Origin of the sequence: Paenibacillus sp. 7516 (assembly GCF_002272715.1) — a bacterium.
Lineage (GTDB): Bacteria > Bacillota > Bacilli > Paenibacillales > Paenibacillaceae > Paenibacillus > Paenibacillus illinoisensis_A.
Genome location: NZ_NPBI01000007.1, coordinates 115,344 through 173,014 on the forward strand (window position 1 = coordinate 115,344; position 57,671 = coordinate 173,014).

Annotated in this window: 42 protein-coding genes (1 of these 42 only partly in view); 6 read left to right on the plus strand and 36 right to left on the minus strand. The window is 47.5% G+C overall.

Going from position 1 to position 57,671, the window contains the following annotated elements:
• Positions 1–372, plus strand: the 3' portion of a protein-coding gene (locus tag CHI14_RS07935) for a tetratricopeptide repeat protein (RefSeq protein ID WP_170948049.1). The gene continues 306 nt to the left of window position 1, outside the view; only the last 372 of its 678 coding nucleotides appear in the window; its start codon lies beyond the left edge, outside the window; it ends in the stop codon at positions 370–372.
• A gap of 139 nt (positions 373–511) precedes the next feature.
• Here CHI14_RS07935 and CHI14_RS07940 read toward each other — a convergent pair whose 3' ends face one another.
• The 13 genes from CHI14_RS07940 to rpiA all read right to left on the minus strand — a co-directional run bounded on the left by CHI14_RS07940 (position 512) and on the right by rpiA (position 14,527).
• Positions 512–1,567 carry a phosphotransferase gene (locus CHI14_RS07940; RefSeq protein WP_095287888.1) on the minus strand — a complete coding sequence of 352 codons (1,056 nt, stop codon included), beginning with the start codon at positions 1,565–1,567 and terminating at the stop codon, positions 512–514.
• A gap of 144 nt (positions 1,568–1,711) precedes the next feature.
• A complete protein-coding gene (locus CHI14_RS07945; RefSeq protein ID WP_095287889.1) occupies positions 1,712–2,338 on the minus strand; it encodes an SGNH/GDSL hydrolase family protein in 627 nt (208 codons plus the stop codon).
• A 184-nt stretch (positions 2,339–2,522) separates the two neighbouring features.
• The gene (locus tag CHI14_RS07950; RefSeq protein WP_095287890.1) at positions 2,523–5,690 is read right to left on the minus strand and encodes an MMPL family transporter; all 3,168 of its coding nucleotides are present in this window, start codon (positions 5,688–5,690) and stop codon (positions 2,523–2,525) included.
• Positions 5,687–6,145: a MarR family winged helix-turn-helix transcriptional regulator gene (locus CHI14_RS07955; RefSeq protein WP_095287891.1), complete on the minus strand. Its 459-nt coding sequence runs from the start codon at positions 6,143–6,145 to the stop codon at positions 5,687–5,689. The genes CHI14_RS07950 and CHI14_RS07955 overlap by 4 nt, the downstream gene beginning before the upstream one ends.
• Positions 6,146–6,373: 228 nt before the next feature.
• On the minus strand, positions 6,374–6,811 hold the full coding sequence (locus CHI14_RS07960) for a GNAT family N-acetyltransferase (RefSeq protein WP_095287892.1): 438 nt from the start codon (positions 6,809–6,811) through the stop codon (positions 6,374–6,376).
• A 65-nt stretch (positions 6,812–6,876) separates the two neighbouring features.
• On the minus strand, positions 6,877–7,863 hold the full coding sequence (locus CHI14_RS07965; protein ID WP_095287893.1) for an N-acetylglucosamine kinase: 987 nt from the start codon (positions 7,861–7,863) through the stop codon (positions 6,877–6,879).
• Between the two features lie 106 nt (positions 7,864–7,969).
• A complete protein-coding gene (locus CHI14_RS07970) occupies positions 7,970–8,683 on the minus strand; it encodes a class I SAM-dependent methyltransferase (RefSeq protein WP_170948050.1) in 714 nt (237 codons plus the stop codon).
• Between the two features lie 21 nt (positions 8,684–8,704).
• Positions 8,705–9,055, minus strand: a complete 351-nt coding sequence (locus CHI14_RS07975) for a hypothetical protein (RefSeq protein WP_095287895.1) — start codon at positions 9,053–9,055, stop codon at positions 8,705–8,707.
• A gap of 56 nt (positions 9,056–9,111) precedes the next feature.
• Positions 9,112–10,065 (minus strand): alpha/beta hydrolase, encoded by a 954-nt coding sequence (locus CHI14_RS07980; RefSeq protein WP_095287896.1) that lies wholly within the window; start codon positions 10,063–10,065, stop codon positions 9,112–9,114.
• Between the two features lie 132 nt (positions 10,066–10,197).
• Positions 10,198–11,904 (minus strand): hybrid sensor histidine kinase/response regulator, encoded by a 1,707-nt coding sequence (locus CHI14_RS07985; RefSeq protein WP_095287897.1) that lies wholly within the window; start codon positions 11,902–11,904, stop codon positions 10,198–10,200.
• A 14-nt stretch (positions 11,905–11,918) separates the two neighbouring features.
• On the minus strand, positions 11,919–13,007 hold the full coding sequence (locus CHI14_RS07990) for a cobalamin B12-binding domain-containing protein (RefSeq protein ID WP_095287898.1): 1,089 nt from the start codon (positions 13,005–13,007) through the stop codon (positions 11,919–11,921).
• A 241-nt stretch (positions 13,008–13,248) separates the two neighbouring features.
• A complete protein-coding gene (locus tag CHI14_RS07995) occupies positions 13,249–13,710 on the minus strand; it encodes a MarR family winged helix-turn-helix transcriptional regulator (protein WP_095287899.1) in 462 nt (153 codons plus the stop codon).
• Positions 13,711–13,855: 145 nt separating this feature from the next.
• On the minus strand, positions 13,856–14,527 hold the full coding sequence (gene rpiA, locus CHI14_RS08000) for a ribose-5-phosphate isomerase RpiA (protein ID WP_095287900.1): 672 nt from the start codon (positions 14,525–14,527) through the stop codon (positions 13,856–13,858).
• 666 nt (positions 14,528–15,193) lie between these two features.
• Between rpiA and CHI14_RS08005 the strand changes: the two genes are divergently transcribed.
• Positions 15,194–16,936 (plus strand): methyl-accepting chemotaxis protein, encoded by a 1,743-nt coding sequence (locus CHI14_RS08005; protein WP_095287988.1) that lies wholly within the window; start codon positions 15,194–15,196, stop codon positions 16,934–16,936.
• 42 nt (positions 16,937–16,978) lie between these two features.
• Positions 16,979–20,692: a non-ribosomal peptide synthetase family protein gene (locus CHI14_RS08010; RefSeq protein WP_095287901.1), complete on the plus strand. Its 3,714-nt coding sequence runs from the start codon at positions 16,979–16,981 to the stop codon at positions 20,690–20,692.
• Positions 20,693–20,768: 76 nt separating this feature from the next.
• Here CHI14_RS08010 and CHI14_RS08015 read toward each other — a convergent pair whose 3' ends face one another.
• From CHI14_RS08015 to fucU, 3 genes are all read right to left on the minus strand, one after another.
• Complete coding sequence (locus tag CHI14_RS08015; protein WP_249281043.1) at positions 20,769–21,389, minus strand: TraX family protein; 621 nt, start codon at positions 21,387–21,389, stop codon at positions 20,769–20,771.
• A 55-nt stretch (positions 21,390–21,444) separates the two neighbouring features.
• Positions 21,445–21,912: a GNAT family N-acetyltransferase gene (locus tag CHI14_RS08020; RefSeq protein WP_212676984.1), complete on the minus strand. Its 468-nt coding sequence runs from the start codon at positions 21,910–21,912 to the stop codon at positions 21,445–21,447.
• Positions 21,913–22,150: 238 nt separating this feature from the next.
• On the minus strand, positions 22,151–22,624 hold the full coding sequence (fucU, locus tag CHI14_RS08025; protein WP_095287902.1) for an L-fucose mutarotase: 474 nt from the start codon (positions 22,622–22,624) through the stop codon (positions 22,151–22,153).
• Positions 22,625–22,872: 248 nt separating this feature from the next.
• Between fucU and CHI14_RS08030 the strand changes: the two genes are divergently transcribed.
• Complete coding sequence (locus CHI14_RS08030) at positions 22,873–23,295, plus strand: MarR family winged helix-turn-helix transcriptional regulator (RefSeq protein ID WP_095287903.1); 423 nt, start codon at positions 22,873–22,875, stop codon at positions 23,293–23,295.
• 33 nt (positions 23,296–23,328) lie between these two features.
• Entirely contained in the window at positions 23,329–24,627 is a 1,299-nt protein-coding gene (locus CHI14_RS08035) for an MFS transporter (RefSeq protein WP_095287904.1), read from the plus strand.
• 97 nt (positions 24,628–24,724) lie between these two features.
• Here CHI14_RS08035 and bcbE read toward each other — a convergent pair whose 3' ends face one another.
• The 4 genes from bcbE to yicI form a co-directional block, all read right to left on the minus strand.
• Positions 24,725–26,023 carry a bacillibactin exporter BcbE gene (gene bcbE, locus CHI14_RS08040; protein ID WP_095287905.1) on the minus strand — a complete coding sequence of 433 codons (1,299 nt, stop codon included), beginning with the start codon at positions 26,021–26,023 and terminating at the stop codon, positions 24,725–24,727.
• A gap of 190 nt (positions 26,024–26,213) precedes the next feature.
• Positions 26,214–29,141: a glycoside hydrolase family 3 C-terminal domain-containing protein gene (locus tag CHI14_RS08045; protein ID WP_095287906.1), complete on the minus strand. Its 2,928-nt coding sequence runs from the start codon at positions 29,139–29,141 to the stop codon at positions 26,214–26,216.
• Between the two features lie 15 nt (positions 29,142–29,156).
• Complete coding sequence (locus CHI14_RS08050; RefSeq protein WP_095287907.1) at positions 29,157–30,173, minus strand: phosphotransferase family protein; 1,017 nt, start codon at positions 30,171–30,173, stop codon at positions 29,157–29,159.
• A gap of 139 nt (positions 30,174–30,312) precedes the next feature.
• Positions 30,313–32,631, minus strand: coding sequence for an alpha-xylosidase (gene yicI, locus CHI14_RS08055; RefSeq protein ID WP_095287908.1), 2,319 nt, complete (start codon positions 32,629–32,631; stop codon positions 30,313–30,315).
• Between the two features lie 173 nt (positions 32,632–32,804).
• Here yicI and CHI14_RS08060 point away from each other — a divergent pair, with 173 nt between their 5' ends.
• A complete protein-coding gene (locus CHI14_RS08060; protein ID WP_095287909.1) occupies positions 32,805–33,719 on the plus strand; it encodes a helix-turn-helix domain-containing protein in 915 nt (304 codons plus the stop codon).
• A 69-nt stretch (positions 33,720–33,788) separates the two neighbouring features.
• On the opposite strand, the gene CHI14_RS08065 is transcribed toward CHI14_RS08060, so the two are convergent.
• From CHI14_RS08065 to CHI14_RS08140, 16 genes are all read right to left on the minus strand, one after another.
• A complete protein-coding gene (locus CHI14_RS08065) occupies positions 33,789–34,709 on the minus strand; it encodes a hypothetical protein (protein WP_095287910.1) in 921 nt (306 codons plus the stop codon).
• A 436-nt stretch (positions 34,710–35,145) separates the two neighbouring features.
• Positions 35,146–37,002, minus strand: a complete 1,857-nt coding sequence (locus CHI14_RS08070) for an adenine deaminase (protein WP_095287911.1) — start codon at positions 37,000–37,002, stop codon at positions 35,146–35,148.
• A gap of 280 nt (positions 37,003–37,282) precedes the next feature.
• Positions 37,283–39,658, minus strand: coding sequence for an RNA polymerase recycling motor HelD (gene helD, locus CHI14_RS08075; RefSeq protein WP_095287912.1), 2,376 nt, complete (start codon positions 39,656–39,658; stop codon positions 37,283–37,285).
• 277 nt (positions 39,659–39,935) lie between these two features.
• A complete protein-coding gene (locus CHI14_RS08080) occupies positions 39,936–40,397 on the minus strand; it encodes a pyridoxamine 5'-phosphate oxidase family protein (RefSeq protein ID WP_095287913.1) in 462 nt (153 codons plus the stop codon).
• A 133-nt stretch (positions 40,398–40,530) separates the two neighbouring features.
• Complete coding sequence (locus CHI14_RS08085; protein WP_095287914.1) at positions 40,531–41,595, minus strand: FUSC family protein; 1,065 nt, start codon at positions 41,593–41,595, stop codon at positions 40,531–40,533.
• 362 nt (positions 41,596–41,957) lie between these two features.
• Complete coding sequence (locus tag CHI14_RS08090; protein ID WP_095287991.1) at positions 41,958–42,647, minus strand: HD domain-containing protein; 690 nt, start codon at positions 42,645–42,647, stop codon at positions 41,958–41,960.
• 26 nt (positions 42,648–42,673) lie between these two features.
• Positions 42,674–44,113, minus strand: a complete 1,440-nt coding sequence (locus tag CHI14_RS08095) for an NAD-dependent malic enzyme (RefSeq protein WP_095287915.1) — start codon at positions 44,111–44,113, stop codon at positions 42,674–42,676.
• Between the two features lie 173 nt (positions 44,114–44,286).
• The gene (locus tag CHI14_RS08100) at positions 44,287–46,359 is read right to left on the minus strand and encodes a beta-galactosidase (protein WP_095287916.1); all 2,073 of its coding nucleotides are present in this window, start codon (positions 46,357–46,359) and stop codon (positions 44,287–44,289) included.
• A gap of 36 nt (positions 46,360–46,395) precedes the next feature.
• The gene (locus CHI14_RS08105) at positions 46,396–47,508 is read right to left on the minus strand and encodes a glycoside hydrolase family 53 protein (RefSeq protein WP_095287917.1); all 1,113 of its coding nucleotides are present in this window, start codon (positions 47,506–47,508) and stop codon (positions 46,396–46,398) included.
• A gap of 38 nt (positions 47,509–47,546) precedes the next feature.
• Positions 47,547–48,425 (minus strand): carbohydrate ABC transporter permease, encoded by an 879-nt coding sequence (locus CHI14_RS08110; protein WP_095287918.1) that lies wholly within the window; start codon positions 48,423–48,425, stop codon positions 47,547–47,549.
• Positions 48,426–48,455: 30 nt separating this feature from the next.
• Positions 48,456–49,346, minus strand: a complete 891-nt coding sequence (locus CHI14_RS08115) for an ABC transporter permease (protein ID WP_095287919.1) — start codon at positions 49,344–49,346, stop codon at positions 48,456–48,458.
• Between the two features lie 245 nt (positions 49,347–49,591).
• Complete coding sequence (locus CHI14_RS08120) at positions 49,592–51,274, minus strand: extracellular solute-binding protein (RefSeq protein ID WP_095287920.1); 1,683 nt, start codon at positions 51,272–51,274, stop codon at positions 49,592–49,594.
• Positions 51,275–51,403: 129 nt separating this feature from the next.
• A complete protein-coding gene (locus CHI14_RS08125) occupies positions 51,404–53,026 on the minus strand; it encodes a response regulator (RefSeq protein ID WP_095287921.1) in 1,623 nt (540 codons plus the stop codon).
• Between the two features lie 67 nt (positions 53,027–53,093).
• Positions 53,094–54,860, minus strand: coding sequence for a sensor histidine kinase (locus tag CHI14_RS08130; RefSeq protein ID WP_095287922.1), 1,767 nt, complete (start codon positions 54,858–54,860; stop codon positions 53,094–53,096).
• 307 nt (positions 54,861–55,167) lie between these two features.
• Positions 55,168–55,866, minus strand: coding sequence for a hypothetical protein (locus tag CHI14_RS08135; protein WP_095287923.1), 699 nt, complete (start codon positions 55,864–55,866; stop codon positions 55,168–55,170).
• A 130-nt stretch (positions 55,867–55,996) separates the two neighbouring features.
• Complete coding sequence (locus CHI14_RS08140; RefSeq protein ID WP_095287924.1) at positions 55,997–57,520, minus strand: ABC transporter substrate-binding protein; 1,524 nt, start codon at positions 57,518–57,520, stop codon at positions 55,997–55,999.
• Between the last annotated feature and the right edge of the window lie 151 nt (positions 57,521–57,671).

Sequence of the window (57,671 nt, forward strand, 5' to 3'; positions counted from 1 at the left end):
TACTGGGAGGCATTGGGAACGACAGAACTTCACCTTGGTCACATGGAAGCAGGTGAGCGGCATATCCTGCAGGCTCTAGGCATCAATCCAAGAGTTAAGTATGGTCAGCCTTATCTAACCTTAGCCAATGCCTTTAAGGAGTCAGATCGAGACAAGGCATTGACATATGTACAACAATTTCAGGATATCCACTCATCCTCGAGTGAAGCTTATTATTTGCTCGGTACCGTCTACCGTTCGCTGGAACGCACCGCAGATGCCAAGCATGCTTATGAGCAATCCCTAAACGTCTACCGCTCTCTGCCAAAATACAAGAAGCGTCAGGAACGCCGGTGGGCTGTCCGCAGTTGGTTCCGCAAGCGCGGATTGTAGGAACCCCGATATGTCGACAAGTTTTCCGCATACGCTCAGGTAGAGTCGGATGCCCTTAACAACAAAAGAACGCCGATTCTGTTTTTGAAACAGAATTGGCGTTCTTTTGTTTCTGATGTCAAAACTGGAAACCGCTTGTTCACGTTAATAATTTGCGTAAACGCTCTTCATTGTGATTCATCCAGAGGATCCGCTCTCGCAGCTTCATGATCTGGTGAACGGCAACTTCGGGTTCATCCGTTCCTTCGAACATTCGGCTAATAAAATGCATAACCACATCAAGACTGCGCAGCAGAATAAGCTGTGGAATAGCCAGCAGTTCATCCGGCTCCAGAATCACCTGTTTCCGAAATCCTCGGATCAGTCCTTCGAGCGCCTCCCCCATCCATTCATCACTCTTGTCCATAGTTAGCAGGTCCGACATGGGAACAGCCAGCTCCATGACCCGCAGATCCCATGTAGCAAACTCAAAATCCAGAATGGCACAGATTCGCCCATCGTCATCCGACAAGACGTTTGATGCATTTACATCTCCATGAACCAGTTGATGAGGGAGCTTTTCCATCCCGTTTAGAGCCTCGAACAGAGCTGGAAGCACAGGCAACAGATCCTGCATTTCTTCTGCACACGCCTGGAGCTCGCCCGGTGGTGACGTACAGAGCTGCATCAATTTCTCTGGCGGACAGAGTGGATACGCCTGTTGAATTTGATAATAAGGAGGGTATACAGGTTCAAGAGATATTTCCAGTCCTGCAAGAGCCACAGACAGCAAACCTGCCGCACATCCCAGTTCAACAAGCTGCTCTGGCGTATTCCACACCGGGTTTTTGCCCGTACTATACGTAAAGAGGGCTGCGATTTTGTTCTGTTCATTCCTCGGATCATAAATGGAATGGAACGTGTGCCCATCCCCCTTTATGGCTTTGACTGGAGCTGGTACCCTAAGTCCGAAGTCCGATTCTCTCAGTGCCGATAACACATGATGCTCAAAAGCAATTTTCACAAGATCCGTATGTGTTTCGTAAACCCTTAGAACATAACGCTCGCCATCCAGTTTAAGCATATACGTTGTGTTGTTCATCCCGCCGTATCCGCGTTCCGCTTCCCAGCAGGATTGAGGTAAAAATACGGATATCACTTCCTGTATCAGCTGCCGTTCCTGATCCTCATGAGGACGTAAATGAATGTTGTGCACCGATTAATACTCCTTCATCTGTAATATCTATATGGATCGACAAGATAAAATCTCTTATTCTCCCCATCTTAACGTAAGCCCAAATTCGGGTCCAGTCTGAATCAGGTATACCCACAGCCATATCGTAATCTCCTATTGAAATCTTCAGTCAAAAGGTCTATACCCCATACGATTAAGCTGGTCCGCAATAACACGATACCCTCTTGCATTGGGATGAACACGATCCCAGAATAATAATTCCCGTTCATGCCCTTCAAAACGGTCGTACACCTGAGCACAGGCGTAGTTCCCCGACCCTGCACCATTCAGAAAGGAATTATACTGACGAACCCAATACGCTGCCTCTGGGGCTTGAGGATACGGGTTGTACAATCCGATCGTTCGGACCAAATAGGCACTGTTACCTTTTAACTGACGGATATGTCTCATGATCTGTGACACGTTACTGCGGGTATCGCCCAGCACCTGTGTCATTTTACTGGCGCTTGGCATACCTCCGCTCGCCTTGAATGTGCGAATGAGATCATTCCCGCCAATGGATATTGTAATGATGTCCGCTTCGCGCAGAGACTGTCTTACCCTCGCGTTGGAGGATACCATTTGCATCAGTTCACCTGTGGTTAATCCGTTGACCCCCATATTATCCATCGAGACAAATGTGCGAACATTCATTTCTGCCATTCTGCGGTACAAAGGAACAAAGCCGGTGCCCAGCAGCGCGCCTGTGCCTACCGTTAACGAGTCTCCAATGGCCGCATATCGATATACCATCACCGTCGCCCCTCTCTGCTAACTTATGACTGACTGCTATATCTATATGAAAGAACCGAAGACAAGGCGCGGGATGGTGTCCGTAGGCGCATACCTTTATTTTTTACGACATGCACATATTCCCTCAAAATGAAAAGCCCCCACGAAAATATTCATATTTCGTAAGGGCTTTATAGGATTTCAACTACATGCTCATCGTACGGTCCGAATCCGCCGAATCCTTCTGATCCTTATTAGGGAAAGGCCACCAGTTGGCCTGGCCGAACATCTTCACCATGACAGGCACGAAGAACGGCAGGAACAGCAATGAATACAGAACCAAACCACTAAGAACAACGGTAGCAATCTGCATCATGGAGAGAACTCCGGATGGATACATGGCAGCAAAAGTTCCGCTCAGAATAACGGCTGCCGACAGAATGACCGTACCCATGTTTTTCATGGCATACAGCATTGCATCCTGAACTCTCATGCCTTTATTTTCATTGAATCGATCCATCAGGAAGATACTGTAATCCACTCCAAGCGCAATCAGCATTACGAATCCGAAGAATGGCGTAACCCAGCTGATGCCCGCAAAACCAAGGATATTCACGAATATCGCTTCGGTTAGAGCCATGGATGTGAAATAGGCCAGCAACAGGGAAACGATCAAGTACAGCGGCATGATCACCGATCTCAAAAGCAGGACAAGGACGATAAATGTGCCTGCAAGCATGAGCATAACCGTGCGTGTGTAGTCGTTGTTGGAGATCTCCTGTAAATCAGCGAACGTGCTGGTTACCCCGCCGACAGCAATGTCTGCTTTTTCCAGGGCACTACCCTGTACAGCACGGTGAACCGCAGCTTCGATATCCGGTACGCGATCAATCGCTTCAATACCATACGGATTTTCAGCAAAAATAACATCTACCGTCATCGTTTTCCGATCCTGGGACAGATACGTATCGAATACTTGTGCGAAGTCTTTGTTGCTCAATGCTTCTTCAGGTACATACCAGCCGGCCAGATCGGAATCCGGTGAATTCTGCAGCTGTGTCAAATAATCCTGCGCGGAATCAAGACCACCGGACACCTGCGCGATTCCATCCACACTCTGATTCAGGCCATCCGTTAATTGGGTCAGCTGACCACTTAGGTCCGAGAAACCTTGTTGGATCTTCTCCTGACCACCCTGAAGCTGGCCGAGCCCATCCTGGATGGAAGGAATCTCGCTGATCACTTTACCTTGACCATCCGCCGCCTGCTTCAGCCCGGCTTCAAGCTGTCCTATTCCCGTTACAATCTGACCCAGTCCACTAGCCAGAGCCTGTTGTCCGGATGCAGCGGAAGCGAAGCCTTCGTTAGCCTGGTTGATCCCTGCAGCAGCTTGACTCAGATTGCTTTGAATCTGTCCCAGTGCCTGAGCAAGCTGGGCTGTGCCTGTTCCCGTTTCACCAAGTGTACCTTTGACCCGCAGATAGTCTGCGTCCTGCAGCAGCTCAGGGTATCTTTCTTCAAGCGCTGCAAATGATTCATTCAGACTGGTCAGCGCAGTCGATATGCCTGTCAGCTGCTTCTGAATTTCGCCGGTACCCTCGCTAAGCGCAGCTACACCTGCACCAGCCTGACGGTAAGCTTCAAGCAGCTGATTACTCGCCTGAGCCAGCTGGTCAGCACTTGTTTTCGCCTGCTGCAGCCCTGCTTGCAAATCACCAGCACCGGCCGAGCCGTCACGAATTCCTTGCTCAATCTGCTGAAGGCCTTCGGACAACTGGCTAATTCCCGATTGCAGCTGGGACGTACCTTTGCTCAGTTCACCCGCACCATTTGCAGCTTCTTTGATCTGGGGTTCATTTTTACTTAATTGACTGCTTGCCTCGCTCAGACCATCACGGATTTTATCCAGACCCGTCTTCCCTTCCCCGAGTCCGTCCGACAATGTTCCCACTTGCTGGGTCACTTCGAAATCCTTGATCCCGTCACCAGTCGGCCTTGTCATGCTGCGTACACCGGAGATTCCTGGTACCTTCTCCACTTCACGACTGATTTTCTCGGCTACAGCCATATATTTGGCATTGTCCATGGCTTCGTCGTTCTGAATGGCGATCTGACCTGGCAGTGATTCCCCCGGACCGAAACTGTCGGAGATAATATTGAACGCTTTTACCGAATCATACTTTTCACCAATCTCATCCAGACTGTTAAACGACAGTTTACCATCGTAAGTAGCCAGAAGCGGCACACAGACAGCTGCAACAATAAGCAGCGCAGCCCATGGACGTTTTAGAGAGAAGCGACCCGCTGCACCATAGATCTTGCTCTCCGCATGTTCGAGTGAACCTTTGGAAGGCCAGAACAGCTTCTTGCCCAGCACCGCCATGAAGAATGGAACAATGGTAACCAGCGCGAGCATCATTACGGCAATGCCGACTGCGACTGCCACTGCAGAACGGTACAGCATAAACTGCGCAAAACCAATGGCGACAAAACCAACCAGCACGGCAAGAGCAGAGAAGAATACCGTTTTGCCTGCTGTCCGATAGGTTGCAATAATCGCTTCCCACGTCGTTTCATGATGGGCCAATTCTTCCTTGAATCGGCTGATGAGCAGGATACAGTAATCGGTACCAATCCCGAACATGACGGCAACCATGAAAATCTGCGTGAAGGTCGAGATCGGGAAATCCACCCCATCGACAAGGAATGCAACAATCTGCTGCGATACAATATAGCTGATACCCACGGTAAGAAGAGGGACAAATGGAGCTACAAACGAACGGAATACAAGGAACAATATGAGCAAAATAAATACAACCGTAATGTACTCCGATTTCTTGAGTCCCTCTTGGGAACTCTCTACCGTATCTTCATCGATTAATCCTTTACCGGTTATGTAGTGTTCCACATTGACCGAGTCCAGCGTTTCATTAAGATCCTCACGCATTTCCTTGACGGTACGATCTCCCTGATCGATAGACAGAGACGTCAGGATCGTCTTTCCATCAGCAGAGATCATTTTGTCTGACAGTTCTGGCTGGGAGAAGGGCTCCAAGATGGACAAAATGCCGAGTTCTTCTTTCTTCAACTCCAGCTGCTTTACAGCCTTTTCCGCCTCTTGTTTGCCTGTTGTACCCAAACCATCTGGGTTATAAAATACAAGTGCCAGCTGACTGCCCTGCTGTTCGCCTTTTTGTGCAGCCGCTTCATCGAGGATGGCAGCTGCCTGGGTGGATGAGTACCCTTCCGGGACCGAAAACTGTCCTTTTTCCCGAATCAGTTCACTCATGTTGGGGGCGGTGAACATCAATACGGCGGCTACAACAACCCATAACCCCATCAACCACCATCTTGCTTTCAGAATCGTTCTCATTCTCTCTCCTGTCCTCCCTCATTCGTAAGCAAGGTCGCCAACTTCTCAAAGGATTCAATAAAATTCTGTACTTCCTCCGGCTTAAAGTGAACCAGGTACGGCTCAAGAAGCTGCTGTATTTCCCGTTCTGTCTCGCGATATACCCGACGGCCGGTATCTGTCAATGTCAGGTATACCACTCTGCGATCCCGCTCATCCCCGGCCCGATGGACCAGGTCCCGATCAACCAGCTTGTTAACCAATGCCGTGATGCTGCTTTTCCCGACGCAGAGGAGCTCTGACAGATCGGATGGTGTACAGGATGGTTTCTCCTCGATCAAACGCAGAGCACAGAACTGGTCTGTTGTCATGGTCTGCCCTACCTGTTCACGGATTCGCGTATCAAACTGTTTGGTTACCAGGAACGATGCATCCAGATAACGGTTCACCAAACTTTTGGCATCCGGTGTATTCATGTTTATTCTCCTTTCTGTCCTCTTTGTCCATATAGTTCACTTATCGAACTATTCTCCAATGAAACTATTCTATATTGAAACTATAATGCAAAGCAATACTTTATTCCTGTTATTCTGTGTTTTCACGACAAAAAACAGGGCGTAAGGCTTAGCTCCCGGCCAAGTCACACGCCCTGTTTCTTGTTTTGTTACATTACGAAGGTCACCATGATTAAGGTGATCCATCATCTATTCTTCGATTGCATCCTCGTCTTTTTCCAGTACACAACGGAATCGTTCGACACCTGGATATAACTCACCCAGGCTGTATACGACAAAGCCCGTATTACGATAAAATTCCACAGCTTCCTGGTCCGTTTCCGCGATGAGCTTGTCCGGATTATACTTCTCCAGCAGCTGTGCAATCATGCCACGGCCATAGTTTTTGAAACGGTTCTCCGGCAATACCGCAATATGTTGGATGGTAATCTCGCTTTTCCCCGTTTTCTCATACCCAACCAAGCCGACTAACTGCCCCTCATCCTCATATCCATCCAGCAGTAGCTCGTCCTTATTCACATATTGCTGCAGCGCATGACCGACTTGCTCCGGGTCCGGAAAAACCGAGTAGGACAGCAATTCCTGCACTTCCGGCTCCTGTATGCGTGATTTTAGATTAATCAACACCCTTATATTCCTCCTATGACTTGCTTAATTCCGTTATCGTATTGTAGTCCTTAGCCTGTCAAAGTTCAAGTCCCATACCCTTGTAACTGACTCTGAAGCGCAGCGGGCGTACCTTCATTCACCTTAATACCCGCCAATTGAAAAGCATCCAAGATTGCGCCGCCAACGGCTGGCAATTCGCTGGATATGTAATCAAACTCCCTTCCAGTCGATGGATGGTTTTGACCTAACCCTTTCTGAACAGCAGCCTTCATATAAGATGAGGTCAGGCAGCTTCCAGTCAGTGTGTAAGAGACCTGTTTAGATTGAAAACAGCTTGCCAGCATAAGAATACCCACAACAGCTGTATCTGCTGCCGAGTCACATACCCTCTTCGCAAGTGGAATTTGCTGAGTGGCAGCTTCCGTCACCAAGGGTGCCATTTGGCTAAATTTGCGGTTCATCGCCTGTTTATCATCAGCAAACCCTGCGGCTCCAAGTGCTGCGAGCTCCGGCCCTGAACGCACATTCCAATATGCAAGAATCTGTTCGACAAAGGAATGATCCTCAGGCTCATATCGGCCTGCCAGAACAGAATGCACGGTATCGTAAGACAGAAAACGCGCTGCCGTCGGAGCATAGTGCCCCAATTGGTCGTTTCGGAGCCAGATTTCCTGCTCCGTCCTGCCAAGGATCAAAGACCCGGTGCCCCCAATTGCCACGATTCCAGGTCTACCGTTAAAGGCAGCTGTATGAGCAATATGTGTGTCGTTTACGGCACTTCTCCTCCCAAGGATGCCCGTTCTGGCAAGAACACCTTCGGCCCAGGCGAATTCTTCTTCCCGGTCCAGACCTGCCATACCGGCTTGAATGGCAGCCACCTGTTCTCCCTTAATGCCAGCCTGCTCCAGCGCTTCTGCTATGCCTCCGAGCACATGCTGTTCAGCATTGGAATCGTGATAACGATTACAACCTCCCTTTTCCACATAGGATAACAGTTGCCCATCTCCATCGGCTACGGCCACTCTTGTATGACTTCCCCCACCATCTATACCTATCACATATGTATTCATCTGTATCCTCCATACTCCGATAATAGACTGTATTAACGCCGTTTCCTTATGTCATAGAAAACAGAACAGCCGGGCTGCATAACTTCATACTTCCCGGCAGGTTCTGCTATTGCTTCTGTACGGCAAAACGTAGCAATTCGCAGCGGAACTGTGTCGGTTCATCGTACTTTTCTTCTTCAATGGTCTGAGTTACGTGTTCCTGAAGCAGGATATTCCAACCCGCATATGCCTCTTCAAGCAATTCGGTGGCCTTGGCTGTTGACAGGTTTAGTTCGATCAAAGGCTCAATTCTCCGTCCAGTGCTAATCTCCTGCTCTTCTACACTTGTACTCATCGTGATGCAATGAATCCCACCTGTGCGTGTCCCTGCCTGAAGACGACTTAGCGCTTCCAGAAAAGCATTTTCATCGGATACGTGCTCCAGGCAGGAACAAGCTGCAATAAAATCAAAAGTATTCGGCCTGATATCATAATGCTCCACGTCTGCTTTCACGGCTTTTACCATATGATCAACCTGATATTTCTTCGCATATTTCCGAAGTCCTTCAACGGCTTCGTCCAGCAGGTCCACACCAATAACCTCGCTGTTCGTTTGCTGCAGACGCTGTGCAATTGGAATGGTATGTCTCCCTACTCCGCATCCCAGATCAAGCACTCGCAGTTCCGATTTGTGTGCAAGCAAACGTTCCAGCATCTCCATCACCATTGGCATCGGTCTAGCCATCCACGTTCCGGCTTCAAATAGCTCATTATTCTGATAAAAGTTCGAATGGTAATCTGCCTCCGCTTTGCGCGCTGCTTCGAATTGTTCATTTCCCATGAATGGCACCCCCGTAATCATCTAGAATTGGATTGTCAGCGTTCCTGAGATCGAAATTAGAATGATGGCCCAAATGGTTAACACGAGCAGGGCACCTGTGACAAGCATTTTCCCGGTGTCCCTTTTGTAAGGATCGTCATTAAATAACATTACCCCGCCAATGGCAATCGCTATCGGAGGAAGAAGAATCGCAATCAGAATTAGCAGACCTATGGAGTAACGATCCAATAAATTCTCCTCGTATTCGTCCATTTGTGTTGTCTCCGCAGGAACGGTCTTCATTTCAACCATATTGCCACATGCTTTGCATTTGAACTCGTCTTCTCCCATTTCCTGTTGACAGTAAGAGCAAACTCTTCGTGATCGCGGCATGCTGCACCTCCTTGACATAAGCAACTACTAAACTAACTACCCGGCATATCTAATATCTAATTCGCGCGCTGCATCATTACCTTGTTAAGGAAGGCATCAAGGACTTCCACATAACGCACTCGATCCACCTGAAAAGCGGTACCGTGACCTGCACGGGGAATGGTCAGCAGCTCTTTTTCCGTAGGACAAGCTTCATAAAGCCGATACACCATCTCTGTCGGGACAAAGGTATCTGCCTCTCCATGAATAAATAAAACGGGAACCTGCATCTTGGCGAGCTGTTTGAGGGCCGATGCCTCCTCGAAGGAATACCCTGCTTTCCATCTGGAGATCAGACTTGTCACAGGGATAAATGGAAAGGGCGGTAATTTGTATAATTGTTTAAGCTGAAACGTAAGCTCATCCTTCACCGATGTATAGGAGCAGTCTGACACGATGGCTTTTACCTGCTCCGGCAGAGACTCCCCGCCTGTCATAAGAACCGTTGCACCGCCCATGGAGATGCCATGCAGCACAATGTCTGTCTGGTTCCCTACCTTGTTGATCACCCAATGGACCCAATCGACGTAATCCTTCCGATCCAGCCAGCCGAATCCGATGACATCTCCTTCACTGTGACCATGAGCGCGATCATCAGGCATAAGTACATTGCAGCCTCTTTTCTCTATATAGAACCTTGCAAAACCAGCCATTTCTCTGCCTCTCCCCGAATACCCGTGCGCCAGAATTACCGTCTGACTCGACTTCCCAGTTGAAGCCAACCATATTCCCTGCAGTTTCAACCCATCGTGAGACGTGATGCTTACCATTTCGCCATCCTGCATGTCCAACCACTCCAGGTCTGATGCACTGCTGATCAATTCATTATCCGGTTCAGGCATTAGATTCGGATTGTCGATTAGAAATGGTTTGGGCGCTCGACGAATAGCTGTTTTGAAAAAGTATAGTCCTCCGATCCAAGTCGAAATAAGAATGACCAGAATAAGTGCGGTAATCCCGTATATTAACATGAATGCTTCTCTCTCCCTCTCAAGATCTTCCACCCTTAATACAGTTAAGGATACATGTTCTTATGTACACTCGTTTTCAGGCGAAAAAACAGGTTTGCTGCCCTAACCTATTTCGTTAAGACAGCAAACCTTTTAAATGATTACCTTCTCCAAAGCTTCACAGGCTTCCTGGTATGCTGGTATCAATTCACCCAGCAATGGCTCAGCCTTCCTCACCTGACCTGTTTTAGCGAGCTGTTCAATCCTGGCAAAAAGCGTCGAACAATATTCTATTCCGAGACTCAAGCTGCCGGATTTCAGATCATGGGCACATTCCGCAGCTGCAATATGGTCTCCGGAAACAACGTATCTCCGAAGTACTTCAATTTTGCCAGGTGTTTCGTTACGATACATGTCCAGCAGCATTTCAAGTATCGACTGTTCACCGTCGCTGTTCAATTCGCCAATCTCTTTGACTATGCTCATATTCAGCACTTCCCGAGGTTCCGAGGGATGCTGCCATTTTTGAATTACGTTTTTTAAGGATTCCAGTGTAAACGGCTTGCCAATGAAATCATTCATTCCAGCTTCAAAACATTTTTCTTTCTCTCCATCCATGACGTTGCCTGTCATCGCAATAATCGGAATGGCATGACGCATTTCATCCTGCTCCATGGCTCTTATTTTGCGTGTTGCCTCAAGTCCATCCATAACCGGCATCATGTTATCCATCAGTATGATTCCATACCTCTTGCTAAGAAAGGCCGCAACAGCCTCTTCTCCGTTGGAAACCGAATCGACCTCGGTGATCCCAAGTTTCTTCAGTTGCATCAAAACAACCTGACGGTTAATTAGATTATCATCTGCGAGCAGGATTGGCCGAGAATAGGGTTGCTGTAGTAAGGCGCCAGAGTCATGCAATGTATCTTGTCCCGTCGGGACTGTGGCTTTTACCGGTTCTGTCTTGCGTCCCATTGGAATTTCAAACCAGAATGTCGAGCCCTGGCCCTCTTGACTAATGACTCCAATCTGACCGCCCATTAACCTCACAAGAGACTGGCATATGGATAACCCCAGGCCTGTTCCTTCATATTCCTTGGAACGGCCTTTTTCCGTTTGAACGTAGGGTTGGAACAAGGTTTTCTGATCTTCTTCGGCGATTCCAATTCCCGTATCCTTTACCTCAAACCGGATCCATTGTGAGTTCTCATCTTCCCGAACCAGGACAATTTGAATACGTATTGACCCTTCTTTTGTAAATTTGTTGGCATTTTGAATCAGGTTCATCAAAACCTGTGTAATTCGTGTGGAGTCTCCCTCAAGAACCCCGGAAATTCGGGGATCACATTCCACGGCCAGTTTGTTCCCATTTTGAATCACCTTGGGCTCCAGCAAACGAACGATGTAATTAAACGTAGGCTCCAGTTCGACATCTCCCATTTCAAGACGCATCTGACCTGCTTCCAGTTTGGAAAAGTCCAGAAGGTCCTGAATAAGCTTCAGCAGAAGTCTCGCTGCTTCTTGAATCACTTGGACCGAATGCTGCTGTTCTTCGGACAGTGAAGACTGTTGCAAAAGTTCAGCCATGCCTAATATTCCATTTAAGGGTGTACGGAAATCGTGGCTGATTACGGCTATAAATGAACTCTTGGATTCCCCTGCGGATACTGCTTCTTTTCGAGCGGCATCCAGACTTGCGTTATTTTTAGCAAGTTGACGCTGAAGGGTCACCAGTTCATTGTTCATTTCGGAGAATTCACCAAGAATTCGCTCTTCCTGTTCCTTACTGCGAATAATCTGATCAGATAAATGCTCAATCGTTTCACGCAGCTTTTCGATCTCGCCAGCTTCATTAGACATTGCGTCATTCCTCTCTATTCGCGAATCATACCAACGTTGCAGTTGGCAGATTGCTGAGCCAGCAGACTTTCTGCAACGGCAACAGCCTCATCAGCTCCAGGAGCATAACCATCTGCCCCAACGGTCCTCCATAACTCCGGATCAATGTTGAATGGATAACCTCCTACCATGATTTTCACATGCGAGGTAGCCGGGTGATTACGAATCATTTGGATAAGTTCTTTGGCAAGATGAAGATGAAATGTCATCGTTACTGAAATAGCGACCACATCTCCCTTATGGCGCTCGATCGCCTCAAGCAGGCTGCCATTCGGAACATTTGCCCCCAAATAATACGTATCCCAGCCTTCCATCTCAAACACGTCAGCAAGCATACGCAAACCGATCTCATGCTGCTCACTGCCTACACAGGCTGCAACCAGCTTTTTTTGCTGTGACTCATGGATTAACCAGCGGGGATACAGCCGCGAGATAATAGCCTGTGTGGCTGCCGTACAGAAGTGCTCCTGAGCGACACTAATCTGGCTAAGCTGCCACAAGCGGCCTATTTCATATTGAGTGGGTTGAAAAATATAACGATAAATATCACGAATGCTTGCTCCGCTTTCCAGCTCGGCTTCAATAATGCTAAAAGCTTCTTGGCGTCTGCTATCCAGAAGCGCCTGCAAATAAGATTTGGCAGCATGGCCATATGGAAAAGATTCGTTGACGAATCCTTGTGCTGCCTCGTGATGCTGGATCTGATAGATCCCCATTTCCAGATAATCTAGAACAAGTGACTTGGATGCATCATCAAACTCTTCTTCCAACGTCTCTTTAATTAGATTTAAATTAATGGCCAGATCATCCGCCGAAACATGATAACCTGCCAGCAGTGTTTTGAGCCAAGATATATAATGAGTAAACAGGTTAGGACTCTTAACCAGAACACTCTCAGCCAAATAATTCAAACTATATTGCGAATCCTGTTGAGTGCGCATTCTACCATTTTCACCAAAACGTTCAAGTAACTCAGGTTGCAGCGTATACTGCTTCTCCGTTATTTTATCAGCCAGCCCACCTGCTGCCTTCAGCAAGTGTTCCCCAGCTTCCTGATGGGTCATTATGTTATCCCTCCTCTTGCTGTGCAATCGTATCAACCATGATGGAATATCCTCGATAAGAGTCGATTCGATTTCAATCAGCTATTGATCGGGAAATGCTTATATTATTATACATGAACCCCAAGGAGAAACGTTTCATATGGAGCTGCATATTAGAACAATTTTCCTATATTATGAGCATTTCTGCAAGTCACCCAGCCAGTACATGCCCCTTTTTTTCACACAAAAAAACCGGCCTGCGTTATGGACGCAAGTCGGTTTTCCCTTCAGCAGCAAGTCCTAGTTTCTTCAGTAGGCGAATGGCATCCGCTTTTTCCGATGGCTCTAAACCTTCCATTGCATCAATGATAACCTGATGATGTCCAGGGAATATTTGGGTGAATAGATTTCTTCCCTTTTCCGTCAATTCCGCGTAAATAACACGGCGGTCTTCCTTGGATGCACGTCTAAACAGCAAATCCTTGTTTTGCAGTTTATCCACTACATAGGTTATGTTCCCGCTGGACATTAGCACTTTCTCTCCGATTTTTTGCAAGGCTTGTGGGCCCTTATGATATAACAAATCCAGTACCCCGAATTCTGTTGTATTCAGTCCATGACTCTGGATGTCACGATTGGACCTTGATGTAACGGAATTGTAAGCTCGGGCGAGAACCACAAATAATTGCAAAGATAGTTCCCGATTGTCCTCCGTATTCGGCATTTCCATAATCCTCCGTCAATTGTTTGCAAATTCAGGCTGCGCTTCGATGCCAAGCAGCGTTTACATCCCTCACACAGCACTTCTCAAAACAAGTTATTACAATCAATAAGCCAAGCACATGTATCCTTTAATCATCTGATCGATCTTAGGAACGATGGCGCTCATCAATACTACCGTCATCTTTGGCCAGAATCACCGTATCGGCCATGTCAACGAACAAACCGTTATCAACTACGCCTGGCAGCATGTTAAGTTGTACATTGAGCTCAGCCGCGTTTACGATGGATTCCATCCGGCAATCCGCAATCAGATTTCCGTTGTCCGTAAGGTAGCGCTCATCTTCATTCATACGCCATTCTGGTCGGCAGCCCAGCTTCTCCAGCGCCTGGAAGGTCCATTCCGATGCAAAAGGAACCACTTCTACCGGCAGTGGAAACTGACCCAATTGTTGAACCGCCTTGCTGCCATCAGCAACTATAATGAGTTTATCACTGTTAGCCGCCACGATTTTTTCACGTAAAAGAGCTCCGCCGCCGCCCTTGATCAGATTGAAATCAGGATCAACCTCATCTGCACCATCAATCGTAATATCCAGCCTTCCAATCTGGTCGAACGGGATGATCGGAATTCCCCACTCGCGAGCCAGCTTGTCCGAAGCTTCCGAAGTCGCCACAGCCTGGATTTGCAGCCCCTCGCGTACACGCTCTCCCAGTCTGCATATCGCAAAATATGCCGTTGAGCCTGTTCCGAGTCCAACCTTCATGCCATCCTGAATGTATTCTGCCGCCCGCTCTGCTGCAATTTTTTTCAGATTCATCTAAAATAAACCCCCGCCTGCTTATGATTTGAAAAATGCACACTGTCTTTATTATAGATAAAACCGCTTCCGATGTATATCCATGCCGAATGCCATGCAGCAGGAAATTTGATCTAACGACAAATCCCGGATTTCGCCATTTCCTGCTATGTAAGTTTATCGTTAGTTAAAATGGTATAAGAAATCTGCCATACTAGGTTCTCCTTTATAGACAAAAGGCCGTTCCTGCTGATTACACTAACTTTCAAGGAAGGAGTCATTTCCAAGGTTTAAAGTGTTTTTTTGTATCAGCCTGATATAAAATAAAGACGGGGACTAGAAAATGGAAATTTCTCCAAATAAACAGTTCTAAATACCTATGTAATAAGTGTTATGTCCGCAAATATGTAAATTATTAAAAAAGTTTTAACGAAACTATTCAATTTAACCACATTTCATACGACATATTAAGTAGAGATGTGTTTTAATAATTAGACACCTACGGATTATGAGGTACAAAAGTCTCTGCATTAAGACTGCGAACCCAAGACCATGGTCTCATACATAAGCTCTGGAGGGGGATCAACAAATGACTTGATTAGCTGCATTCATGCAAGCAAATAAAAGGTTTGTTAATTACAAGAAGATCAGGAGTGGAATTTAGTGAAATCATTTAGTTGGAAAAGCATGTCCTTTTTCTCAAAAAACTTATTACTTTCATTCACCAACATCATTATTATCGGGGTTGCACTTATTGCGAGCAGCTATTACTTCCAAAAGACGGTTCTTGTAGACCAGCTGCATGGACAAGTAGAACAAATCACTAAAAAGTGGGCAGAGGGAATCAACCCAGCCGACGTAGAGGCAGCTATTGCGGAAGGCAGTTATGATGGAAAAGTGCAAACCCAGTTGCGTGCTTATTTTGATGAAATGCAAGAATACTACCCGAATATTGCCCAAGCTTATATCTTTGGTGTAGAGCTAGGCGGAGATACGAAAAGAGAAACTTCTCTCATAGCCATGCCGACCAACCTGAGAGAAGCATTCCAGAGCGATAATGTTAATATTGGCGACATGTATGAACAACCTGTTGTTGTGGCGAATGCACTAAAAGAAATGCTTAATACGGACCGTCCAACCTTCACGACTTTCTATTCAGATGATTTTGGTACATGGACAACCATCGCTTATCCGATCAAGGACAGCAACGGCAAAATCTTCTCTTACTTTGCAGTCGACGCAGATGCAACAGCAGTTCCTGCCGGACTGAAATCACTGCTTAAAAACGGTATCATCATTCTGGTTGCTTTCCTTCTGTTGTTCCTGATTATCCAATACCTAGTAGTTAAAAATACGCTATCCCCAATTCGTCACCTGATCAAAGGTATCGATGACGTTAGCCGGGGTAATTTGAATGTCAACATTCCGACAGGAAAAGACGACCTCGGACTAGTAAACGAGAAGTTCAACACGATGGTTCGCAAAATCAATGACACTATCGTTAAAGTGCAAGTCACTTCTCAAGAGGTTAACCAATCAGCCAAAGAGCTGTATGAGGTATCTGAGAAAAACAGCGAGAACGCTGATACCATCAACAGCAATGTAACGCAAATCACCTCCAACATCCGTGGACAGGAACAGGCAAGTATTGATAGTGCCCGTGCCATGGCCGAAATGGCGACTGTCATTCAAACGATTGCCAGCAGTTCCGCTAATGTAGCTGATGAAGCTTATGAAATGGAACGCCGTTCCCAACAGGGTAACACGGTTGTACGCCAAGTGTCTCAGCAAATGACACTGATTACGGAATCCGTGAAGAATACGGCTTCAGCAATCCAGGTTCTGGAGAGCCGTTCACAGGAAATCGGAGATATCCTGAACATCATCTCCGGCATTTCCAGCCAAACCAACCTGCTAGCTTTGAACGCATCCATTGAGGCAGCTCGTGTTGGTGAAGAGGGCCGAGGATTTGCCGTTGTTGCTGGTGAAGTTCGTAAGCTCGCCGAACAATCCGAACAATCCACAAGCCAGATCGCTGTATTGATTGACGAGATTCAAACCGAGATTAAACAAGCTGTCCGTGCAATGGAAAAAGGTACGGCAGAAGTCGATACCGGACTTGACGTTGCAGATCAGACAGGAAAGTTGTTTGAAGATATTCTGGAAGCTGCGAAGAAAGTATCGAATCAGATTCAGGAAGTTTCCAGTGCTACAGAAGAAATCTCTGCAAGTACAGAGGAAATGACTGCTACCGCAGATGATTTGTCTGCCAGCGTTAGCAAAACAGCAGAAAGCAGTGAGCGTATTGCCGCTTCCGTCGATGACCAGAAGGCTTCCCTGTCTACCCTTGTTGATTCTTCCACCCGTTTGAACAGCATGTCCGAGGAATTACAGGAATTGATCTCTCACTTTAATGTAAGCAAGTCCTAAAAAACGATAAAACGAATGTTATAATTAAGGAGGAAAATAGACGTGATCGATCATCACTCTTCATCTTCCCAGACAGTGGAATCTGAGTTGCCAGTTCTCCAGATTCCACTGGATTTTGGGCGCCGTCAACAATCATTTTCGTATGAATCAGCTCATATACAGCTGCAGCCAACACAGAGCCGTGAACTCACTCAGAAGTATGGCTCAACGTCGATTTATAACGCGCTCCTGTCGGCATATGCTGCCTTGTTGTTCCGGTTATCAGGAGAACAGGAGTTAGGCATTGGCACGCTTGATCCGGATCGTTCTGCATCAGTTCTGCTGCTGCAGGTACATGGCAAGATGAGCTTCCGTGAGCTAATTCGTCAAATTACCCTTTTGCAAGAAAAAGAAGATTCGATGCAGCCGGGTGCTTACCCGGAAACCTTGTTTATGTTTAATAGTGTTCAGCTTCCTCAGGCTCCGCAGGTGCTCAATTGGAGTATCCGTGAGGAGCAGAATGTATATACGCTCGACTTGTTCTTTGATTCATCCCTTCTGAAAGAAGCAACCGTGATGAGATATGCTGAGTACTATCAAACCCTGCTTCTCTCGATGATTCGGGATGAAGACGTGACCATTGGCTCCGTGGACATTTTGTCCGCCTCTGACCGGACGCTGTATCGCGAGATGAATGATACCTGTGTGTCTGAACCTGAGCATCAGACCATCCATGGCTGGTTCGAAGCTACGGCTGCCGAGTATCCCGATTCGCCCGCGATCACGTCCCCATTCGGTCGGTATAGCTACAGAGAATTGAACGAACGTGCCAATCAAGTCGCACGTGTACTGTTATCCAACGGATTGCAAAAGGGTGAGTTCGTCAGCATCTTCATGGAACGCAGTCTGGAAACGATCATTTCCCTGCTCGGCATTCTGAAGGCAGGCGGTGTTTACGTTCCGATTGACCCTGAACATCCACAGGAACGCAATAGTTATATCGTGGAAGATACGGCTTCTTCTTTTGTTTTAACCAAAGAGTCCTCTCTAGCAGAAGCTTCACGGTTATTCTCAGGTATTCCTACCGTACGTCAAATTCTGGCTGTGGATGGACGCCTGGCCGGGTTTGCAGCAAGTAATCCTAATCTGGATATTCAGGCAGACGATCTCGCTTACATCATCTACACCTCCGGATCCACAGGCAAACCCAAAGGCGCACTCGTCGCCCATCGCGGGGTTGTCAACCTTGGAAGTGTCGTGCAGCGCGATTGTGACATTCAAGCCGGGGACGTTTTGACTCAGTTTGCTACATACAGCTTCGATGCTTCCGTCTGGGATACGATCGGTGCACTGTTCTATGGAGCAGAATTGTATCTGCTATCTGCCGAGGAACGTGTATCTGTAGAGGAGTTCGCCACGGCAATCGAGCGCACAGGCACAACGATTATTACGATCCTGCCTACGATCTTCTTTAACCAGCTTGCATCCTATCTGTCAGACGAAGGGTTCCACAAGCTGGCCAAAGTTAGAATTATTACCGTTGCGGGCGAAGCCCTCTACGGAGAACAGGTGCGCGCCTTTCAGCGCAAATTTGGTAACCAGATCGACATCGTCAATGTATACGGGCCTACCGAATGTACTGTGGCGACAACGACACACCGGATCAGTGAACAGGTCCCGGATCATGTGGCTAACATTCCGATTGGTAAACCGATTCATAACTACAAAGTGTATATCGTCAACGAAGAGCAGCAGCTCTGCCCTGTAGGCGTGCCTGGTGAAGTATATATTGCTACCCCAGCACTGGCGAAAGGGTACTTGAATCAACCAGAACGTACAGAGCAAGCCTTTATTGATAATCCTTTTGCAATCGATGAGAAAATCTACAAATCGGGTGATATTGCCAAGCTGCTTGATACCGGGTTGCTGGAATACGTCGGACGTAGTGATTCACAGCTGAAGATCCGCGGTCATCGGATTGAAATTGGTGAGATTGAGGATCATTTTGCTCGCCTTGAAGGGATTCAAGATGTTGTGGTCATTCCCAAGAAAGAATCGGACGGTCAGAACATGCTTGTGGGATATTTCACTTCTAAGGACGGAACCACTCTATCCGTAGATCATATTAAAGCCCAATTGGCAGACAAACTTCCATCCTATTTTGTACCGAAATGGATCTGTCAGCTTGATGAAATGCCTATCGCACCTACCGGCAAAATTCACCGGAAAGCGATGGTATCGCTACCAAACGAAGAAAGACATGAAAATCGGCCGGATCGGGTCATGCCTGAGACAGAGACCGAGGCGATTATATTCAATGCCTGGAAAGAAATTCTCGGACACAGCGACTTTGGAATCGAAGACAGCTTCTTCACGATCGGTGGCGACTCCTTGCGAGTAATCCATGTCCTGGTTATTTTGAAGCCGCACTATCCACAGCTGAAGATTGCCGACTTCTTTGCAGAGAAAACCATTCGTTCCCTGGCACTTCGGGTACAGTCACTTGTGCAGATTACTGAGCAAACTGCCCCATCCGCTGAGCACACTGGCGTGATGACCCAACTGGCAGAGCATCCGGTCGAATTGGCATCCCAACTGGGTTACCCTGAGATCCTTAAGCCGGAGCATGTTCTGTTAACAGGTGCTACAGGTTACCTTGGTTCACATGTGCTGCAGCAGCTCCTTCTTCATTCGGATGTGACAATCCATACGCTTGTCCGTCGTCCGTCTGACGGTAATACAGCCATGCAGCGTTTAAGCAAGGTTATGGAGGGATATTTCGGGCCTGAGATCAGTGCACTTCTCGCTTCACGTGTGGAGATTATCGAGGGAGATCTGGAGAAGCCTAACCTCGGTTTAACCGCTGAGCAAACCAGTAAGGTACAATCCCGGATTGATCGAGTAATTCACTGTGCGGCAGACGTAAGACACTTTGGAGATGCTGAACAGTTTGCCAAAACCAATGTAGAGGGTACGGAAGCCCTGCTGAATCTGATTCGCAGCAAACCCGGCGCTTCCTTCCATCATGTCTCTACCATGGGCATACCGGAAGATCTGGCACTCAGTGGACAATGGGAATCATCCCTTCAGTATGACCGTTTCCCGGCAGATCTGCATGTAGAGAACCTGTACTCTGACAGCAAACTTGAAGCGGAGAAAGTATTGATGATTGCAGCAGAGGAAGGTGTACCGGTAAGCATCTATCGTGCGGGTAACCTGACATGTCATTCGGAAACGGGACGCTTCCAGTCCAACATCGACAGCAATGCCTTCTACCGAATGATCAAAGCGATGCTCCTTCTCGGCAAAGCTCCTGCTGCCGAATGGTTGGTTGATTTCACACCGATTGATTATGCAAGCCAGGCTATCGTGCATTTGGCTCTGCGTGATGACACGGCTGGACGGGTATTCCACATTTGTAATCCCGAGTCGATCCGTTACGATAGTTTGATTGCTTCCATCAATCGTGCGGGATATGAAGTCGAAACGCTGCCTTTTGATGAATATACCAGCTGGTTATTCGATTCATCCATCAGCAAGGATCCAGAGGCCCTGCAGCTCGCCATTGCCCAATTGGAAGGTGACGGTGCGAAGGATTCAGCCTATGTATATGCCTGCCCGGTAACAACAGCGTATGTGGAGCCAGCCGGAATTCACTGTGCAAAAGCAGATGACTCATTCATCTCCAGCATGCTGCAATATGCAGTTAACATTGGATATTTCCCTGCTGCTAATCAGCCGCAGCTTGACTCTACCACATCTCATATTGTGGAGTAGGACCATTCATTTATAAAAAAAAAAACAAACAAGCCACCCGGCCGTCACTTCTGACAGCAAGGTGGCTTATTTGTTTTTATGTCCAGCGAATAATAGCAATAATGGCAAGATGAGCCGGGTAAAAATAACGCCAGATCCACCTTGGTCCTTTCAGACGAAAACCTGCCCCGTAATACTGCGCAATCGCAATGCCTAACGTAGCCACTACGCTGTACATTTGCACCGAACTGCTGTACAGCTGGATATACAGAGCCGTTAACAAAACATGCCCCAGCACAAGTATGGGTCCCTGGAAGTACCGGAATAACAGTACTAGCAGCAGTCCATACATGCCATAATCCATAGCCGTTATTTCCATAATTATACCTGCCCCAATAACTATCGGGATACCCAGTAATCGGTTCGGCAGTTTGTCCAGTACCAGCAAAACCAGCAGGGACGACCACAGGGTCCATACGACGTTTAATGACAGGTGATTAAATGCCGCCATGAAAGGGACTTGGGAGAGCACAGCGATCCAAAAAAGACGCCAGATGTATTTCTGTACATTACGTGTATGCTTATACCCGATATAGACAGCAAATGCATATATGGGAAAAGCAATCCGCCCAATGATCCTCAGTTCCTCCACCTGCGGATAAAAGACAGCCCCTATATGATCGATCAACATCGTGATCATGGCGATCCACTGCATCATTTTGCGTTAGTCCCTCCCCAATCACTCTACTTCGAATATACCTATTCCAGGTTAATCACACATTACGTTCATAATACAGGAAGTGGTCATCTTTCGCATACCCCTCTGATTCATATAATGCCTGTGCCTGTGTATTGTTAATCGCTGTGGATAAGGTTATTCGAATCGCCCCTGTCTCGCTGGCGAAGGTTTGTGCAGCCTGCATCAACTTGCGAGCTATACCTTGCTTGCGGTGATCCTTATGTACAAATAAATCGTTTAGCACCCATATGGACCCCATGGACACTGAACTAAAGCTTGGATATAACTGAACAAACCCGGCAATATTCCCAAGTCCAGGTTCCTTTTTGGAATCCGATTCTGCCATCCATATAACAGATTCATCCTTGCTCAAACGCTCCTGAATGTACTTTACGGCCCTCTCCCTATCAGAAACCTGGTTGTAAAACACTCTGTACTGGTTAAATAATTCACCTATCTGCTGGGCATCATCAACCCCTGCCCGTCTAACCCGGTACATCATTTGTTTCTTCCCCCTTAACCACGGAATGATTTTTCATATACTCTATTTATTTTAAGGCAATTACAACCATCTACCATTCATCATCTGCATCAAAGTTTGCAATATATTTCGCTCCTTGGACCAAAATAAGTTCACACGTACAGATTTCCCTTGTCTCAGAACAATCCGATATAACGCAAAAAAGGCGAACAGGAGCGTAAGTGGCTCCGTCGCCATGGATTAAACACTCTATAGAAAATCACTTTAATTCCATACGTTGATTTTGCGTATCAGGACTTACATCAGGGAAAATGACCCCTTTTTTCAAGATGAGATTAGCATACTGGGCACGTTCACCGGTAGCAACGATGGCATAGGCACGAGAAGCCCTCTCATAGAACGAAAATCGCTCTTCTTGATCAAAGGCGTCTGTGATGCCTTCATGCTCCAAGATCAGCCTGCGGTAATCCTCCCATATAATCGGAACGACCTGATCCCCCTCTACTACCTGCATGACGGCTGCAGGCCGTTTTGCATACGTATCAAGTGGATACAAACTCAAAATAGCCTCCAGTAACTCTACGGTTCCCAGCGCATCACAACGGATGAGATGCCTGGCATGGCTGGCTGCAGGGAAATTGCCATCAGCAAGCACCAATTCGTCCCCATGCCCCATCTCGGACATAATCTTAAGCAGTTCTGGAGAAATTATTGCAGGAATGTTTTTCAGCATACTCAGCTCTCCTTGTTAGCTCCACATCGAATGGAGCAGAATAACCTTCGGTATTCCAAGATGAAATCCTTAACTTTCCACCTATGCAGTTCACTTCCATTCTATCAGGATTTTCTAACTTAGAACAATCCAATTTGAAAGTGGTTTATTCCAATTTGCTTTGACAAAATTGGTTGCATCACATATAGTTGTTATAACAAGTAATTCGTTTGAAGATGATTAATAGGAAAGTGAGGAACTATGTTCGTATGGACTATTCGCTAGAGAAATCTGTCGGATTTATGCTGGGCTTCACATATCGCAAAGCCGCTGCTTTACTTGCGACCCGTTTTAAACCTTACGATATAACAACCGAGCAATTCTCTGTTCTGTTCAATATTGATAAGGGAGAAGGCGTGAACCAAAAGGAAGTTGCGAGTCGCGTTCTGAAGGATCAACCCACCACTGCACGCATTATTGATCTACTCGAGAAAAAGGGATGGGTTGAACGCCGGACCAGTGAACAGGATCGCAGAGCTTATCTCCTCTATCTGACTGCGGAAGGAAAAGCGTTGATCGATATTCTGGTTCCCATTGAAAGAGAAATGAATAAAGAACTTGCTGAAGGTATACCCGAAGACCAGATGGAAGCATTTAAACATACTCTTTCCCTCATCAATCGCAACTTGTAAAGAACTGAACATCTCAAGGGGGAATGAATTCATATGAAAGACCGTTCTACACAGGTTAAACTTTGGACCACCGATTTTATTTTGCTCATGCTCTGTAACTTCCTGCTTTTCCTACAGCTGCATATGATTGTTTCTCCTCTTCCTTCCTACGTACAGGAACGATTCCACGCGAATGCATTTGAAGTCAGCTTATTCACCTGTCTGTTTGCACTTAGTGCAATTGCAGCACGCCTATACTCAGCCAAAGCACTCGAAAAGGGCCTCCGCAATGCCATGATCTACATCGGCCTGTCTGTAGCACTTCTTGCTACACTCGGGTATTATTTTGCTGCCGGCATAGCTGTTCTGCTGCTGCTGCGCATGATTTTTGGTGTTGGTTTCGGAATGAGCAGTACCGCGTTCCCAACCATGGCCTCTGACATTATTCCGGTTAAACGTATGGGAGAAGGTATGGGCTATTTCGGGTTATCTACCAGTCTTGCCATGTCTATGGGTCCCATTATCGGGGTTACGCTGCTGCAAGGTTCAGGATTCGTAACACTTATGCTGTGTACAGCGGCCGTGATCGTGGTCATCTATCCACTCAGTTATTCGTTAACACGTAAGAAAGCCGCACGTTCACAGGCTGGTTCAACTCAAACTTCAGCTGGGCCGGTAGCGAACGTTTCCGGAACGAAGGAGAAAATTCCTTTTAATCGAAAATTGATCTTGCCCAGTGTGCTGAATTGTTTGTTATCCATCACCTATGGCGGACTTGTCGGATTCATTGTGTTATATGGCAAAGAGGCCAATCTGGCCAACCCTGCTTTATTTTTCTTGTTTAACGCGTTAGCTGTACTGCTAGTCAGACCATTTGCAGGCAGATTGTATGACAGCAAGGGACCCAAAGCGCTGCTTATTCCTGGAGCGATTTTTGTGGCGATCGGACTGACTATCCTCTCTTTTGCAACGTCCATGCCGATTTTATTTGTCGCAGCATTTATCTATGGCATTGGGTATGGTTCCATGCAATCGTCACTGCAGACCTGGATGATTCAGATTGTAGCTCCAACCCAGCGCGGGATGGCGAATGGCATGTTCTTGAATACACTTGATTTGGGGATTGCTACGGGTGCTCTGCTGCTTGGTGCGATCGCCTCCATGACAAGCTACACGGACATGTACCGGTATTCTGTCATCTTCATGATTGTGTTCTTGCTGATCTATCTTATCCAAGGTAAACGAAGTGGAACTTTCGCAGTCTCCGTCCATCCGTTACTTGCCCATACACATATATCGGGCACGGATTCAGACTCCAAAGAGTCAAGTTCAACCACATCCGTTGAAAAATAAAAAAATTCCCGTCAAAATAAAAAAACGCGTTTGCCGGTTGAGAATGATGTTCTCGCCAGCAAGCGCGTTTTTGTTTCTACGCATTAACACAGTTCATTTAAAATGGACTTTTCTTTCGCCTAACGGGTACCCGTCTAGGTACATGATTCGTCTCCGCATTCTGCTCCAACTTGTCAGGGGCTTCCCCCGAGCTGGGCTGTTTTCCTTTTTCAGGCTTAACCGCAAATAATGTAAGCAGGCCACCTACCGCTCCAGTAGCTGCGATTACAATAAAAAGAACAAAATGCGAAGTACCTATGAGAAGGGATACTACCGGTGGCCCCAAAGAAACGCCAATAAAGCGCATACTGCTAAACAAGGCTGTAATCGTACCGCGCTGCGCTTTGTCAACGCCTTCAGTAATGAGTGCATCAAGACATGGAAGCGTGGCACCAATCCCTACACTACCCAAAGTGAACAATCCCACCACCAGATAGATGTTATCCCAGAGCCCCATAATGATCAAAGATCCGGTCAGAATCACGAGTCCCGTAAAGCCTACCCACTTCATGCGAACCTTGCTCTTGCCAATCCATTTACCTGCGAGGAAAGATGACAAGCACAGAGCCGCCAGCGGAATCGCAAGCACCAGACCTTTAAGAACACCTTTCAGCTGGTACTCAGACTCCAGCGTCTCCGACAAATAAAACAGCACGCCAAAAATAACAAACATGCAAATTCCACCGATGGCAAAGAGGGCATACAACCAGCGGCCTTTTTCTTTTAGCACTGTGCGAACGGACGAGACAAACTCGGAGAAGGTCGGTGGCTTCTCTTTTTTCTTTGGCGTTTTTACCAGAAAAATAACGAGTACCAGGGAAAGCAAACAAAGCACCGGTATGGCCATAAACGGCAGGTACCACAGCCAAACGGCCAGCGCAGCACCCAAAATGGGACTTATGACTTTACCGAACGTATTGGATGTTTCGATAATACCCAAACTTTTGCTGACCTGCTTTTCGTCGTCAAACATGTCACCAACAAGGGGTATGACGATGGGAAAAGCTCCAGCGGCGCCTATTCCTTGCAGAAGCCTTCCGCCAAGGATGGTCCAATACGCTATGCTCCCGTTTAGCATTAACGCTGCTCCGCCTGCTACCGCACCCCCTGCTGCTGCAATGATAAGGCTGGGGATGATGACCGCTTTACGTCCAAACCGATCAGACAGATACCCTGCAATCGGGATAAGCAGTATGGCAACCACTGCGTATACCGTAATAAGCATGCTGACCTTGAAAGACGAAACTTTCAGTTCACGCTCAATTTGCGGAAGGATCGGAATCAGCATGGAGTTACCCAACGTCATAATCACCGGGATGGAAGCAAGTGCGACGAGATCCCACTTTTTATCATTCATGCCTTAACCACCTTTACGAGATCGGAAAACAACAATGTTAGTGTGGTTAGTTCGCCAATTGATTATACGGGGTATGTAAAAAATTTCAGTTACAGCATGATAAAAAACCGTTCCGGTTTGTACAATCCGGAACGGTCTATGTGTATCATTGATCGTATTGAAACAGATCTTTTTCACTCCGCAGCAATGATTAACATTTTAATCTGAACTGCTGAATGGCAGCGCCACCTTGGAACACAATATATAAACGCTCAAGTTCCTGCTCAGGTTGAAGTGCACATTGAACCGTTGTCCACTGGATGTCAGAGCGATCTTGGCCCGGTGTGGATTCAGAACCATTCATGGGCACGAGACATGTTCCAAGAAGCGGCCCATCTGGCCCTCCAGAACGTATCTGCAGCTCGCCACCTTTTCCAAAAGCAGCTACCCGTGCTTCAAATGTATGCGCTCCTTGTGTCCCGTTATTCCGGAAAGCAATCCAGGACAGCTGATCTTCCTTATACAGTGGTTCTCCAGGAACAATCGCCCGAACTGCTGATCGTCCTTCCAAGCACTCGTCCAGGAGCACACCTGCATACTCATCAAAATTCTCTGCAAATGTTGGCAAGTCCAATTGGCGGGCAGGTATAACCTCCCCTTCAATCTCCATATCGGCTGTCTGGCGAATATCTTCCGAGGAGCGTCCAGCCATGATGGACCAGGTCGCTGTCTCTACGCAATATCTGTCACGTGTGACATCCCAGAAGGCAAGCTTTTGAACAGGAATTTCAAAAGATACCGTCTTCATTTCGCCAGGTGTAAAATGGATCCGCTTAAAGCCAATTAATTGCTTCAACGGCCGCTTCACCCGGGATGTCTGCGGACGCCCATAGATCTGCACTACTTCGTCACTAGCAACTTCTCCCGCATTTCGAACCTGCACTTCAACTTTTAATACATCAGCTCCGGATACTCCTCTAATTCGCTGAGCTTGAATTGCATTGTATTCGAATGGCGAATAAGTCAAACCATGTCCAAATGGATATAGGACGGAACCTTCATGGTACATATATGTCGTACCGTTATTAATAATATCGTAGTCCATGATATCGGGAAGCTGTGACTCATCCTCATACCAGGTCATATTCAGTCTGCCTGCCGGAGCATATGTGCCAAGCAGCACATCCGCAATCGCATGACCAAGTTCTTGTCCTGCATGCGTCAAATATACAATGGCTGGAGCTATGTCCTTCAGTTCCTGAAGTGCAAAGGGATAACTTCCCACAATGACGACTACAGTATTCGGATTGGCCTTGCAAACCTCCTTGACCAGACGGACCTGCTCAGACGGGAGTGTAAGTCCGGGCCGATCAATTTCTTCCTTGCCGTTAATATAGGGACTGTTGCCGACCACCACTACAGATAGATCACTGGCTTTTGCAGAAGCTGCTGCTCGCTTGACACCATCCATCTCGACATGCTTCACCAGTCGTACTGGCTCCTTCGCTCCAATCACCAAATCATTTGCTTTTGATGCTGCCGCTCCACCTTCTGATGAATCTGCAACGGGTGCCAAAACATGCTTGCCCTTATGCTCAGCAAGTCCCAATGGAAGTCCATTCCACGTCCGCAATAATCTGCTGTTATCGATCTCGGGATCAAATTGCACAACTTCCTTAACAAACCATCCCCCGATCTCTTGTGCAATCGCCTGATATTTGCCTTGTTCGGTTAACGTAATATAGCGATTATTGTTTACGCTTCGCAGCGTGTGACTTCCCCATCCCCAATCCTGATGAACGAACGCAGCTTTCTCCGCACTGCCTTCCGGAACGGCTACAACGGTTCCTTCATCTCCGATCGATAATACCTGCCCTTCCTGTGTCTGGAGACTGATACGATCATTCCCGTCTTCATAGAGGATCTCTGCATCAGTCAATCTGTTACGTAAACCATCTAATACGGTAATTCGATATGGCAGCGTACCGCTATACCAATCGGTGAATACTGCATCCGCGAGAGTTCCAATGACGCTCACCTTGCGAAGTGCATCCGACTTTAATGGGAGCAACCCGTCATTTTTTAACAATACAATAGACTCCACCGCAGCTCGATAACTTAATTTGGCATGTTCCGGCGCACACAGGATAGACTCCGGTATAGACGCGTACGGATTAAGACCCGAGCGGTCCAGTTGTCCAAGACGCATGCGAACACCAAAAATGTTGCGAATAGCCCGGTCCAGATCCTCTTCCTTCAGCAAATCTCGGTCAAGGGCCTCTTGCAATGCAGCTACCACCAGATCCACTTCATCGGTCAGACAATCTACGCCTGCCTTCAAGGCACCTGCCGCAGACTCGGCATGCGTCGCATGGTATCCATGGTAGTTTACGGTCTGCGAGAGGTCTCCCCCGTCACAGACGATAAAACCAGGCATAGCCCATTCGCCCTTAACCACGTTGTTCACATAAGGACTTTCTATCGCAGGAGTACCGTTGATGGAATTATAGGCTGTCATCATGGACAAGGCACCGCCCTCAACAAACGGTGTCTCGAATGCTTTAAGATAGTACTCGCGCAAATTTCGCGGATCAATGCTGGATGAACAATTCAGCCGATCCTTCTCGTTATTGTTGGCGAAAAAGTGTTTCAACGTAGCTACCATTTTCAAATAAAATGAATGATTCCCCTGCATGCCTTGCACGAGAGCTGCCGACATCTCCCCTGTGAGTACAGGGTCTTCTCCATAGCCTTCTTCGGTTCTTCCCCAACGTGGGTCACGTTCCAGATCCACGGTTGGTGCCCACAGGGTCAAGCCGTGGCGTTCAGGTTCGCGATGGTGGTAGGCTCTGGCCTCATCCCCAATGACTGAACCTATTTCACGCATGAGTGCCGTATTCCATGTACTTGACAGTCCGAGAGGCTGCGGAAAAACGGTTGCTTCCCCTTTCCAAGCTACCCCATGGGCCGCTTCGCCTCCAACGTTGTATGCAGGAATTCCCAGCCGCGGGACAGCTGCTTCGCGTGTAGGAATCAGACTGATCTTCTCTTCTATCGTCAAACGTTTAATCAGGTCATCGAGTCTCTGTTCGAGTGGCAAAGCTGCATCCCACATGGGGTATTGTTCATATTCCTTCATACTTACTCCTCCTAGTTATTGGTATGGTTCAATCATCATCTTCCATTGTTCCATGAGGTCCAACGTACGTTGACGAAACTTCTGTCCGTCATGCGGCTGATCAACCTGATATTCATGAACGTAAGCATTAAAATAAGAGGACAATATTCTATAGGCCAGCCGGCGTGCCAATCCCTGATCAGACATATCCAGAGCTTGACCGTAACCCTCTTGAAATGCAGGCGGTGCTGTGGACAGAATGGCTTCAAACTCCCTGTCAGCAAACATGGACCGATCTCCATCAATGATGGCGGCAATGTCCAAGACGTCCTTATCCTCATGAATCAACACATTTGCTTCCCACAGATCGTTATGGACAAGTACGGGAACGGTCACCTCATCAAATAATTCGCTGTGATCCCGGAACATGCTCGTAATCTGTTCGCCAACACCCGGCATATATCCAACCTGCTCGGCCTTCGATGCTGTTTCTTCAGCAAAAGCCATCAGTACCTCGGACCAGCGATCCGATCCTTGGATGGTACCGTCTCCTTGTGGCCAGCCGAAGGATTCACCCTGAATCCGATGCATGGCGGCAGTATATTTCCCCAGCTCGCGGTAGAGCTTATCCTTTTCGGGTAACGAGATCGACGGATGATTCAGCTGATTGCTAGGAATAAACTCCATAAACATATAGGTTCTCGGAATGATTGAACCGCTGTTATCACACACAATGACATGGGGAGCCGGAATGGCTGCCTTCTGATAATAATCATAAACAACCGGTTCAGCTGTCATCATTGTGCGTTCAAAGGAAAACAACGGATCACTGGCCTTCCCCGCTAGCGGATCTATTCCTTCTGGGGCCAAACGCAAAATCACATCCGAATAAGCAGCATTCTCCAGCAGTACCCGGTAAGTTGTATTGAAAAGTCCTCCCTGCAAGAGGGAGTACTCTTTCACTTTGGTAGCGGTTCCAAAATTCTTCTCCACCAATTGATATACTATCTCGGTTGGAATAGTCCGGTGTAAGCCTGTAGTAATGGTACTCAATTTCTTTTCATTCTCCTATCTATTACTGACTATCCTCAATCATACGATGACTTGCTGACTGCAGCTACTTCTGCCTGCCTCCGCTGTAGACAAACAGAACGGCACCTTGCGGTACCGTCCTCTAAGTCATGCGCGCAAATTACAATTGAATCGTGAGTGAGCTTACGCCTGCTGCTGCGGTTACTACGATGCCTTGTTCACCAGCTGTCTGGGATCCACCCTCGACACTGGATACACTTTCGATGCCGCGAAGCACCACATTCCATGGCTTGCCTGCACCTTCAGCACGTACCTCCAGAACAGATCCGTTACGGGTTACGTTCACAACCAGTTCCTGCTCAGCCTGTTGGTTCACAACAACCGCTTGCGCCGTGTTGCCATCAGCAAGCTCGAACAAGTGCAGGGAAACTTCATTTGCAAAATCATAATCCGGTTTGCTGTTCGTCGCGCCCACTGCAATCAAACTGTTTGGTTTGATCATCATTGGCAATGTGCGGAAGTTGTGATTCTCACGTACAAAACGACCGCCTTGTACTTTATTGCCTGTCAGGAAGTTTGTCCATGTTCCTTCTGGCAAGTAGTAAGTTACATCGCCTTCCTTATTAAAGATCGGCGCTACAAGAATCGAATCCCCAAACATGTATTGCGTATCCAGGCTGTATGTTGCAGGGTCTTCTGGGAAGTCCAGCACCATGGCGCGCATCATCGGGATACCTTTCACAGTCGATTCCTGAGCAGAATTGTAAAGGTAAGGCATCAGGCTGTTTTTAAGTTTGGTGAAGTCACGAACAACGTCCACGGATTCCTCGTCAAACAGCCAAGGCACACGATACGAAGTACTTCCGTGTAGACGGCTGTGGGAAGACAACAGACCGAATTGTACCCAGCGTTTGTATACGTCAGGTGTCGCTGTATTTTCAAATCCGCTGATATCATGACTCCAGAAGCCGAAGCCGGAAAGTCCGAGTGACAAGCCGCCGCGAAGCGATTCAGCCATGGATTCATAAGTAGAAGAGCAATCTCCGCCCCAGTGAACCGGGAACTGTTGACCACCTGCTGTTGCCGAGCGGGCAAACAGGGCAGCTTCGTTCTTGCCGATTTTCTCTTCAAGCAACTCAAATACAGCTTTGTTATAGAGATGTGTATAGTAGTTATGCATTTTAACCGGATCAGAGCCGTCAAAGTATACAACATCCGTCGGAATTCTTTCGCCGAAGTCTGTCTTGAATGAATCTACACCTTGATCAAGCAGTACTTCCAGCTTGCTCTTATACCACTTAACAGCATCCGGATTGGTGAAATCAACCAGAGCCATACCGGCTTGCCACATATCCCATTGCCATACGCTGCCATCAGCTGTTTTGACCAGATAACCGTTCTCCATACCTTCATCAAACAAGTAGGATTTTTCTGCGATATATGGGTTAATCCAAGCACATATTTTAAGACCTTTGTCTTTCAAACGGCGAATCATGCCTTCCGGATCCGGGAACATCGCTTCATCCCATACGAAATCAGACCATTGGTATTCCTTCATCCAGAAACAGTCAAAGTGGAATACGGAAAGTGGAAGATCACGTTCAGCCATGCCGTCCACGAAATGGTTAACGGTTGCTTCATCATAATCTGTTGTGAATGATGTTGTCAGCCACAGACCAAACGTCCATGCCGGTGGAAGCGCTGGTTTACCTGTTAATTTCGTATAGTTATCAAGTACATCCTTCGGATTGTCACCGCCGATAATGAAGTATTCCAACGTCTCGCCTTCTACGCTGAACTGCACTTTAGATACATTTTCAGATGCAATTTCATACGATACGCGTTCAGGATGGTTTACGAATACACCATATCCTTTGCTGGACAAATAGAAAGGAATGTTCTTGTAGGACTGCTCGCTGCTTGTACCGCCGTCTTCATTCCAAGTGTCAACCACTTGACCGTTCTTAACAAATGGTGTGAAGCGCTCGCCCAGACCGTAAACGTATTCACCAACGCCAAGATCAAGCTGCTCGCGGAAGTATGCTTCTTTACTCGGACCTGTAATATAACCAGCCGCTCTCTGACCGCTGCCCGTAATCCGTTTTCCTTCATACAGGAAGCTGACGTCCCAACCTTTGGTTTTGTCGATTTGAACTTCAAGATTGCCGCTTTTCAAAACAGCTCCTTGTTCATCTTGCGTGATGTCAACATTCACATCTTGATAGTTGAGTTCAAATTCAGGACTCTTTTTTACTCTTCCTTTATGGTGATTCAAGGTTACACGAATAACGTTAGGCATAGGTGAGCTATACGTTGCTTTCAGCAATGTACCGTTCAGCGTATCCCCTTTGGTACGAATATATTTAGTTGCCGCATATACGGTCAACGAATCCCCTTTTTGCACAATATCACGAATGTCAGTCGGGTTTTGAATATGGTATCCTTCACGAGTCATCCAGAATCCATCAGTAAATTTCATGTTTTCTTCCCCCTTCGGTTATATTATAATAATATTGATATTAAACATGGTTTTCTTCCGATATTTTGATCAAATATATCACGATTTTGATATTTTCTATCCGATTCTTAAGCAAGATCACCAATCTATGGAAACGATTACATTAATAATGATACCATAAAGGAGGACCTTCTATGGAACGCGAACGATTACGGGAGGACCGAATCCACGGTAATGCTATGTATCCCGTCAGTGTTTACCCGGATATTGAACAGCTTAATGGAGATAGCATTCTGGATTGCCACTGGCACGATGAGATGGAATTTACGCTGGTTACTCAAGGCAGTGCCGTGTTCCAGATTGACATGAATACCGTAGAGGTAAAAGCGGGCGAGGCGATTTTTGTTAACCGGGGCGAAATTCATGCAGGCTATTTGAAAAGCGACCTTCCCTGCGTTTTTTCCTCCATCGTGTTCAGTCCGGAGCTGCTGGGCAGCCGCACCTTCGATGCCGTACAGGAGAAGTTCATCAGACCGCTCGTTCATAAGACACTTATCCCTCCATTTCATATGAAACCGGAGGATGACTGGGGGCGTGAGATCCTGCTGTATCTCCAGCGTATTTTTGCGGATCATGCTAACGGTTCTGAAACCTGTGAGATGACAACCAAAGCCTACCTGTATCTCATTTTCGCCCGTATGTTTGACCACATGCGCCTTGCACCTGTGAAAGGTACCGTCCCAACAGGCAGCCATGACAAAGTGGAGCGCCTCAAATCCGTCCTTGGCTACATTCACAAACGCTACCCTGAGCCGCTGAAGCTGAAAGAGCTGGCGGATGAGGCCAATATGAGTGAAGGACACTTTTGTCGTTTTTTCAAGCAGATGGTACAGAAAAGTCCTGTCGACTATATTAACTACTACCGTGTGCAGCAAGCCTGTTACCAGCTCGAGAACACGGATCACAAAATCGTTGATATTGCCATGGATGTTGGCTTTGAACATCTGAGCTATTTCATCACCACATTCAAAAAACACAAAAATACCACCCCCTCGCAGTATCGGAAAATGTTTTATGAGAAGGTGGCTATGGAGCCTGCACTTATATGAAGCAAAAAAGGTGCCTACAGCGATTATGCTGCAAGCACCTTCTATTTTTTTGCGATGCCTAGTAGCGCATTATTCTTTCAGCGTTTTCCAGGAAGTGTATTCATGAATAGAGAATCCCTTAAATGAGGAGTGCTCTGCCGCCAACTTCTCCACCAGCTTCAGTTGAGATTCCATGTACACTGATCCTTCTTCATAAAATGTAATGAAGTCGCCTTCCTTGCTCTGCTTCGTCTCTACGGCAATTGAGATCGTTTTGCCCAGCTGGGAAGCCTCTGCAAGCTCGCCCTTGGCCACGTTATAGATTGCTGCAGCCGTATCGCGGTATGCCATAATCGTGATCGAATCAAATTTGCGGATCATCCAGCTGCTCACAGCCATCGTTGATCCCGGAATGCTGTAGTTATCCAGCCAGAAAGGCAAATCTGCTGCCACAGGCATATTCATCAGGGCAGCGCGGTCAACAATGTATTGAACATTCCCTTGCCACTGGGTAATGACACTGGCCTGATTGGTTTTCCACTCCGGATGCACATGCGGTTCAATATCAAGATGAATACCAGCAAATTTCTCGTCAGGTTCTACCTGATTCTGATAGGCATCAATCCAGTCGAGGAAACTAGCAATCTGATCTCTGCTTTCGGTTAGCCCCCAAGCCGCTCTTCCATCCATCACATCAACAGCAATATTGTAAGCTCTGGCCTTACGAATGAAATCTGTATAGTAAGGTATCTTCACATCGCGATTGATCTGCAGATAGATCGTGTTGATATCGTGATCCACGGCAAATTTCAGCACCTCTTGCGGATTCTTCTCAATCTGAGTGGTATCCCATACCCAAGTCGCTCTAATCGGCCCTTCCACATTGCCATGGATCGATTCATAACTTTCTACAGAACCCTGTGCAATGGTCTTGGATGAGAACGTGACACCCGCAATCAGGACCAGACAGCTGATGATCTTAATAAAATGAAACCCCCGCTTGCTTTGCATATTTGTACACTCCCCTTGTAATTTACCGCTCCATCGTCGTAATACGGAAGAATGTTTGTCGTTTTACCCTTCATTTTATGAATCAGACAAACAATTCGTTTATGCATTTGCTTTCATATGCAATATCATCTTCTAGACTTACGACGAAAGGATCATATAAGATTATTTCGGGAATTCACACTTCTGTATTCATAGTTCTTAAGTCTCATTTATTAAAAACTTTTTAATTTATACAGAAAATTTCCACAACTTCTGTCGTTATTGCCATATATGAATGACCAACAGAAGACCTAGGAAGCGTTTTCTATAAAGAAATAAAAAAAGCCGCCATAAAGGCGACTTCCGTCTTACATAGAAACATTCATCCATCTATATGTTGTCATTTCTGATCATCACGTTCTTACGAACCAGCCAGCATAAGAAAACATGCTCTCATTTATGTTCCAGCAGGGGTAATTGGGCTGCTTTCCGTCGTCTCGTCAAACAGCGTTACCAGCTCAATTCCGTCTGCCGAGATCCGTACTAACCCCTTATCCGACAAACGCAGCTCAGGAATAACGACCAGAGCAAGCAGGGAAAGTGTCATGAAGGCATTATTCAGAGTACAGCCTGCCGATTGCAGTGCTTCACTGATTGCAGCCGATTGTGCAGCAACTTCTTCAAAGGGCTCGGTGGACATTAATCCTGCGATCCGAAGCGGAAACTCGGTCACACCTTCATCCGTAATCACGGCAACCCCGCCTTGCATGCGAATTACCCGATTACCTGCCTCCGCCATCAAGGTATCATCGTTACCGATAATGAGAAGATTGTGACTGTCATGAGCTACTGTCATTGCAATGGCTGCAGGGCGTGTGAATCCAATGCCGCCGACAAGTGCAACTGCCTTGTTTCCGGTTTGCTTATGCCGTTCCAGTACTGCAATTTTGCAGATATCCCCCGTCGTGGACACAGCTACCTTACCGTTTTGCACAGTTACAGGAACATGTTTCTCTTTGGTATCCACATGGTTTTCGGTCACATGAATGATTTTGGCCCCAATGGCTCCCTCGGGAATCGGCGCTGGCAGTTCCATATCTTTCGGCTGAATATTAGCTTCCAGCTTCACCGTATTCAACGCTTCTTCCGGATAAGTGAAGCTATCCCAGACAGCCGTCATCTTCCCCTTCTCTGCGACAACATGCCCAGCAGCAATCGTCATGCCAACACGCACATCTGCCAGTCGGCCATCCAGTAAGATAATATCAGCTATATTGCCCGGGATAACGGCCCCAATATCACGAGCCACACCGAAACGCTCAGCTGTGTTTATCGTTGCCATTTGGAAGGCAGTCACAGGTTTGACCCCCTGCGAGATGGCCAGTCGGACGACAAAGTCCATGTGTCCTTCCTTGAGCAGCGATTCGGAACTCCGATCATCGGTCACCAGCATCATTCGGCGAGTATCCAGTCCGAGTTCGGTACAGGCTTTGATGGTTTCGGCCACATCATGCCAGGCTGATCCCTGCCGCATTTTGGCATACATGCCAAGTCTCAGACGCTCCACGACATCTTCCTTCGTCACACATTCATGATCTCCAGTCACACCGCTTGCCGCATAAACAGGTAAGCGCCAGTCGTCCGCTGCCCAGGTAAAGTGACCGTCCGCCACCTTGCCTGCTCGCAGCGTCGCCTGAATTTCACCGATCATCGTTTCATCCCCGTATACGACACCCGGGAAGTTCATGACCTCACCAAGACCAATCATGTCAGGGCCCCAAGAGAGAGCCTCAGCCACTTCCTCAGGCCCGATATAAGCTCCTGTCGTCTCCAAGCCAGGATGTGTTGAAGGCACACAGGAAGCTACCTGCATATAGGCTGCGAGCGGCGTGGTTCTCGCTTCATCCAGCATAAGCCGCAGACCCTTGAGTCCAAGTACGTTGGAGATCTCATGCGGGTCAAAAAAACCACCAGTTGTACCGGAAGGCAGTACAGCTCTCGCAAACTCCGTCACCTTCATCTGCGTGCTCTCAATGTGGCAATGTCCGTCGAGTAATCCTGGAGCAATGTATTTCCCTTCTGCTTCAATGATGCGTGTATGTTCTCCGATGGTATGACTCACATCCTTGCCAACATAGGCAATTCGAGCTCCCTGTACCGCAACGGACATATCCGGCAAAATTTCACCCGAGATGACATTAACCAGCGTCCCTCCCCGAATGACTAATGTCGCCTTCATATCTCCTCGCGCTGTTGCTACCAGATCAGGTACACAATCTGCCATTAATGGCCGTTCAAAAGATGGTTTGTTCATGCCACTGCCTCCTTCATTCATTAACGATCCCCAAAAAAATATATTGTTACGATTATATGAGTCCGCACGGCATGTGTAAAGAAAATTCCCACCAATTGTGCATGCGTACAAATTCAAGCTCCATAATTATCCACCGAACTAAATCCATTCATTCTTATGTCAGGAATAGTTATCCAGCCCAGCTTTCTCAATCCGTTTATCATAGTTGAAACCTTACACTACATAGAAAGACTTCCGTTCGAGGGAACGGAAGTCTTCTCATATAAAAGGAACACCTTGTTTAATCTGTTTGAGCCGCAGATACATGGTTAATGGCATATAATTGCTGCGGCTGTGAGGTTATGAACGGACTTGGTTTACCGAGGCTGTACACATGGAGCAGGTGCATCGCTCGGGTACAAGCCGTATAGAACAGTTTGCGCTCGTGCTCCTGCGCATATTGTTCTGCTGACCCGTCATAGATCAGCACCGCATCAAACTCCACCCCTTTTGCAAGGTATGCCGGTATGACATGCACACCCCGTTCGAAGGCAAGTGTTGTCTTCTTGATCAATTTCGGTGCAGCAGGCAGTACGCGGCTTAACGCCTCATGAACTTCCTTACTCTCTTCAGCCGTCTTACAGATTACCGCAACCGATTCATACTCTTCCTGAATGAGATGGCCAAGATCCGCTGCAATCTTCTTCATATGCTCCTCCATATTGGATGACACAATGACTGCTGGCTTCTCGCCGCTGCGATTGAACGGAATGATCTCTTCCCCACCGGGAACCATCCCCCTAGTAAACTCCACAATCTCCTGTGTTGAACGGTAACTTCGCGTGAGTTCGATCACTTCGGTATTCTCAGGTCCATACAGGTTTGTGAGTGGTCCAGTACCACGAAGTACTGAAGAATGGGCATAGATCGCCTGATTAAAATCACCCAAGGCCGTTATTTTCGCCCGTGGAAACAGTCTTTTCATGAAAGCCAGCTGAAACGCAGAATAATCCTGCGCCTCGTCAATAATCACATGTCTTATATTCGAGTTGATATGGAATCCAAGCAGCAGCTCCCGCAAATACAGATAAGGTGTGATATCCTCATATGCGAGTTCCTGTACTTTCATTCGGCGAAGGGTCATGCTGCAGATTTCATCCCAGTGGGCAGGCAGTGCCTCGCCTTCCAGCAGTCGAATCATCTGTGCCTGGTCCTGGAACAGGTGCGCATACAACTGGCGAATATCCACGAATCGCAGCGATTTGATCCACTTCCGCAATGGCTTGAGCCGATCACTAACCACCATACGGGCCAGGATCTCCCGTTCCTGTGCAAAATCATCGAATGTATCCACTTTCCCCTTTTGTTTGCGTTTCAGCCGCTGATAAGCACGCTGCAGATCTTCAGGTTCCATCAGATCCAGCTGCTGATCAACCCAAGGTGCTTCCAATTCGCTTTTGCCAAAGGCCGACAATTCCTTCAGCATCCAGTCCCGCAACATTTCCAGACGATTCACCAGCTTCACGGATGATCCGAAGCTGTAGAATTTCTCAGCCATCGCCTCCGCTGTTACAACCGCCTGTCCCTGGAACCGCACCGGTTTGAATTTCATGCCTTCCGACATCAGGCTGTCCTTGAATCGCGTAATCACTTTCAGGAAGGCTTCGGAAGACTTGAAGCGGATGCCTGACATGCGCGCCGTGTATCCCGGATCCTCCATATTGGAGAGGACGTATTCAAGCTGAATGAATGGATCCTCCAGCTGATATTCGCGGCCAAGCCTGCGTTCCAGGTACTCCTGAAACGTCGTTTGCAGCATATTTTCTTCCCCAAGCTCAGGCAGTACCGTGGATACGTAACTGTTGAACATGGGGTTCGGTGAAAAGAGTACCATCTGATCGGCCTGCAAATGCTCGCGATACTTGTATAGAAGATAAGCTACACGCTGCAGTGCAGCTGACGTTTTGCCGCTGCCGGCTGCTCCCTGTACAATCAGCATGCGTGTACGGTCATTGCGGATAATTCGGTTTTGTTCCTTTTGAATGGTCGCCACAATGCTTTTCATCTGTGCATCCGATGTACGGCTCAGCACCGCCTGAAGAAGTTCATCTCCAATGGTAACCCCGGTATCGAACATAAAACGGATACGCCCATCCCGAATGACAAACTGTCGCTTCATTTCGATATCGCCACTGATTTCCCCGCTTGGTGTATGGTAAGTAACTGGTCCGGGGGCACCATCGTAATACAGATTGGATATCGGCGCTCGCCAGTCGTAGACCAGGAAGGACTCTTCCTTCTCATCCAGCAGTGAGGCAATACCCAGATAAATCCGTTCTGCTTGCGGATAACCGTCTTCCTTAAAATCGATACGTCCAAAATAGGGCGAGTGATGCAGTCGTTTCATTTTGTCCAGCGCCGCTGCCGTATTCAGATGACTGCGTTCCCGATCAGACAGGACCTGCGATTGCTGCCGCATGCTGGTTGATGTTTCTCCGACATCATCCGCCTCACTGAAGTTCATGGTGACTTCATCCCAGAAGTCCTTCCTCATCTCCACAACTTCATCCCGGAAGGAACCAACCTCCTTTTCAAGTTCCGTTATTTTCCGCTCGATCTGATCGGTTACTAGGTCTACTCGCTGCTGCTCCTCGCTCCATTGCTGGTCAGTACTCATATGTTAATACGCCCCTCTTTCCCCGGATTGTGTCCTCAAAAGCCCATTTGACAAGCCCGAAAAGGCTATGGTATAATTAATTAGAAAGTAAACATTTTAATTTTATGTTAATTAGTTCTAATTTTCTGAAAACCATTTTTTATTGTACCAGTGACAGCGTCCCGATGCAAGCGGAGGCGTTTTTTGTTGTTTCTACCCTTAAATACTAAGGGCATCGTTCCAATAGACCTCTTTATTATTACCCTCGAAATGGATGAATATAGATATGGTTTGTCTTCTATTGACGCAATTCTGCAATTGTCTCTATCCATCTTGATATGGATGCTGCTTCGTCTTTTAGTTGAAACGTGATTCCTGTCGTGATGTCAGCATACGGAGCACGATCTACGCGTACGCTCACCACTTGAGCCTCATACCGATCTCTAGGATGAATGGCTTCCTTCATCGGAGGAAGAGCCCTGATCTCCAAGCGCACATACATCAACTTATGCTCATGTACGGCAATCAAGGTAGCCTTGCCTGTTCTGTTCATATTCATACTTGTTTGTGTCCCTGGCCATAATGCGAGTCTAAGTGTATCGGGGTCTATAGCAATAATCTCACCCACACTAATCATGGCCTGATGCGGCCATCCATCCTCTGACACGGTTAGCAGCTGCATGGCATCATGCTGTTTCTCCTCCAATTGATCACCACTCAGCCATTCAACAAATTCTCGATTAAGATGTTTATCGTTCATATTATTCTCCCTCGGTTCACTAAGATGACCTTTATCCATTGGTTATGTATACAAAACAACCCGGACACAGTTGTCCGGGCTAACACGTTGTATTTCTATTGTATCTGATTGGGAAGCCTGTGTGCAATTGCTGTTAAGGCCACTTAAGCCAGTTCAGGATTTTATCCTGTGACTCGTTGTCTTCCGTGGAGCTATGCACATGTTCGGCAAGCCTGTTGAGCCGTTCCAGCTGATATCCGTAATCGTATATTGCTGCAGCAACGATAGATAGTCTCAGCATGCCTTCCTGATCCATATCAAACTGGGATATGGCTTGTTCCATGAACCGATCATTATCCAATATGAACTGCGCTGCCTCTTCCCCGTTCGGCTTCAACTTATCCTCGAATTTGAGTAGGGCGTGCTCGTGGAATTTAATGACCAATTCGAGATGTGTATCAAAAAACTGATCCATCTCCGGCGTCCGCTGTGCCTGGAAATAATGCCGCTCCACGGAATCCAGCACGTCATACCCTTTTTGCAGGCTCAGCAGCATTTGTTTATATACAACCATCTGCCGCGTCTCGCTGAATTTGGAACGCTTCATTTTCTTCTGTTCTTCCTCAAACAAATTGTACTTATCCGAGAGCGATTTGATGGAACCACCCAGACTGCCCTTCTCATCCCTGAAAACGACTTCCTTGATCTCATCCGAGATGGACGTGCGTAACAGCAGGGACATGCTGTTGAACACATTCTGGATCTGCTTCACGAACTGTACCTTCGGTTTGGGCGGAAACACCGTAATATTAATAAGAAACGCAGATACAATACCAACAAGCGTCAGCAGGAACCGGTTCAATGCAAAGTGCCAGTCACCTGAAGCTTCCATAATGGAAACGACGGTAACCAGAGTCAGCCCTACGGTCTCACCCATATTCAATTTAAGACAAATCATAATAACGAGCACAATGATCAATCCCACTGCGATTGGCTCATTGGACAATACCATACCGCCCAAGAGGGCAACAATGGCTCCAAGCGTGGTTGTCTGCAATTGATCCAGGAAATACTTCCAGGAACGGTAGATTGATGGCTGCATCGCGAAGATGGCAGCTATGGCAGCCGGTACCGGTGACTGCGGATTCAAGAACATGCTCAGGTACAGAGCAAGCGTTACCGCAATTCCTGTCTTAAGCACGCGTGCTCCAAACGACACGGTAACCCCTCCTTACCTGTACTCTCATTTTGAATTAAACCATTAATAATCATTATTACCCCGTATTTCTTTTTTTGTTGAATTATTTTGATCCAATACTCCACTTTTTCATCCATTAACGATAACAGCAGCCCCTTTTAATGTCCCATAGCCATGTAACTTCAATATTAATTTTATCAGAACGACTTATTTTACCACGGACGCTCTGTGGTTACCATGTGATTCCTCATATTGTTTGTTTCACAAGATTAGATAACCTGTTTTCTTGCAAAAAAAAGCAAACCTTTGGAATGTGGTCTTTACCACCACCAAAAGTTTGCTAGTGTATTGGTTTGGTTATCGTTCACAGTTTACAAAGGCACTTAACGATCTGTCCCTTCCCACTCCCGCTTGAACTGCTCCACGAAATCTACCATAAACGCATGGCGCTGCTCGGCCAGTTCCTTGCCATAGGATGTATTCATGAGATCCTTCAGTTTAAACAGCTTCTCGTAAAAATGATTAATTGTCGTGCTCCGTCCATTCCGATATTCCTCCCGGGTCATCTGTTCCCGCGGCGGAAGGGAAGGATCATACATTTCACGGCCTCGCGCTCCTGCAAAAGCAAACGTGCGTGCGATGCCTATGGCCCCCATCGCATCCAGTCGGTCGGCATCCTGCACCACTTTCGCCTCCAGGGAAGATACCGCAGGACGCTGTCCTCCCGCATAGGAGATGGTACTGATGATGTTAACGACAGCTTCCCGGGTGCCTGGCTCAAGCTGCTGTTGATCCAGCCACCGGTTTAGCTTCTCCATTCCGGCTTCCAGACTTTCGTTCAGCTTCTCATCCGGTACATCATGCAGCAGTGCAGCCAGCTCACAGACAAAAGGGTCTGCTCCCATTCGATGGGCGAGCTCAACAGCGAGCGCCGTAACTCGTTCAATATGCGGCCAATCATGACCGTCCGTATGCTTCCCGGCATCCCCCTGGACAAAGGCTCGGGCGGCGCCAAGGATGGCCTCTCCGGCAGAAGTGCCATCTACATGCTCTGGATGTCCGGATATATTCATTGTTAGCTTGGAATTGTCGTCCACGATTACTCTTCCCCGCCTTCTCGGGCCTGTTCACGCGGCACACGCCGGGCAACTCCAGTTCTCACTGCAGCTTCAACTACACGTTTACGGATCGACTTGACCACCTTCTCGTTGAATACGCTTGGAATAATATAATAACGTGTACGTTCCTCATCCGAGATGGCAGAAGCAATCGCCTTCGCGGCTGCGAGTTTCATTTCTTCATTAATCTCCGTCGCACGGCAGTCCAGAACTGCTCTGAACATCCCCGGGAAACAAAGCACGTTATTAATCTGATTCGGATAATCCGAACGGCCTGTAGCCATGACGGCCACGATATCCTCCGCTACAGCCGGCATAATCTCCGGTACCGGGTTTGCCATAGCAAATACGATGGGATCATCAGCCATGGATTGCACATCTTCACGGGTTAACAGATTGCCACGGGATAATCCGATAAACACGTCTGCTCCGCGAATGACATCCCGCAATGAACCCGACTCCAGCTCCGGATTGGTTCGCGAAGCATAATCACTCCATACCTCATTTTCATAGGTCTGTGTGCGGACAAGTGCTCCCTCGCGGTCAACACCGATTAACCGGCTGGCTCCAGCGGACAGGAGAATATTGCTGCAAGCCACCCCTGCGGCGCCAATACCACAGACGACAATTTTCACATCTTTAATGGATTTGCCGACAAGTTTGAGCGCATTAATCAGACCCGCATATAATACTACAGCCGTACCATGCTGGTCATCATGAAACACGGGAATGTCCAATTCCTCATTCAGTCTTCGTTCAATTTCAAAGCATCGCGGAGATGAGATATCCTCCAGATTAATACCGCCAAAAGCAGGTGAAATCGCTTTCACCGTACGAATGATCTCCTCGGTATCCTGTGTATCCAGGCAGATCGGGAATGCATCCACACCTGCAAACTGCTTAAACAGCATAGCCTTTCCTTCCATGACCGGCATCGCTGCACGAGGTCCAATGTTCCCCAGTCCGAGCACGGCACTGCCATCGGATACAACGGCAACCGTGTTCCGCTTGATGGTCAGCGAAAATGCCTTGCCCGGTTCATCGGCAATCGCCGAACATACACGAGCCACATCGGGTGTATAAACACGTGATAAGTCTTCCCGGTTATGAATCGGCGTTTTGGGAGTGACTTCGATTTTGCCGCCAAGGTGCAGCAGAAACGTGCGGTCAGACACATTAATAATGGACACACCTTTGAGCTGGCGTACCGCTTCTATAATTTTGCTGTTATCCTGCGCATCCGTTACCGCAACTGTCAAGTCGCGCACACTCACATCCTGATTGGTCGAAATCACGTCGATGGCAATGATGTCTCCCCCAGCTTCCGAGATGGCCGAGGCCACTTCGCCAAACTTGATATCTTTCGTTGTCATTTCCAGCCGAATAATAATGCTGTTGCCGTCCAGATTTCTCTGATTCATTCCAATTCCTCCCAGACTGAAAGTCTTGAGTTGCACGTTACCTGTTTCTCTTCGCTGTACATGCACTCTTTTCCTTTATCTTGTCCAGAAAAAGTGACAACTGCACCATAACTTTGTACAAAAAAAGACCGCCCTTACGTCTGATCCGACGTGTAGGACAGCCTTTCTCATTCTTAGTTTCGTGCAGCTGGTCTTCTCAAGACACGAATGTCATACGGCTGCAGATCCAAATGGGCATGAACTTCATCGCCACGAAGCAGATCCGTATAAGATTGCTTGTCCAGTTCAAGCTGCTTGGTTTCCGGCGTATAGTTCTGTACAAATACATAATCGGATGTACCATCAGTCCGCAGATGCGCAGTGACTCCTGCAGGAAGTTTGGTTTCGAGTGCACGTTCAATTCCCAGATCGGCAATGAGCTTGCCATAGAAATCATCATAGAACGGTGCAGTGAAACGCGTTGCGATATAATACGCTTTACCCGACCCCAATCGGTTAACGGTCAATGCAGGTCGTCCGGCATAAAAGTCTGAACGATAGGTTGCCAGCGTCTCCGCACCTTCCAGATGGATAAGATCACATAATTCGATGGCATCGTATTCAGCCTGCAGACCGAGCTCGTTTCCGCTCACAGGAATCGCCCCATTCTGATCCCGGTCATGCAACCCATCAATCTCTTCCGACCAGATCCCAAGCGTTTTGCGAAGCGGACCGGGGAAGCCTCCCAGGAAGCATAGGTCATTCTCATTGACAATCCCTGACCAATAGGTTCCGACGAATGTACCGCCATTTTCGACAAATCGCTCAATCCGTTCGCCTACACCTTCCCGCACGAGGTAGAGCATCGGTGCGATCAGCAATTTGTACTTCGAGAGATCAGCTTCCATATCGATCACGTCCACAGGTACTCCTTTTTTCCAAAACGCATCATAATGCCACTCGACCGTCTGCTCATACTTCACGCCAATATTACGTGGCCCCTGGGAATCCTTCACTGCCCAGCGGTTCTCCCAGTCGAAGACGATGGCCACTTCTGCCGGTACGGACGTGCCTACAACCGCTTCCATTCCTTCGAGAGCCGTGCCTACGTCCGTCACATCCTTGAAGACACGCGTGTGTTCATGTCCAACATGATCCACGACAGCGCCATGCAGTTTCTCGCTGGAGCCTCTGCTCTTTCTCCACTGGAAGTACTGCACACTATCCGAACCATGCGCTACCGCTTGAAGAGAAGACAGCAGATGCATGCCTGGACGTTTCAGCTTGCTGGTCTCCTGCCAGTTCGTAGAACTTGGCGTACTCTCCATCAGCAGGAATGGCTGCCCGCCTTTGATCGAACGAACGATGTCATGCATCATTGCTATTCTGGAGGCCTGTTTATCTTCCTCGTCCGCATCATGCCAAGTCGGGTAGCTGTCCCAGGACAGGAAGTCCAGAATATCCGCAAACTTCCAGTAGTTCAACCCTTCATAAAATTCCATCAGATTTGTGGTGACGGGCAGATCCGGATTACTTGCTTTGAGCGGCTTTGTTTCATGCACGATGAAGTCTGCTGTCTGATCCGTAACGAACCGGCGCCAGTCCAGATTCATGGCATGCACCTGTGTCTCACCATGCGGCGAAGGCGATTCCACCTGACTCCAGTCTGTAACCGTATGGCTCCAGAACGTAGTCCACCAGGAATGATTCAATTCATCCAGCGTGCCGTATTTATTTTTCACCCAGCCGCGAAAAGCCTCCTGACAATAATCACAATGGCAGTCGCCGCCAAATTCATTGGAAATATGCCAGCCGATAACCGCAGGATGTTGCGAATAACGTTCGGCGAGTCTGGTATTGATAGCTGTTACCTTTTCCCGGTACACAGGAGATGTATAACAATGATTATGACGGAAACCGTGCAGGTTGCGAACCCGATTGGCTCCTACACGCAATACTTCCGGGTATTTGGCGGACATCCAGGCAGGTCTTGCACCGCTTGGCGTTGCGAGAAAGGCGTAGATTCCATTCGCTGCAAACGTATCCAAAACACGATCCAGCCATTCAAAGGTGTACACACCTTCCTCTGGTTCAAGGGATACCCATGAGAAGATGCCAATGGACATCACGTTGCACTTGGCAAGCTTCATCAGGCGGATATCTTCTTCCAGCACCTCAGGATATTTAAGCCATTGCTCCGGGTTATAATCTGCACCATGCAGCATGTGCGGCACCTTTGTACTTACAGGTGGATATTTATAAGTCATATTTCGATTCTCCTTATCCTTATGTTGAATAGCTCTCTATCTGATCAATGCCGAGCCCTTCGGTGTATCCGTTTCGGATTCTTCCGAAGTTACATCAGCCTTCAAAGCTGTAAACGATTCCAATTTGCGGCCTTTAAAATCAAACATCGTCAAATTGCCCCAATTGTTCGGATGTCCAACAGACCATTCCGGCTTACTCGGGATCCATGCAGGTTCCCAATAGTAAAAACCTTGACCCAATCCTCCCGGAACCTCCCGAATAATCTGGAGTAAGTCCTGCAGGTAGCGCGCTTGGCCTTCCACACTTGCCGGATAACCTGGCAGCAGCAGGTCTTCCTGATTCAGAATCCACTCGTGATCTTCAGGCTGTTCCAGTGTCCAGGGATAAGCGGTTTCAACCACGTTAATGGGCTTGCCGTATCTGGCGGCCAGGTCATGCAAATTGTCACGCAGCGCGTCCAATGTTCCATGCCACCATGGATAGTACGAGAGTCCAATCGTATCGAACTCCACGCCAAGTGTTTCGAAACGGTCGTAAAACTTCCGGCTTTCCACGTTATCCCCGCCACGATCAATATGGATCATGATGTTGATATTGGAATCAACGGATTTGACAGCAGCAATACCGTACTTCACCAGGCCTGCAAAACGTTCCCACTGTTCGTCGGTGTCGTGCTCTTCACCGCTCACCCGTCCTTCATCCCACAGCATGCCAGGCGTAATTTCATTCCCGACCTGTACCATGTCAGGCAGCGCGTCATGTTCTTTTAACGTGCGAAGCACTTCTGCAGTATAGGTGCACACCGCCCGCTGAAGCTCCTCATGAGACAGATTCTCCCATGCTTTTGGCTTCCACTGGTTGGCGGGATCAGCCCAGCGATCCGAGTAATGGAAGTCGAGCAGAAATTGCATCCCTTGTTCTTTGATCCGCTTGGCAATCGTTACGGTTCGCTCCAGATTGCAGAATCCTCCGACAGGATCGTTCCAGATCCGCAGCCGAATCGCATTGGCACCATTCAGCTTCAGGATGGACAGCAGGTCCTGTTCCGTGCCGTCCGTGTCGCTGTAGCTCCCTCCATGCTGTTCAATTTCATCCATAAAAGACACATCCATCCCAAGAATGAATGGCTTATTCTCCAAGTTGCTCACTTGTTCAACCTCCATTGGATTAGATTTAGTGGCCAGGCTCAGCCTTTAACTGAACCCAGTGTCATGCCTTTAACAAAGAAACGCTGCAGGAACGGGTACACAATCAGAATTGGGGCACTTCCGATAAAGATCTGTGCAGCTCTTACCGTGGTTTGTGAGAGAGCCTCCATTTCTTTGGGATTCATGCTCATACTGCTCATATCCCGTCCGATAATGACCGTTTGCATAAATGTAGCCAGTGGATAATCCTTGGCGTTATTCATGTATAACAGACCGTCAAACCAGGAATTCCAGTGAAACACCATGCTAAACAACGCAATGGTAGCAATGGAAGGCATTGAAATGGGCAGGAAGATCGTGAACAGCGTTCTGAAATGGTTGGCTCCATCCATCAGTGCTGCTTCTTCCAGCTCTTTTGGAATACCGCGGAAGAAGTTCAACATGAGAATGACCAGGAAGGTGTTGACTGCTCCCGGGAGTACCAGCACCCAGAAGGAGTCCATCAAGCCGATCTTCTGGATAACCATATAGAACGGCACCAGTCCCCCATTAAAGATCATACTAAAAACGAAAATCCATGAATATATCGTTCTTCCTTTAAATTCACTATTTTCTTTGGATAACGGATATGCTGCCAAAAAGGTAATCAGCAGGGTAATCGCTGTACCAATGACGGTACGAAGCAGGGAGATCCAAAGTGAGTTCAGGAAGATGGGGTTATTCATCGTTTTTTTGTAGGCCTCAAGCGAGAAGCCGACTGGCCAGAGATTGACCAGATTGGCATCGGCGGCTGCCTTCGAGCTGAAGGACACCGCCAGAACATGAATCATCGGTACAATACACATGATGGCAACCAGAATCAGAAAGCAGGTATTGATTATATTGAACACGCGATAAGGCATTGATTTGTGATACATCGTGGTCCCTTCTTTCTTTTGTTCATTCGATTAGAATATGCGGTATCCGGCGTATTTCTTGGCTAAGCTGTAGGATACAAGGATTAGTATCATGCTGATTACCGACTTGAACAATCCGATTGCCGTAGCGAAGCCCATCTCGCCATTTTGCATGGCTGAACGATATACGAATGTATCAATGATGTCACCTGTTTGATAGACGAGCGGATTATACAAGTTGAAAATTTGGTCGAATCCGGCATTAAGTACATTTCCGAGTGCCAGTGTTCCAACGACCATCAGCATCGGCACTAGTGAAGGCACCGTGATATGCAGCGTTTGTTTCCATCTTCCAGCTCCATCAATTTCTGCTGCTTCGTAGAGCGCGGGATTAATCCCGGCAAGAGCAGCCAGAAACACGATCATGTTGTAGCCAAATTCCTTCCACACATCCGTCAGAATGACCGTCGTACGGAACCAGCTGTTATCACCAAGGAAAAAGTATGGACCGAGTCCGAAGCTTCCCAAAACCCGGTTTACCAAGCCTCCTGTTGACAGCAGATCGATCAAAATCCCACCCAGGATAACCCAGGACAAAAAGTGAGGCAGATACACCAGTGTCTGTATAGTTCGTTGTATAGCCATCTTACGAATCTCATTCAGCAAAATGGCAAAAACAAAGGGTACAACTAAATTAAATATCAGTTTAAGTACAGCAATGATCAATGTATTCCATATCACCTGCAGGCTGTCTTGACGTTCAAACAAGAATCGGAAGTTATCCAGCCCGACCCATTCCGATCCGCTTATGCCAAGCCAAGGCTTATAGTTCTGAAATGCCATGACAATGCCGCCCATAGGAATATAACTGAATATGATCAGAAAGATGATGGCTGGCAGCAGCATTACGTGAAATGGCCAAGTTCGTTTCAAAGTTCTCATGATTGCTCCCCCTGTAATTCTTCCTACTCAAGGCTTCCTGAGTGGCTTATACTGCGATTATATCAACCGTTTGCATAGGTCAAACAGCACATAAAAGCAATATAAATGGCACAAAAGCAACCACTTTGGACCAGCTGCATTTACAGCCACTCCTCCCTCTTGGACTAGCACCCCTATCAAGCAAAATCGATAGTCACAACGACAAAAAAGCGCACAGACTTATACTGTCTGTGCGCCAAAAATCATTATTTTTTTACGCTCTCATACCACTCGTTGACCTCTTGTGTGATCTGATCGCCACCGCCTGATTTCCACGTTTGAACGAAGGTATCAAACGCATCTACAGGACTTTTGCCATAAATAATTTCATTAAATGCCTGATTCTCGATTTTGTTCAGATAGTCGAGCTTGGACTTCATCGTTGTCGTCGTCGGACCTGTGAACATGTTCTTGAACGAGATCTCTTCCTGACCAAGCAGTACTTTCGCTGCAGCTGGCGTTTCCTTACCATAGTTGACGGCAACATCCTTCTCCAGCTTCGTTTCGGGTTCTTTGCCGTCTGCTAGGTTCAACAGCGCTTTCATCTGTGCATCCGGAATACGGGCACCATCACGCACAAGCAGATAACGGACAACGTTCACATATCCGCCCTCGATTTGATCAATCGGCATTTGTTTGCCGTCAGCATCCAACTGATAGTCATACTTTTCAAACAGACCATTATCATACGGGCTTCCTGGTGCAGGATCTGCATAGTTGTCGAACAGGTAGTTCTCATAAGTAAAGAAGGCTTCAGGATGCTCCATGTCTTTCTTGATCAGAACGACACCGTTAACAAACTGTGTACCGTGACGCATCGCTTTACCTTCAGGTCCCACAGGAATTTCAATCGGTTTCCAAACGGCACTTGGTACATTTTTCACCGTATCCGACAGCGGCCATCCGCTCATCCAGTAAGGGCCTGGAATAATACCGGCCGTTCCCGCCACAGCAGGCTCTGCCGTTTTGTTCTCATCCCACAAAGCTGCTTCCTGTGGAATATATCCCTTTTTGAGCCACTCACTCAATTTGGCCAAACCTTGTTTCATGCCAGGATTAATGGAGCCATACTCCAGCTTGCCATCTGCACCCAGATTCCATTGGAACGGCAGCGTTCCGTATGCACCGAAGATCCAGGACGGATCACCCATCCAGGTGTTCATGGACGTTTTGAAACCGATGCTCAGTGGAGTGACCTTGTCTGGAGCCAATCCATCCGGGTTATTATTTTTGAACGCTTCCATTACGGCTTCCAGTTCGTCAATCGTTTTTGGCGCTTTCATGTTCAGCTTGTCCAGCCAGTCCTGACGGATCCAGAGCAGGTAGTCATTGTTGTAGGCATAGTCGAGTACCGGTATACCCATTCTTTTGCCATCACGGCTGTACTGGTTCCATACGTTCGGGTCCTGCTCCATAGCTTTCTTCCAAGTATCGGATGCGTATTTATCGAAAAGTGGACCGACTTCCTGATACATGCCGGAATCGATCAAATCCTGAGCGAGCAGGTTATCTCCCACCGTTACCACGTCAGGCATCTCCTGACCGGAAGACATCGCCAGGCGAAGCTTCGTTGCAAACGCACCATTGGTGTCCGTAACGGACCACAGGGATTTGATATTGATACCAAACTTCTCTTTGGCCCACTTGGTTGCCACGTTGTTTTCCATCGATTCCCCATTTTTGAACTTCAGCTCCGGGTCAATTCCCCATGCTGTCGTAATGGTAACTTCCGGATCATATTTTTCTTTGTATTCGTTTTCAATGGCAGACGAGCTGGAACCTGCACTCTCACCGCCACTGCCTCCACCGCATGCAGCAAGAATGACAGCCAAACACGTTGTCGTAGCCAGGAGCGGCAGCCATCTCTTTTTTGTAGATTTCGCTCTCATTGTTGTTCCCCCTTCAATCAATCGTTTTGGTTACCCTTTCATTATAGGCCTGCCAGGCCTTTCAGCCTATGTCACGAAAACAAGATTTCTGCACCTTTGACAACCTATATATTGGAATGGAGGATGAATTTATGCCTGGTCACGGAATTCATTCGGCGTCATGCCATAATGCTTTTTGAACATTTTGCTGAAGTATTGGGGATTTTGATATCCAAGTTCACTCGTAATTTCGTAAATCTTCTTGTTGCTGTTCTTCAGCAGATACAGCGCGCGTTCCATGCGCATGCGAATCATGTAGTCCCCAAGTCCTTCGCCCGTTTCGGCTTTGTAAATCTTCGATAGATACACGGGATGCAGGTATACCTTGTCGGCAATCATCTTCACGGACAGATCCTGACCCGTATCTCGGGTAACCATCTCCTGAACCTGCTTGATGACATGCCTGCGGCTCTGGGTTCCCGCCTGATCGGATAGCTCTTCCTGCAGCTTCGCAAGCATTTCCGTAGCCCAGCGTCGCAACCGTTCGGGAGATTGGATCAACTGATGTGCCAGCAGCAGGTCAAAGCCTGCATGGTCGATCTCGTGCACCAGATGACCCTGCTTGTGAGCGATATACATGAACGCATTGGTCACAGACAGATACATTTCATACACGTGCTCTCTCGACAAACACACCCGATCTGCCGCGTCAAATACAGCATTAAGCTTGCTCGCTGCAGCTTCCCACTGCTTCGTTTCGAGTAGCTGGGGCAAAACCGGAGGTTTATAGAGCTCTTCCAGCGCTTGCGCTGCATCGTTTTCCATCCGCTGGGACTTATCCTTATCTATGAAAATGATCGTGTTCTCTTCCGGTCCAGAAAGGACAAGTGATCCCAGACTTCGGCGGTAGGCCGCGGTCATTTCTTTAAAAGGAAACGGCGGTGTAACCACCATGGACATATCGCCCTGCAGGTAACGAATGACATGCTCCCGGAAAGTATCCACTGGTCCGGTCAATGTCTCCTGGCTCATGGATGCTTCCTCCACCCGTCCCTGATGCTGTAGAAACATGACCAGACATTCATGTGGCCCTCGTCCAAACCAGACTCTGAATTGGTCTCCGAGAACTTCCTCTGCTATGTTGCCTACCGCAAAGTCCATCAGGTCGAGTGATTGCTGATCCATGGAAGAGAATCGACCTGTAAGACGAATAAGGAGCATAACCACCGGTTCTTCGGGTTCAAGTCCAATCTCATATTGCTGCAGCTGTTCGCGAAGGGCACGCGTTGTAATTTCACGGCCAAGCAGCAGATCATGCATCAGATTTTCACGCAAAATTTTATAATCCGATTTCCGGCTGTACAGGAGCCTATGATATTTATCAAACTCATCCCACTCCCCGCGGAGAGACGTAATCGCAGCAGAGACCGAAGCCATAAATTCCTCATCATTTACGGGTTTCAGAATATAATCAGATGCCTGCAGCTGAATTGCCTTTTTGGCATAATCAAAATCACTATGCCCAGTCAGCAGAATACAGCGGATATGAGACCATCTGCTGCTCACCTCTTCAATCAGGTCCAATCCGCTCATACCGGGCATACGAATATCGGTAACGACGATATCTACCGCATTTTCCTCCATAATCTCCAGCGCTTCCTTGCCGGACGCTGCACGAAGCACCGTCGTTACTCCGAGCTCTCCCCACGGGATGGTCATTTCCAGACTCTCCGTTACATACGTTTCATCATCCACCAGCAGTATATCAATCAACGTTCGTCACTCCCTGTCTGCTACATTTGCAATATATTTTTTACTCTCAAAAAGCAATCAATGGTCGTCAATCACTCTGAATCGACACGTCTTCCTCTTCTATTTCATCTTCTGCTGGCCATGACAAGGCGACACATAGTCCCCCCAGTGGGGATTCGGTTATGTTAATGCCTGCCTGTTCACCGTACCGCAGCTGCAATCGTTGATTCACATTCCACAGACCACAACCCATATCCTGATCCATCGTGCCCGTGAGCTTGTCCAGCAGCTTATCCCGCTCCTCACTGGTCATGCCCTGGCCGTCATCTTCGACCTTTAGAATCATGACACCATTCTGTTTTTCTCCGGATACCCTGATCTCTCCAGCATCTGCATCGGCTTCAATGCCGTGAATGACCGCATTTTCAACCAAAGGCTGCACGATAAGGGGTGGAACCTCCTGTCTCATCATGCTGTCTGGCAGATCAATGCGGTAACGAATCCGATCCATGCGCATCTGTTGGATTTCGAGATAACAATTCACAAATTCGATTTCTTCGTTCAGCGGCACAACGTCACGTTCCTGTCTGGTTGTATAGCGATAGTATCTGGATAAATTGTGTGACATGGCTACCACGGCATCCACACGTTTCAATTTCGCCATACTTGTGATAAATGAGAAACAGTTGTAGAAGAAGTGCGGGTTAATCTGGGATTGCAATTGCTTTAATCGGGCTTCACGTACGTGAATCTGTTCCAAGTACACATGCTCAAACAGCTGCTGAATCTGTTCCACCATGGAGTTGAATCGCTCGGACAAAAAGCTGAATTCATTCCGGCCCTTGGGCTTAATTCGTACCGAATAATCTTCCTGCTTCAATCGCTGGAACCCGCGAATAAGCTGCTTCACAGGTACCTGTACCTGAACGTACAACAGATAGGCGGCCAGGAAACTCATGCCGAGCAAACATATCATTGAAGAATAAAAAAGCACATTCGATTGATGAATGGGTTTCAATATATCGGATAACGGCATATAATCCACCAGATACCAGCCTGTCGTGCTGGATTTGACCGTATTTACCATGTAAGGTTCGTTGTCGATGACCACCGTGCGATTGTCCACATCCTGAAGTGTATGAATCGCCAGCTGGTCCATCAGCCGATTGGTCAGCTCACGATCCGAGGTTCGGTTATAGATGACACCGGATTCCTCTCGATAATAGAAGGGATCATGTCTTCCATCGTCCTTGAACTTATCCAGCATATCCCGTATGTTATCGCTGTCAAATTCCAGCTTGATAATGGTCTCTGCATTCACCGCGGGGTCCTTAATTCCATAAGGAGAAGCGGTAATCCAGCTGAACATGAATTTCTCATCTTTCCCGTCCACAATCTTGCGGACATCCCAACCCGGAACCATACTTTCCCTGAGTGCCTGCTTGTCATAAAAACGGGCATCCCGTTCAGAGACAACCCTGCCCATGGAAGGGGAATATAAATATAATTTCGTTGTCCAGTTCGACGAACTTTCCTGAATACTCAGCTTGTTCTGGATCCGCTTGACCAGATTGATTGCATCGAGGTCAAAATACCGGCTATCGGTATAAATCCGGCGAAAGCTCGCAATGTCTGGATCATGGATGAGAAGATTAGGCCAGGATGATAACAGCTCAATGTGCGTATTCACCTGATTTTGGAAAAATTCAAGCTGGTTGCTGTTGGAACGATTCAATTCATCCCTGAGTACGGCCGTCGTTTTGTGATTCGAGTACCAGTAGAGCAATACAACGGGGATCAGCATAATCAGAATCAAGATCACCATTTTGGAAAATAGATTGGTCCGGTATGACATTATTCATCTCACCTTGTCTAAAATTGTCGTGACATTAATTGTAATGATGTAAGCCGTAAAAACAATCAATTTTTTTATCCACGCATTTCTCCGCCTTTGCCCATTCACCAGACTCCATCAAACCGGCTCATTTATAGCGTAAGCGTTACCATATTGAGGATAAAGGTCACAAAACCAATATTTCTGCACTAAATGCAACTTCCACAACACAAAAAAGCCAGCCTATTGGCCAGCTCTTCGCGGATAACATCGCTATTGCATGCTTCTTGAAATCTGTTTCTATTATGTATGTATTCCTTGCTGAAACTTATGGTATGGCATAATCGAATACAATGTTCTGACCTTCTACCTCTACATCCAGCACAATATCCCTAAGCTTTCCCCTTACTTGAAGCGGTGACTGTGCTGAACCAGAAAATGCAAGTTTGCCGGTGAACGTGCCATGAGGCATGATCTCGAGATGGGCCGGCTGGAGTTCAACGGACTTCAGAGCTTCGTATAAAGGATCATCCTGCTGTCTGTAACTTCTCGCCAAGTCGGGCATAAGCACAGCTGCGACGGGCTGCCTGCTATAATTTTTAAGTGTGAGATCACAGCTTACTCTTGTATTTCCATTCAGAGCCACTTCGTACATGCAGGAGCTATCATTCTGAAGATAAGATACACCATGGATACCAGTGGAACCCCATTTGGCGACATACATCACCTTATCTGTTATGTAGGAATAACTTAAAATAAGGACCACGACGATCAGCCAGAGCTGCCTTGCGAGCCGAGGATACGAAGACTTTATTTCTTTGCGGGTCAGATAAAAACTGCATCCTAATAAACCTAGTCCTATAAATAGCGTAATATGTACACCGCTCATGTACGCCGTGGTATAGGGGGATAACCCTATTTTGGATAAGATCCGATCTCCTACCGAGTAACCCAGGTGGTGATTAAACGTAAAAATGATCGCAAAAAGCAGCAAAATCGCAGAGAACGCTAATTTCGTCCTCGACACAGGAACACCCCCTATTTAGCCACCTGATTATATCATAATTTTCCTAATTATGGTGTACAATCCATATCAAAAAAATAAATCAAGGCGTCTTCGACTATTGCCGAAAACACCTTGATCAGAAGAAATACCGTTACTTGGCTAGGAATGCGTCGAGCTGTTCCTGTTTGGCTGCAATGATTTTATCGATACCTGCGGCCTTCAGCTTCTCCAGATACTTGGGAATCATTTCGTTTGGATCCACTGCTCCGGATGTCATGCCTGGTTTGAACTGTTTGTTTACGTTATTAACCGCTGCTATTTCGTTTTTGACGGACTGGCTGTTGAAGGTAAAACCAAGTGCAGGCGACTTGACTCCCTTGGCATTAAACTCCTTGAACTTCTCCCACTTCTGAGGATCTTCATTATCCCAGAGGAAGTTCAGGAACTGGTTACCAAGCTGCCATTGGGCACCAGGATTATACGTGCGGCTGTTTGCATCCACGCCTTCAGGCAGCGTGATAATATTGTCCTGACCGTCCTTTTTCACATAATGCTTGCCTTCGATTCCGAAATTCAACAGATTATTGATTTCCTTGTCCGAGTGGAGCAGGTTGATGACCTGCATTGCTTTTTCCGGCTGCTCGGAAGAACGTGAGATGGCCAGCATGGCACCGGAAGCATCCCCGGTTGTGATGGTCGGCTCTGTCATTTCAATCTGAGTCAGCGGGTATCCGACGTACCCTTCTTCTTCCTTGTCTTTCCCCGGTTTCATGCCGTCCGTCCACATAAACGCCTTACCTGCCTTCGCCTGATCTTTCGGGAAGACGTTGGAAGTTGCCGCATCGCTATTGATGTATCCCGCTTGATACCATTTGCGTGCCAGTGCTGCGGCCTCCTTGAATTCAGGAGTCTCCACTTCGTTCAGCACGGTCGTTGTGCCAGCTGTCTTGGAGATGACTCCAGGTACGGATGCATCACCGAGATAATCCCAATCCAGATTCTCCAGCAGTCCGTTACCATTGGTGTTCGACATATAGAATGGAGTAACGGATGGTTCGTTTTCCTTGATTGTTTTCAGCAGAGGCTCCAGATCGGTCCATGTTTTTACCGTGGTCAGGTCGAGTTTGTATTTATCCGCGAGATCCTGGCGCACCAGAACACCACGTGTAGCTGCCAATTCCTTGTTTGTCGGAACGCCGTAGTTCACACCATCAACCTGGGAACCTTCCAGGAAAGCAGGGTCCAGATTTTTTTTGATATCCTGCCCATATTGATCAAGCAGGTCATTCAGGGGCAGGAACGCACCTTTGGCCACGTTGACGGTATAGTTCTGCCATGCCGCCGTGAAAATAATATCCGACTTTTCTCCGGAAGAGATCATCAGATTAAGCTTGTTATCCCACTGTCCCCAGTCGATTGCGTTAATCTTGAGCGTAGCTCCGATCTTGGGCTCCATTTTTTTGTTAATCTCGGCTTCCACCAGTGCCACATCTTTCTGTGGTGTCCCCGGGTAGTACAGCGTTACTTCATACGGTTTGGCTGCACTTTCCCCTGAACCTCCGTTTTCTGCTCCTTGCGTTGTTCCGCCTTGGTCTGATGAACATCCGGCAAGCACCAGGCTGAATGCCATCACGGCTGCCGTAAGTCGCGGCCATACCTTCATTGATTTGATCAACTGAACCCCTCCCATTAATGTTGGACTTTTGCGCACACGATTTCCCCAATTCGCATGTAACCCGGATTTAACTCAGATCCTTCACTGCATTGTATATATGCCCTTTCATTCTATCTTGGGATCATCCACTACCCCGCTGACCGGGACGGAG

Bases quoted from the DNA above. Each gene is read 5' to 3' on its own strand.
- CHI14_RS08045 (WP_095287906.1), bottom strand. From the start codon at position 29,141: ATGAAGGAATATGAACAATACCCCATGTGGGATGCAGCTTTGCCACTC.
- CHI14_RS07945 (WP_095287889.1), bottom strand. From the start codon at position 2,338: ATGGTATATCGATATGCGGCCATTGGAGACTCGTTAACGGTAGGCACA.
- CHI14_RS08070 (WP_095287911.1), bottom strand. From the start codon at position 37,002: ATGAACAAACCATCTTTTGAACGGCCATTAATGGCAGATTGTGTACCT.
- CHI14_RS08060 (WP_095287909.1), top strand. From the start codon at position 32,805: ATGGAACGCGAACGATTACGGGAGGACCGAATCCACGGTAATGCTATG.
- CHI14_RS08120 (WP_095287920.1), bottom strand. From the start codon at position 51,274: ATGAGAGCGAAATCTACAAAAAAGAGATGGCTGCCGCTCCTGGCTACG.
- CHI14_RS08015 (WP_249281043.1), bottom strand. From the start codon at position 21,389: ATGATGCAGTGGATCGCCATGATCACGATGTTGATCGATCATATAGGG.
- CHI14_RS08030 (WP_095287903.1), top strand. From the start codon at position 22,873: ATGGACTATTCGCTAGAGAAATCTGTCGGATTTATGCTGGGCTTCACA.
- CHI14_RS07985 (WP_095287897.1), bottom strand. From the start codon at position 11,904: ATGTCTAATGAAGCTGGCGAGATCGAAAAGCTGCGTGAAACGATTGAG.
- yicI (WP_095287908.1), bottom strand. From the start codon at position 32,631: ATGAAATTTACTGATGGATTCTGGATGACTCGTGAAGGATACCATATT.
- CHI14_RS07995 (WP_095287899.1), bottom strand. From the start codon at position 13,710: ATGCCGAATACGGAGGACAATCGGGAACTATCTTTGCAATTATTTGTG.
- CHI14_RS07965 (WP_095287893.1), bottom strand. From the start codon at position 7,863: ATGAATACATATGTGATAGGTATAGATGGTGGGGGAAGTCATACAAGA.
- CHI14_RS08095 (WP_095287915.1), bottom strand. From the start codon at position 44,113: ATGAATCAGAGAAATCTGGACGGCAACAGCATTATTATTCGGCTGGAA.
- rpiA (WP_095287900.1), bottom strand. From the start codon at position 14,527: ATGAATCTGAAAAAAATTGCAGCAGAGCGGGCGGCAGAATACATTCAG.
- CHI14_RS08130 (WP_095287922.1), bottom strand. From the start codon at position 54,860: ATGTCATACCGGACCAATCTATTTTCCAAAATGGTGATCTTGATTCTG.
- helD (WP_095287912.1), bottom strand. From the start codon at position 39,658: ATGAGTACTGACCAGCAATGGAGCGAGGAGCAGCAGCGAGTAGACCTA.
- CHI14_RS08065 (WP_095287910.1), bottom strand. From the start codon at position 34,709: ATGCAAAGCAAGCGGGGGTTTCATTTTATTAAGATCATCAGCTGTCTG.
- CHI14_RS08035 (WP_095287904.1), top strand. From the start codon at position 23,329: ATGAAAGACCGTTCTACACAGGTTAAACTTTGGACCACCGATTTTATT.
- CHI14_RS08020 (WP_212676984.1), bottom strand. From the start codon at position 21,912: ATGATGTACCGGGTTAGACGGGCAGGGGTTGATGATGCCCAGCAGATA.
- CHI14_RS07980 (WP_095287896.1), bottom strand. From the start codon at position 10,065: ATGTTAATATACGGGATTACCGCACTTATTCTGGTCATTCTTATTTCG.
- fucU (WP_095287902.1), bottom strand. From the start codon at position 22,624: ATGCTGAAAAACATTCCTGCAATAATTTCTCCAGAACTGCTTAAGATT.
- bcbE (WP_095287905.1), bottom strand. From the start codon at position 26,023: ATGAATGATAAAAAGTGGGATCTCGTCGCACTTGCTTCCATCCCGGTG.
- CHI14_RS08115 (WP_095287919.1), bottom strand. From the start codon at position 49,346: ATGAGAACTTTGAAACGAACTTGGCCATTTCACGTAATGCTGCTGCCA.
- CHI14_RS07970 (WP_170948050.1), bottom strand. From the start codon at position 8,683: ATGGGAAATGAACAATTCGAAGCAGCGCGCAAAGCGGAGGCAGATTAC.
- CHI14_RS07975 (WP_095287895.1), bottom strand. From the start codon at position 9,055: ATGCCGCGATCACGAAGAGTTTGCTCTTACTGTCAACAGGAAATGGGA.
- CHI14_RS07990 (WP_095287898.1), bottom strand. From the start codon at position 13,007: ATGACCCATCAGGAAGCTGGGGAACACTTGCTGAAGGCAGCAGGTGGG.
- CHI14_RS08080 (WP_095287913.1), bottom strand. From the start codon at position 40,397: ATGAACGATAAACATCTTAATCGAGAATTTGTTGAATGGCTGAGTGGT.
- CHI14_RS08005 (WP_095287988.1), top strand. From the start codon at position 15,194: ATGTCCTTTTTCTCAAAAAACTTATTACTTTCATTCACCAACATCATT.
- CHI14_RS07950 (WP_095287890.1), bottom strand. From the start codon at position 5,690: ATGAGAACGATTCTGAAAGCAAGATGGTGGTTGATGGGGTTATGGGTT.
- CHI14_RS07955 (WP_095287891.1), bottom strand. From the start codon at position 6,145: ATGAATACACCGGATGCCAAAAGTTTGGTGAACCGTTATCTGGATGCA.
- CHI14_RS08100 (WP_095287916.1), bottom strand. From the start codon at position 46,359: ATGACTTATAAATATCCACCTGTAAGTACAAAGGTGCCGCACATGCTG.
- CHI14_RS08110 (WP_095287918.1), bottom strand. From the start codon at position 48,425: ATGTATCACAAATCAATGCCTTATCGCGTGTTCAATATAATCAATACC.
- CHI14_RS08090 (WP_095287991.1), bottom strand. From the start codon at position 42,647: ATGAATATATCCGGACATCCAGAGCATGTAGATGGCACTTCTGCCGGA.